The organism is Thiohalophilus thiocyanatoxydans (genome assembly GCF_004366735.1).
In the GTDB taxonomy this organism is placed as follows: Bacteria; Pseudomonadota; Gammaproteobacteria; order UBA6429; family Thiohalophilaceae; genus Thiohalophilus; species Thiohalophilus thiocyanatoxydans.
This window is the reverse complement of the sequence record NZ_SOQX01000001.1, coordinates 573,655-630,605: the sequence shown is the minus strand read 5'-3', so window position 1 is coordinate 630,605 and position 56,951 is coordinate 573,655. Positions and strand designations below refer to the sequence as shown.

At 57.1% G+C, this 56,951-nt stretch carries 55 protein-coding genes, 1 pseudogene and 1 riboswitch (2 of these 57 only partly in view); of the genes and pseudogenes, 25 read left to right on the top strand and 31 right to left on the bottom strand.

Annotated elements, in window-relative coordinates; genetic code table 11:
- From EDC23_RS02975 to EDC23_RS02955, 5 genes are all read right to left on the bottom strand, one after another.
- Positions 1-53, bottom strand: partial view of an efflux RND transporter periplasmic adaptor subunit gene (locus EDC23_RS02975; protein WP_134080969.1) — the beginning only. The gene continues 1,555 nt to the left of window position 1, outside the view; the window shows 53 of its 1,608 coding nt (coding positions 1-53); it begins with the start codon at positions 51-53; the stop codon falls past the left edge of the window.
- Entirely contained in the window at positions 50-1,294 is a 1,245-nt protein-coding gene (locus tag EDC23_RS02970; RefSeq protein ID WP_134080967.1) for a TolC family protein, read from the bottom strand. Before EDC23_RS02970 ends, EDC23_RS02975 begins: the two co-directional genes overlap by 4 nt.
- An 83-nt stretch (positions 1,295-1,377) precedes the next feature.
- Entirely contained in the window at positions 1,378-1,734 is a 357-nt protein-coding gene (locus EDC23_RS02965; RefSeq protein ID WP_134080964.1) for a hypothetical protein, read from the bottom strand.
- Between the two features lie 136 nt (positions 1,735-1,870).
- A complete protein-coding gene (locus EDC23_RS02960; protein WP_134080962.1) occupies positions 1,871-2,431 on the bottom strand; it encodes a Tll0287-like domain-containing protein in 561 nt (186 codons plus the stop codon).
- Between the two features lie 141 nt (positions 2,432-2,572).
- Complete coding sequence (locus EDC23_RS02955) at positions 2,573-3,493, bottom strand: LysR family transcriptional regulator (RefSeq protein WP_134080960.1); 921 nt, start codon at positions 3,491-3,493, stop codon at positions 2,573-2,575.
- 370 nt (positions 3,494-3,863) lie between these two features.
- On the opposite strand from EDC23_RS02955, the gene EDC23_RS02950 reads away from it, so the two are divergent.
- The 13 genes from EDC23_RS02950 (at position 3,864) to EDC23_RS02890 (ending at position 16,854) form a co-directional block, all read left to right on the top strand.
- On the top strand, positions 3,864-5,282 hold the full coding sequence (locus EDC23_RS02950; protein WP_134080958.1) for a form I ribulose bisphosphate carboxylase large subunit: 1,419 nt from the start codon (positions 3,864-3,866) through the stop codon (positions 5,280-5,282).
- A 133-nt stretch (positions 5,283-5,415) separates the two neighbouring features.
- Positions 5,416-5,775, top strand: coding sequence for a ribulose bisphosphate carboxylase small subunit (locus EDC23_RS02945; RefSeq protein ID WP_134080956.1), 360 nt, complete (start codon positions 5,416-5,418; stop codon positions 5,773-5,775).
- 358 nt (positions 5,776-6,133) lie between these two features.
- Positions 6,134-6,946 (top strand): CbbQ/NirQ/NorQ/GpvN family protein, encoded by an 813-nt coding sequence (locus tag EDC23_RS02940; protein ID WP_134080954.1) that lies wholly within the window; start codon positions 6,134-6,136, stop codon positions 6,944-6,946.
- Positions 6,947-7,134: 188 nt separating this feature from the next.
- Complete coding sequence (locus EDC23_RS02935; protein WP_134080952.1) at positions 7,135-7,716, top strand: class I SAM-dependent methyltransferase; 582 nt, start codon at positions 7,135-7,137, stop codon at positions 7,714-7,716.
- A gap of 7 nt (positions 7,717-7,723) precedes the next feature.
- Entirely contained in the window at positions 7,724-9,508 is a 1,785-nt protein-coding gene (locus EDC23_RS02930) for a SulP family inorganic anion transporter (RefSeq protein WP_134080950.1), read from the top strand.
- Between the two features lie 5 nt (positions 9,509-9,513).
- Positions 9,514-11,841, top strand: a complete 2,328-nt coding sequence (locus EDC23_RS02925; protein ID WP_134080948.1) for a nitric oxide reductase activation protein NorD — start codon at positions 9,514-9,516, stop codon at positions 11,839-11,841.
- 398 nt (positions 11,842-12,239) lie between these two features.
- Positions 12,240-12,743 carry an REP-associated tyrosine transposase gene (locus tag EDC23_RS02920; protein WP_134080946.1) on the top strand — a complete coding sequence of 168 codons (504 nt, stop codon included), beginning with the start codon at positions 12,240-12,242 and terminating at the stop codon, positions 12,741-12,743.
- Positions 12,744-12,931: 188 nt separating this feature from the next.
- Positions 12,932-13,423, top strand: a complete 492-nt coding sequence (gene purE, locus EDC23_RS02915) for a 5-(carboxyamino)imidazole ribonucleotide mutase (RefSeq protein WP_134080944.1) — start codon at positions 12,932-12,934, stop codon at positions 13,421-13,423.
- A 2-nt stretch (positions 13,424-13,425) separates the two neighbouring features.
- Positions 13,426-14,571: a 5-(carboxyamino)imidazole ribonucleotide synthase gene (locus tag EDC23_RS02910; protein ID WP_134081294.1), complete on the top strand. Its 1,146-nt coding sequence runs from the start codon at positions 13,426-13,428 to the stop codon at positions 14,569-14,571.
- A 128-nt stretch (positions 14,572-14,699) separates the two neighbouring features.
- Positions 14,700-15,026, top strand: a complete 327-nt coding sequence (locus EDC23_RS02905) for a hypothetical protein (protein WP_134080942.1) — start codon at positions 14,700-14,702, stop codon at positions 15,024-15,026.
- Between the two features lie 54 nt (positions 15,027-15,080).
- The gene (locus EDC23_RS02900; RefSeq protein ID WP_134080940.1) at positions 15,081-15,479 is read left to right on the top strand and encodes a hypothetical protein; all 399 of its coding nucleotides are present in this window, start codon (positions 15,081-15,083) and stop codon (positions 15,477-15,479) included.
- 139 nt (positions 15,480-15,618) lie between these two features.
- A complete protein-coding gene (locus tag EDC23_RS02895; protein ID WP_134080938.1) occupies positions 15,619-16,164 on the top strand; it encodes a hypothetical protein in 546 nt (181 codons plus the stop codon).
- Positions 16,165-16,185: 21 nt separating this feature from the next.
- A complete protein-coding gene (locus EDC23_RS02890; RefSeq protein WP_134080936.1) occupies positions 16,186-16,854 on the top strand; it encodes a rhodanese-like domain-containing protein in 669 nt (222 codons plus the stop codon).
- Here EDC23_RS02890 and EDC23_RS02885 read toward each other — a convergent pair.
- Both EDC23_RS02885 and EDC23_RS02880 read right to left on the bottom strand, forming a co-directional pair.
- Positions 16,841-17,623 carry a tetratricopeptide repeat protein gene (locus tag EDC23_RS02885; RefSeq protein WP_134080934.1) on the bottom strand — a complete coding sequence of 261 codons (783 nt, stop codon included), beginning with the start codon at positions 17,621-17,623 and terminating at the stop codon, positions 16,841-16,843. The genes EDC23_RS02890 and EDC23_RS02885 overlap by 14 nt on opposite strands.
- Positions 17,624-18,282: 659 nt before the next feature.
- Complete coding sequence (locus EDC23_RS02880; RefSeq protein WP_134080932.1) at positions 18,283-18,720, bottom strand: hypothetical protein; 438 nt, start codon at positions 18,718-18,720, stop codon at positions 18,283-18,285.
- Positions 18,721-18,954: 234 nt separating this feature from the next.
- Here EDC23_RS02880 and EDC23_RS02875 point away from each other — a divergent pair, with 234 nt between their 5' ends.
- Positions 18,955-19,377 (top strand): hypothetical protein, encoded by a 423-nt coding sequence (locus EDC23_RS02875; RefSeq protein ID WP_134080930.1) that lies wholly within the window; start codon positions 18,955-18,957, stop codon positions 19,375-19,377.
- Here EDC23_RS02875 and EDC23_RS02870 read toward each other — a convergent pair.
- Positions 19,374-20,330 (bottom strand): MBL fold metallo-hydrolase, encoded by a 957-nt coding sequence (locus EDC23_RS02870; protein WP_134080928.1) that lies wholly within the window; start codon positions 20,328-20,330, stop codon positions 19,374-19,376. The two genes, EDC23_RS02875 and EDC23_RS02870, sit on opposite strands and share 4 nt — an antisense overlap.
- 147 nt (positions 20,331-20,477) lie before the next feature.
- On the opposite strand from EDC23_RS02870, the gene dauA reads away from it, so the two are divergent.
- The gene (dauA, locus tag EDC23_RS02865; RefSeq protein ID WP_134080926.1) at positions 20,478-22,199 is read left to right on the top strand and encodes a C4-dicarboxylic acid transporter DauA; all 1,722 of its coding nucleotides are present in this window, start codon (positions 20,478-20,480) and stop codon (positions 22,197-22,199) included.
- Between the two features lie 128 nt (positions 22,200-22,327).
- Positions 22,328-23,230, top strand: coding sequence for a cation diffusion facilitator family transporter (locus EDC23_RS02860; RefSeq protein ID WP_134080924.1), 903 nt, complete (start codon positions 22,328-22,330; stop codon positions 23,228-23,230).
- A 255-nt stretch (positions 23,231-23,485) separates the two neighbouring features.
- On the opposite strand, the gene EDC23_RS02855 is transcribed toward EDC23_RS02860, so the two are convergent.
- The 4 genes from EDC23_RS02855 to EDC23_RS02840 all read right to left on the bottom strand — a co-directional run bounded on the left by EDC23_RS02855 (position 23,486) and on the right by EDC23_RS02840 (position 27,964).
- Positions 23,486-23,908: a VOC family protein gene (locus EDC23_RS02855; protein WP_134080922.1), complete on the bottom strand. Its 423-nt coding sequence runs from the start codon at positions 23,906-23,908 to the stop codon at positions 23,486-23,488.
- Between the two features lie 150 nt (positions 23,909-24,058).
- The gene (gene glcF, locus EDC23_RS02850) at positions 24,059-25,273 is read right to left on the bottom strand and encodes a glycolate oxidase subunit GlcF (protein WP_134080920.1); all 1,215 of its coding nucleotides are present in this window, start codon (positions 25,271-25,273) and stop codon (positions 24,059-24,061) included.
- A gap of 143 nt (positions 25,274-25,416) precedes the next feature.
- Entirely contained in the window at positions 25,417-26,472 is a 1,056-nt protein-coding gene (gene glcE / locus EDC23_RS02845; protein WP_134080918.1) for a glycolate oxidase subunit GlcE, read from the bottom strand.
- 4 nt (positions 26,473-26,476) lie between these two features.
- Complete coding sequence (locus EDC23_RS02840; protein ID WP_134080916.1) at positions 26,477-27,964, bottom strand: FAD-linked oxidase C-terminal domain-containing protein; 1,488 nt, start codon at positions 27,962-27,964, stop codon at positions 26,477-26,479.
- A gap of 228 nt (positions 27,965-28,192) precedes the next feature.
- Here EDC23_RS02840 and EDC23_RS02835 point away from each other — a divergent pair, with 228 nt between their 5' ends.
- Positions 28,193-29,215, top strand: coding sequence for a YeeE/YedE family protein (locus EDC23_RS02835; protein WP_134080914.1), 1,023 nt, complete (start codon positions 28,193-28,195; stop codon positions 29,213-29,215).
- Between the two features lie 107 nt (positions 29,216-29,322).
- A complete protein-coding gene (locus EDC23_RS02830; protein ID WP_134080912.1) occupies positions 29,323-29,958 on the top strand; it encodes a carbonic anhydrase in 636 nt (211 codons plus the stop codon).
- 152 nt (positions 29,959-30,110) lie between these two features.
- Here EDC23_RS02830 and EDC23_RS02825 read toward each other — a convergent pair whose 3' ends face one another.
- Positions 30,111-30,653 (bottom strand): outer membrane beta-barrel protein, encoded by a 543-nt coding sequence (locus EDC23_RS02825; RefSeq protein ID WP_134080910.1) that lies wholly within the window; start codon positions 30,651-30,653, stop codon positions 30,111-30,113.
- A 275-nt stretch (positions 30,654-30,928) separates the two neighbouring features.
- Between EDC23_RS02825 and EDC23_RS02820 the strand changes: the two are divergent.
- Positions 30,929-31,096: pseudogene (locus EDC23_RS02820) on the top strand (carbonic anhydrase); the annotation flags it as partial.
- A gap of 252 nt (positions 31,097-31,348) precedes the next feature.
- On the opposite strand, the gene EDC23_RS02815 reads toward EDC23_RS02820, so the two are convergent.
- The 16 genes from EDC23_RS02815 to EDC23_RS02740 all read right to left on the bottom strand — a co-directional run bounded on the left by EDC23_RS02815 (position 31,349) and on the right by EDC23_RS02740 (position 48,732).
- On the bottom strand, positions 31,349-32,755 hold the full coding sequence (locus EDC23_RS02815) for a sensor domain-containing diguanylate cyclase (RefSeq protein ID WP_134080908.1): 1,407 nt from the start codon (positions 32,753-32,755) through the stop codon (positions 31,349-31,351).
- Between the two features lie 138 nt (positions 32,756-32,893).
- A complete protein-coding gene (locus EDC23_RS02810) occupies positions 32,894-33,139 on the bottom strand; it encodes a DUF2442 domain-containing protein (RefSeq protein ID WP_134080906.1) in 246 nt (81 codons plus the stop codon).
- Between the two features lie 179 nt (positions 33,140-33,318).
- Entirely contained in the window at positions 33,319-34,014 is a 696-nt protein-coding gene (locus EDC23_RS02805) for a hypothetical protein (protein ID WP_134080904.1), read from the bottom strand.
- A 118-nt stretch (positions 34,015-34,132) separates the two neighbouring features.
- Positions 34,133-34,756 (bottom strand): hypothetical protein, encoded by a 624-nt coding sequence (locus tag EDC23_RS02800; RefSeq protein WP_134080902.1) that lies wholly within the window; start codon positions 34,754-34,756, stop codon positions 34,133-34,135.
- A 513-nt stretch (positions 34,757-35,269) separates the two neighbouring features.
- The gene (locus EDC23_RS02795) at positions 35,270-35,746 is read right to left on the bottom strand and encodes a hydrogenase maturation protease (RefSeq protein WP_166668753.1); all 477 of its coding nucleotides are present in this window, start codon (positions 35,744-35,746) and stop codon (positions 35,270-35,272) included.
- Entirely contained in the window at positions 35,743-37,041 is a 1,299-nt protein-coding gene (locus tag EDC23_RS02790; protein WP_134080898.1) for a Ni/Fe hydrogenase subunit alpha, read from the bottom strand. Before EDC23_RS02790 ends, EDC23_RS02795 begins: the two co-directional genes overlap by 4 nt.
- The gene (locus EDC23_RS02785; protein WP_134080896.1) at positions 37,041-37,820 is read right to left on the bottom strand and encodes an NADH-quinone oxidoreductase subunit B family protein; all 780 of its coding nucleotides are present in this window, start codon (positions 37,818-37,820) and stop codon (positions 37,041-37,043) included. Before EDC23_RS02785 ends, EDC23_RS02790 begins: the two co-directional genes overlap by 1 nt.
- Position 37,821: 1 nt before the next feature.
- Positions 37,822-38,655, bottom strand: a complete 834-nt coding sequence (locus EDC23_RS02780) for an FAD/NAD(P)-binding protein (protein WP_134080894.1) — start codon at positions 38,653-38,655, stop codon at positions 37,822-37,824.
- Positions 38,652-39,761, bottom strand: a complete 1,110-nt coding sequence (locus tag EDC23_RS02775) for a 4Fe-4S dicluster domain-containing protein (RefSeq protein ID WP_134080892.1) — start codon at positions 39,759-39,761, stop codon at positions 38,652-38,654. The genes EDC23_RS02780 and EDC23_RS02775 overlap by 4 nt, the downstream gene beginning before the upstream one ends.
- Positions 39,762-39,848: 87 nt before the next feature.
- On the bottom strand, positions 39,849-40,112 hold the full coding sequence (locus EDC23_RS02770) for a hypothetical protein (RefSeq protein ID WP_134080890.1): 264 nt from the start codon (positions 40,110-40,112) through the stop codon (positions 39,849-39,851).
- Between the two features lie 546 nt (positions 40,113-40,658).
- Complete coding sequence (fba, locus tag EDC23_RS02765; RefSeq protein WP_134080888.1) at positions 40,659-41,735, bottom strand: class II fructose-bisphosphate aldolase; 1,077 nt, start codon at positions 41,733-41,735, stop codon at positions 40,659-40,661.
- 68 nt (positions 41,736-41,803) lie between these two features.
- Positions 41,804-43,264: a pyruvate kinase gene (gene pyk / locus EDC23_RS02760; protein ID WP_134080886.1), complete on the bottom strand. Its 1,461-nt coding sequence runs from the start codon at positions 43,262-43,264 to the stop codon at positions 41,804-41,806.
- 123 nt (positions 43,265-43,387) lie between these two features.
- Entirely contained in the window at positions 43,388-44,572 is a 1,185-nt protein-coding gene (locus EDC23_RS02755; RefSeq protein ID WP_134080884.1) for a phosphoglycerate kinase, read from the bottom strand.
- 188 nt (positions 44,573-44,760) lie between these two features.
- On the bottom strand, positions 44,761-45,762 hold the full coding sequence (gene gap, locus EDC23_RS02750; RefSeq protein WP_134080882.1) for a type I glyceraldehyde-3-phosphate dehydrogenase: 1,002 nt from the start codon (positions 45,760-45,762) through the stop codon (positions 44,761-44,763).
- 41 nt (positions 45,763-45,803) lie between these two features.
- A complete protein-coding gene (tkt, locus tag EDC23_RS02745; protein ID WP_134080880.1) occupies positions 45,804-47,792 on the bottom strand; it encodes a transketolase in 1,989 nt (662 codons plus the stop codon).
- Between the two features lie 376 nt (positions 47,793-48,168).
- Entirely contained in the window at positions 48,169-48,732 is a 564-nt protein-coding gene (locus EDC23_RS02740) for a thioredoxin family protein (protein WP_134081292.1), read from the bottom strand.
- 150 nt (positions 48,733-48,882) lie between these two features.
- Here EDC23_RS02740 and EDC23_RS02735 point away from each other — a divergent pair, with 150 nt between their 5' ends.
- Positions 48,883-49,692, top strand: a complete 810-nt coding sequence (locus EDC23_RS02735; protein ID WP_134080878.1) for a phosphate/phosphite/phosphonate ABC transporter substrate-binding protein — start codon at positions 48,883-48,885, stop codon at positions 49,690-49,692.
- A 179-nt stretch (positions 49,693-49,871) separates the two neighbouring features.
- On the opposite strand, the gene EDC23_RS02730 is transcribed toward EDC23_RS02735, so the two are convergent.
- Together EDC23_RS02730 and EDC23_RS02725 are read right to left on the bottom strand one after the other, a co-directional pair.
- Positions 49,872-50,714 carry an SAM-dependent methyltransferase gene (locus tag EDC23_RS02730; protein ID WP_134080876.1) on the bottom strand — a complete coding sequence of 281 codons (843 nt, stop codon included), beginning with the start codon at positions 50,712-50,714 and terminating at the stop codon, positions 49,872-49,874.
- Positions 50,711-51,526, bottom strand: a complete 816-nt coding sequence (locus EDC23_RS02725) for a glycine/sarcosine N-methyltransferase (protein ID WP_134080874.1) — start codon at positions 51,524-51,526, stop codon at positions 50,711-50,713. Before EDC23_RS02725 ends, EDC23_RS02730 begins: the two co-directional genes overlap by 4 nt.
- Before the next feature lie 710 nt (positions 51,527-52,236).
- On the opposite strand from EDC23_RS02725, the gene metK reads away from it, so the two are divergent.
- The 5 genes from metK to rimK form a co-directional block, all read left to right on the top strand.
- Complete coding sequence (gene metK, locus EDC23_RS02720; RefSeq protein WP_134080872.1) at positions 52,237-53,397, top strand: methionine adenosyltransferase; 1,161 nt, start codon at positions 52,237-52,239, stop codon at positions 53,395-53,397.
- Positions 53,398-53,464: 67 nt separating this feature from the next.
- Positions 53,465-53,578: riboswitch (S-adenosyl-L-homocysteine riboswitch) on the top strand.
- Between the two features lie 16 nt (positions 53,579-53,594).
- The gene (gene ahcY, locus EDC23_RS02715) at positions 53,595-55,013 is read left to right on the top strand and encodes an adenosylhomocysteinase (RefSeq protein WP_134080870.1); all 1,419 of its coding nucleotides are present in this window, start codon (positions 53,595-53,597) and stop codon (positions 55,011-55,013) included.
- 88 nt (positions 55,014-55,101) lie between these two features.
- The gene (metF, locus tag EDC23_RS02710; protein WP_134080868.1) at positions 55,102-55,956 is read left to right on the top strand and encodes a methylenetetrahydrofolate reductase [NAD(P)H]; all 855 of its coding nucleotides are present in this window, start codon (positions 55,102-55,104) and stop codon (positions 55,954-55,956) included.
- 117 nt (positions 55,957-56,073) lie between these two features.
- The gene (locus EDC23_RS02705) at positions 56,074-56,520 is read left to right on the top strand and encodes an ATP-dependent zinc protease family protein (RefSeq protein WP_134080866.1); all 447 of its coding nucleotides are present in this window, start codon (positions 56,074-56,076) and stop codon (positions 56,518-56,520) included.
- 38 nt (positions 56,521-56,558) lie between these two features.
- Positions 56,559-56,951, top strand: partial view of a 30S ribosomal protein S6--L-glutamate ligase gene (gene rimK / locus EDC23_RS02700; protein ID WP_134080864.1) — the beginning only. Its footprint extends 513 nt past the window's final position; the window shows 393 of its 906 coding nt (coding positions 1-393); its start codon is at positions 56,559-56,561; its stop codon lies off the right edge, out of view.

Below are 56,951 nucleotides of genomic sequence, written 5' to 3'. Positions count from 1 at the left end.
GCGGCCAGCAGCAGCCCCAGGCAAAGAATGATTAACCCTTTTGTCAATTTCATTGTGCAACTCCTGCAATATAGAGTAACTGCGCCTGTACCCTGGCACGGTCGGTACGCAGACGTAGTGCCTTGAGTTCGGTATCCAGCTGCATGATGCGGGCTCGCATCAGGGCACTGAATTCCGCGTCACGACTTTGATAACCTTGCAAGGCGCTTTTGGCGTTTTCCCGCGCCATAGGTAATAATCGTTCCTGATAACGGTCCAGGCGATCGGCCAGACTGTTCCAGCGGGAGTGGCTCTCCTCCCACTGGCGGTTCAATCCCCGTTTGCGATCCTTGAGACTGTAAAGCGCACTTTGTAACTTTTGTTTACCGGCAGCGACCTTGCGGTCCTGATAATTACCGGTAAACAGGGGGATATCCATCAGCACCATGGCGGAGAGAAAGTCACTGCGCTGGCTGCCATCAAGATTCACTCCTTCGCGTCCACCATAGGTCACATCCAGCATCCAGGACGGCTTGTACGACTGGCGGGCCAGAGAGACACTGTTTTGCTCGGCCTCCACCTCGGAGCGGGCGGCCTGAATCATGGGATGATCGTCCAGTTGAAGCGGCTGCGGGCGGGGCAGTTTCGGGAACTGTTCCGGCGGGATCATGGCGTCAGGTGTGTCCCCCAGATAACGCGCCAGTTTCGCCCAGGCCTCCTCCATCTTGTTGCGTATGTCCTCCAGACGATCATCCAGCAGGCCCAGTTCAAGCTCGGCCCGGATCACATCCTGCTGCTGTTGGCGCCCGGCGGCATACTGGGATTCGGTTACCCGCACCAGGTTGCGGTACAGATCCCGATTCTCTTCCACCACTTTTTGCGCCCGATGCCAGTAATACCACTCCAGCCAGGCCTGACGTACATCGCGCACCAGCTTCCGACGTTGATTTTTTGATTGATGATCCTGTGCCCGGGAACGGGAAAGGGAACGTTCTGATTTGTATTTGAGCGAATCCCCCGCCGGAAACATCTGCTGGATCCCCACCTGTACCTGGGTCATCGCCTCCTGATCCCGTTCGAAGGTGTCGGTGGGAAAATTCATCAGTCCCAGCTTCAGCTTGGGATCGGGCAGGGCCTTATCAGCGACCGCCTGTTCCTTCAGAGCCGCGCTTCTGGCCTCGGTGATCCGAAAGCCGGGATCATTGTCCAGCGCCAGGCGGATCGACTCCTCGAGTGTCAGGGTCGAGGCCGCCAATAGCGGTTGGGCTGTCAGTGTCGCCAATACGACACCGCACAACATAGATAGGCGTAACATGTATATACCTCATCATCTGATTCCGTACCGACGCCACGCATCGGCATTACTACAGCAAAGTACACCCGGGACGGGTGTCAACGTCAGATGAGGTTTCGAGGAGGTCGAAATTGACCGGTCGGGGGTAATCCGTCAGGGGTCCCGTACAGGGGAAGCGAATAGTCCGATTCCGGATTATTGATTTCGGTGTTCAGCACGGAGGCAATCGCGTTGATACTCTGGCACTGAAAACAGTCGCGGCAGTTCTGGTTGCAGCGGTCGGTATCCTGCTCGCAACAGGTTCCGGCCTGCGAGGAATCCGCCTGCTCCATCTGCATGTGCTCACATGTATGATTCGGCGACGGCGCCTGCATCTCGGTTTGCGCATACAGGGCCTGTACCGGCAATAGCAACATTGCCAGGGTCAGCAGGTGGACGAGCCCGTGTCGTGTTCGTGTCATGCGCAAATCGGCCTGAACGTCAGTTCAACACACTAATTGACCCCGGCAAACCCGACAGGTTCCCCGGGGTCGTTCCATACTAACAAAACTGTTGTGGAAAATAACCCCAGAAATCAGGGCATTTTCGCCTGTCAGTTTAAAGATCCTTGATAATCGTAAAAGCGCCGCGCAAATCCCCCTTGCTGTAACCGGTCGCACGGTCCTCGGGATAGAGTTTTTCCAGCTTGGCGGAGACCGCCGGGTCCAGTTCACTGCCGTGGCATTTGAGACAGAGCTTGCCGGTGGGAATCGCTTTCATATAACGGAATTGTTGCTGGCCGTTTTGCTCGACGATCTCATGTTTTTCCATTTTCTTCGGGTTCTCACCGTTCGCTTTGCGTTGCTCAAACTCCCTGAGTACCACCTCTTCCCATTGATCCGGGGTGTTGTTGGGGTTGCGGGGTTTCAAACTGGTGCGACCGATCTGCAGCCCCTTCTCCTTTGAGACATCCCGGGCAATCGCCGGCGCCTTTTCACTGCACACCTCGATGGCGTTGACCGGCCCGCCCGCTTTCATCGCCGCTTGCAGCTCGCCCTTCAGTTGCCCGAAAAACTGCTTGACCGCCTGACGGCTCTGCTTGACGTCGTCTGACTTCGGTTCGGCTGACGCTGTACCGGCCAACATCGCCATCAGCACGATAGAAATAAACTGCTTCATTGTCCTGTTCTCCCATGTTTACAACACATTAAATATAAAACCTGAAGCTTTCGGTGTCTGACACAGCTGATAAACCCAACGGGCTGAATAATTATTAGATATTGGCAAGTGAGTCGATTATGAACGCGCTGCAGGTGGGACTCAAGCCGACTCCAGATGCGACCGGGTGACCATTTTGCTGGCCCGGCTCAGGACAAACTCCTTGAAGGTCTGGGCTACCGGCGAGAGGCGTTTGCCCTGGCGATGCACCACATACCAGTGGCGCAGGATCGGAAAATCGGCCATATCCAGCACCACCAGCCGGCCGGTTTCCAGCTCCAGTTCGAGGGTGTGAATGGAGACGATCCCCAGCCCGAGCCCCGCCTCCACCGCCTGCTTAATGGCCTCGTTACTGGTCATTTGCATGCCGGTTTTGAGGTTGACGCCATGTTCGGCAAAAAAACGTTCCATGGCAATGAAGGTGCCCGAACCTGGTTCGCGCACCACGAAGGGCTCTTCCTCAAGACGCTTGAGGGAAATCCCGGCTTCGCCGGCCAGGGGGTGATCCGGCGGCGCGATCACCACCAGCGGATTCTCCATGAAGGCCTCGGTCTCCAGTCCCTGATCGTCGGGCGGCTTGCCCATGATCACCATATCCTTGTCGTTCTGTTCCAGCTGCCGCAACAGGGTGGCACGGTTGGTCACATCCAGGCTGAAGCTGACTTCGGGATAGTGGCTGATAAAGCTGGCCAGCAGGCGGGTGGCAAAATAGTTGGCGGTACTGGCGACCGAGATATCCAGATGCCCGCGCCGCACCCCTTTGAGCTGCTCGATCACCTCCTCGGCCTCGCTCAGCTGGCGGGAGATCGCCCGGCAGTAGTGGTGCATCTCCCGCCCCGCCTCGGTCAGATAGGTCTGCTTGCCCATCTGCTCGAACAACGGCAGCCCCACCGACTCTTCCAACTGCTTGATTTGCATGGACACAGCCGGCTGGGTCAAATGCAGCTCCTGGGCCGCCTGGGTATAATTCAGGTGCCGGGCAACGGCCTCGAAAACCTTCAACTGGCGCAAAGTGATGTGCATAGCGGGGATCCGTGGGCTGCTCTGTCTTATGACTATAATACTTATATTATAGTAAATGCGTGATTAATAAAGCATTATTCCCGCCCAGTGACACTATTCGATTCGCTCTCGTCAGGGTCGCCGTCACTCTTGCTCTCGCAGACGATTCAGATTCAGACAGCCCTCCGGGTTGAGCGGGTTACGAGGATCCCTTTATGGATAAGCTTTACCTTATGCTTTTAATCATTATTATTTAGTTTACTTTATACTTTGGCTGTCTATACTTGCCCGACCAAATGGTACCCGCTGTCGTCCGCTTTTTTGACCATGGTCGGTCGCGAATGACGGCATACGTAAATGATTATTTGTAATGACTTAGGAGGATCTGCTCATGGGTAAGACCTATAGCGCGGGCGTAAAAGACTACCGCGAAACCTATTGGGAGCCGGACTACACGATCAAAGAGACCGATCTGCTGGCTGTATTCAAAATCACCCCGCAGGAAGGGGTTCCGCGCGAAGAAGCTGCCGCCGCTGTTGCTGCCGAATCTTCCACCGGTACCTGGACCACCGTCTGGACCGACCTGCTGACCGATCTGGACCATTATAAAGGTCGCGCCTACGCCATCGAAGACGTACCGGGTGACGACACCTGTTTCTATGCCTTCATCGCCTATCCGATCGATCTGTTCGAAGAAGGTTCCGTGGTTAACGTATTCACCTCGCTGGTGGGTAACGTATTCGGCTTCAAGGCCGTGCGCGCCCTGCGTCTGGAAGACGTTCGCTTCCCGATTGCCTACGTGATGACCTGTAACGGTCCGCCGCATGGTATCCAGGTTGAACGTGACATCATGAACAAATACGGCCGTCCGCTGCTGGGCTGCACCATCAAGCCGAAGCTGGGTCTGTCTGCCAAGAACTACGGCCGCGCCTGCTACGAAGGTCTGCGCGGTGGTCTGGACTTCACCAAGGACGATGAAAACGTCAACTCCCAGCCGTTCATGCGCTGGCGTCAGCGTTTCGACTTCGTTATGGAAGCGATCCATAAAGCCGAAGCCGAAACCGGCGAACGCAAGGGGCACTATCTGAACGTTACCGCGCCGACCCCGGACGAAATGTTCAAACGTGCCGAGTATGCCAAGGAACTGGGCGCGCCGATCATCATGCACGACTACATCACCGGCGGTTTCTGCGCCAACACCGGTCTGGCACAGTGGTGTCGTGACAACGGCCTGCTGCTGCACATCCATCGTGCCATGCATGCGGTACTCGACCGTAACCCCCACCACGGTATCCACTTCCGCGTACTGACCAAGATCCTGCGCCTGTCCGGCGGTGACCACCTGCACACCGGTACCGTTGTCGGCAAGCTGGAAGGCGACCGCGCCTCCACCCTCGGCTGGATCGATATGCTGCGCGAAAGCTACGTCAAGGAAGACCGTTCACGCGGTATCTTCTTCGACCAGGACTGGGGTTCCATGCCAGGTGCACTGGCTGTTGCCTCCGGTGGCATCCACGTCTGGCACATGCCGGCACTGGTTTCCATCTTCGGCGATGACTCTGTCCTGCAGTTCGGTGGCGGTACGCTGGGTCATCCCTGGGGTAACGCAGCCGGCGCCGCAGCCAACCGTGTTGCCGTTGAAGCCTGTGTTGAAGCCCGTAACCAGGGCCGCGAAATCGAGAAAGAAGGCAAGGAAATTCTTACCGAAGCCGCCAAGCACAGCCCGGAACTCAAGATGGCGATGGAAACCTGGAAGGAAATCAAGTTCGAATTCGACACCGTCGACAAGCTGGATGTTTCCCACAAATAACAGGGCCGAGTCACGAGGGACGAGTGACGAGGACATCCCCCCTCGTTACTCGTAACTCGGCACTCGTCACTGAATTCCAGAGCGTTCATTAAAGAACGGTTAAGAATTTGAAACTGAATTTGGAGATAAAGACATGAGCGAAATGCAAGACTACAAATCAAGCTTGAGTGATTTCTCAAGCCGGAAGTTTGAAACTTTCTCTTACCTGCCGGAGCTGTCCAAGGATCAGATCCGTAAACAGGTTCAGTACATCGTCGACCAGGGCTGGAACCCGGCTATTGAACATACCGAGCCGGAAAATGCCTTTGACCATTACTGGTACATGTGGAAACTGCCCATGTTCGGTGAAACCGATGTGGACAAGATCCTGGCTGAAGCAGACGCCTGCCACAAGGCGCACCCGAAAAATCACGTGCGTCTGATCGGTTATGACAACTATGCCCAGTCACAGGGTGCGTCAATGGTTATCTACCGCGGCGAGATCAAGAGCTAAAAACAGGCAGGGTTATGTACAGGATGTACGGTATGCGGCGGGTGCATGGACGCACGGGAGGCCGCGCTGTACAGGATGTACGGTACGCCATGTTGGTCGTGGACGGCCTGAAGTGGCGTATGACAGGAGGCACGATTCGCCCGCAACCACTATCGCTGGCAACAGGTAGTGTCTCCCTGAATAAAGCCCCTGCCCGACTTGTGCGGACAGGGGCTTTTTATTTTACGACCTGAAGTATTATTACCCCGGCAATCAGTCGGCAGGACTATCTGTGGCGCGATAAGCATGATCGCGGCCAACCCGCTCCTGCAATGCCGCGTTAATACTATTTCAAGACACGCAACTCGGGAGTTATGCCATGAGTAAAAACAATGTCGAACAATACAAAGTCACCAGTGAACCGTTCTACAAGTCCGTAGAAGACGAAGTCGAACTCTATGAAGCGGCTTACAAAGCCCGCATGCCGATGATGCTCAAGGGCCCGACAGGTTGTGGTAAATCCCGTTTTGTCGAATACATGGCCTGGAAACTGCAAAGACCGCTTATCACCGTCGCCTGTAATGAAGATATGACCGCTTCGGATCTGGTTGGCCGTTTCCTGCTCGACAAGGACGGCACCAGGTGGCAGGACGGCCCCCTGACCACGGCCGCCCGTATCGGCGCCATCTGCTACCTGGATGAAATCGTCGAAGCCCGTCAGGACACGACTGTCATTATCCATCCGTTGACCGACCATCGTCGCACCCTGCCGCTGGAGAAAAAAGGCGAGCTGATCGAGGCGCACGAAGACTTCCAGCTGGTGATCTCCTACAACCCCGGCTACCAGAGCCTGATGAAGGATCTGAAACAGTCCACCAAGCAGCGTTTCGGTGCGCTGGACTTTGACTATCCGCTGGAAAAGGACGAAACCGATATCGTCGCGCAGGAGACCGGCATTGATGTTGAGACCGCCGGCAAGCTGGTGCAGATCGCGCATCGCGCCCGTAACCTCAAGGGGCACGGCCTCGACGAAGGTATCTCCACCCGTCTGCTGGTTTATGCAGGCCAGTTGATCAACAAGGGCGTGGAACCGGTTTCAGCCTGTATCATGACGCTGGTTACCCCGCTGACCGACGATCCGGACATGCGTGAGACCCTGGAAGCGGCAGTCAACACCTTCTTTGTCAAATAAGGTGGCATTGACGCCCGGCATGGGTGCCGGTTGTTGAGATACAATGCAATTTTTACCCGTGGCGAGAACGTGAAGCGCGAGAAGAGATTATTTATTTTTTCTCCGCACCCAAAAAACGGGCATAAACGTCTCTGCACCCAAACAACGGGCATAAACGCCTCCGCGACCTCTGCGTTAATCGAGATATCATGAGCAAGGATCCGATCGACAAACTGCGCGAGGACATTGTTTTCAATGCTACCCTGCGCGGACAGCCACTGACCTTCCACGCCACCTGGGGCACTTTCTCGCCCCGCGAGGTGGACGAAGGCTCGCTGTTGATGCTGGATTACGTCAAGATCAATCCGGAGGATGACTGCCTGGATCTGGGTTGCGGTTACGGACCCATCGGCCTGACGCTGGCCAGGCTGGCACCGCAAGGTAATACGACCCTGGTCGATCGGGATTACGTGGCAATCGACTACGCGCAGAAAAATATTGCGCTTAACCAGATTACCAATGCCGAGGCGCTATTGAGTAACGGTTTCGATCGGATCCGCGATCGTCGCTTTGATGTAATCGCCTCCAATCTGCCGGCCAAGGTGGGCAACGAAATGCTGACCCTGTTCATGCATGATGCGCGAGAACAGCTGAATCCCGGCGGCCGTTTTTATGTCGTGACCATCACCGGTCTGCGCAAATATATCGAGCGCAACTTCAAGGAGATATTCGGTAACTACAAGAAACTGAAACAGGGCAAGCACTATACTGTCGCGATGGCGACGAAGTAAGGACTCTATGAGCAAACTGATCGACAAATTTTTCCCGTTTCTGCTCTGGTGGCCCATGGTGGGTCGGCATACCCTCAAGGCCGATCTGCTGGCCGGCCTGACCGGGGCGGTCATCGTCTTGCCACAGGGCGTCGCCTTTGCCACCATCGCCGGCCTGCCGCCGCAGTACGGTCTGTATACGGCCATGGTCACGCCGATCATCGCCGCCCTGTTCGGTTCTTCCCGGCATCTGGTTTCGGGCCCCACCACGGCCATCTCCATTGTGGTTTTCAGCAGCCTCAGCGGTCATGCCGAACCGGGCAGCGCCGAATTCGTCCAGCTGGCCCTGACCCTGACTTTTTTGGCCGGGGTCTATCAGTTTGCCTTTGGCGTCGCCCGGCTCGGCACGCTGGTCAATTTTGTCTCACATACGGTGGTCATCGGCTTCACTGCCGGCGCCGCCATTTTGATCGCCACCAGCCAGATGCAACATGTGCTGGGCATTCATGTCCCCAGTGGCGAATCCTTTGCCCATGTCTGGATGGATCTGTTCACCCACCTGGAACAGCTGGATCCGCGCGTCTTTGGCGTGGCGATGTTCACCCTGATCGTCGCGGTATTGTTCAAGCGCTTTTTACCGGCCTGGCCCAATCTGCTGCTGGGCATGATCGCCGGCAGTCTGCTCGCGCTCGGCCTCGGCGGCGAAGCGGCCGGGCTGGCCATGATCGGCGAGATCCCCGGCCATTTGCCGCCGCTCTCTTCGCCGGACTTTTCATTGACGGCGATCCGCGAACTGGCCCCGCAGGCGTTTGCGGTCGCCCTGCTCGGCCTGATCGAGGCGGTTTCCATCTCCCGGGCCATTGCCGCCAAATCCCATCAGCAGATCGACGGCAACCAGGAGTTCATCGGCCAGGGCCTGTCCAACATGGTCGGCAGTTTCTTCTCCAGTTATGCCGGTTCGGGGTCCTTTACCCGCTCCGGGATCAACTATGCGGCCGGGGCGAAAACACCCCTGTCGGCGATCTTCGCCGCCATCAGCCTGATGATCATCGTATTGCTGATTGCGCCGTTGATGGCCTACCTGCCGATCGCCGCCATGGGCGGGATCATTTTGCTGGTCGCCTATAACCTGATCGATTTTCAACACATCAAAAAAATCCTGCAAATCAGCCGTTCGGAGACAGCGATCCTGCTGGTGACCTTCTTCGCCACGCTGTTCCTGCATCTGGAGTTTGCCATCTATCTGGGTGTACTGCTGTCGCTGGTGATTTTCCTCAGCCGCACCTCCACGCCGGAAGTCATCACCCTGGCACCGGATCCCACCATGCCCAAGCACAGTTTAATCAATGTCGAGAAAAAACCGCTGGCCCAGTGTCCGCAACTGAAGATCATCCGTATCGATATGTCGATCTACTTCGGCTCGTTGACCAACATCCAGCGCCTGCTGAACCGGATATCGGATGAGGAAGGGATCAATCATATACTCATCGTTTCCAGCGGAATCAATTTCATCGACCTGGCCGGCGCCGAGATGCTGGTGCAGGAAAACCAGCGTCTCATGCAGCGTGGTGGTGGTCTCTACTTTACCGACAACAAGAGCCGGGTCTGTCAGTTCCTGCGCAAGGGACACTTCCTGCAGGAGATCGGCGAGGATCACTTTTTCGCCACCAAGCAGGAAGCCATCAGCCATATATTCGGCAAGCTGAACCACAAAATCTGCGCACGTTGCGACAAACGTATTTTCAAAGAGTGTGAAACCGTCCCGCAAGAAGAACCGGTTTCCTCCCTTCATCCTGAACCGAAAGAGGGGTGAGCACGATGTCTATTAATCTTGATGAATACAAAGAATATCTCCAGGAAGCCGCGCCGGAAGTGCGGGACACCTTCGAAAGCACGTTTCACGAAGCGTCCCGTGTCATGTCGCCGGCCGGCCTGCGTGATTACCTGGAAGGTGCCAAGGGGCTGTGCAACCTGGGCCGGGGCAAGGATGTGGTCATCTCCTATCTGGAAGAGATGCCCATGGTGGTCAAGGAGTGCGGCGAGGATGTGATTCAGGAGATCGTCGCCGCCGCCATGAAGCTCTCCTCGATGACCTCGGGCGAGGTGATCTCACTGATGTTCGCCAGCCTCCCTACCGCGGCGCGGCGCCTGGGCGATCCGGAGCTGCTGCGCGGCTATCTGGGCCTGCTGCATCAGTTGTCCGCCAAGGCTTCACGCGGCCTGCGTCCGATGCTGCAACATATCGATGAGCTGCTGAGCAAACTGACCCTCTCCGGTCTCAAGCGCTGGGCCCTGTATGGCGCCGAGGCCTATCGCAAGGATCTTAACAACCTGGTCAACTACTTCAACCTGGATACCCAGGACAGTCTGGCCATGCTGCAGAAGGAGCGCCGCGGCACCCTGTTTGTCGATACCCAGCGCAAGCTGAACTTCTATCTGCGCGCGCTGTGGGGCCGGGACTTCTTCGTGCGCCCGGCGGCGGCCGATCATGAAGGCTTTAAACCCTATATCGAACACCACGTACTGCACCTGCCCGACGCGGTCGACCCCATCGGCGAGATCAGCGGTCTGGAACTGTATCGCGCCATTGCCGCGCACCTGGCGGCGCATGTCTGCTACACCACTTCGCGCATTTCCGCCGAAGGACTGAGCCCGGCACAAATGTTCTTCATCGGCCTGGTCGAGGATGCGCGGGTTGAATATCACGCTATCCAGGCCTTCCCCGGCCTGCGCAATTTGTGGAAGGCGCTGATGTCGATCGAATACGACGGCCGGGCCGAACATCCGACCGTGCCGGTGCTGGAACATTTTGCCCATATGTTGCTGGACCCCGCCGTCAAATCCGACGACGAAGCGCTCAACGCCCTGGCGGAGAAATTCCATACCAATATCGAAGAGAACAAGGACAACAACAGCTTCTCCTGGCATATCGGTCTCGAGCTGTTCAATCTCTTCGCTGAACGCAAGGACGTTCCCAGCCTGCGTATTCTGGAACAGATCCGCATCCCTTATCGCGACGACAACCGTTTCGTCTGGGAATTCGAGGAGCTGAACTGGGAAGAAGGCGTCGAATACATTCCGGCCAGCCAGCGCCAGGTGAGGAAGACCGTCAGTGTCATGGACATGGTCAACGAACTGGATTGCGAGCTGGCCGGGGACGATGCCCAGGAGATCTGGCGGCTGGAAACGCCCTTCTGGCTGGATCAGGAAGGCTGTACCATCAACGAGCTGGAAGGCAAGGAGCCGATCTCCGATCCGTTCCACTATCAGGAATGGGATTACCAGGTACAGCTCAACCGTCCCGACTGGGTCACGCTCTACGAACATCGCCCCAAAAAAGGCGATCCCGAAGAGATCGAGAATATTCTGCTCGAATACAAACCCATCGCCTTTCGGATCAAGCAGATCATCGATATGTTGCAGCCCGAGGGCGTACAACGCATTCGCAACATGGAAGACGGTGACGAGATCGACATCAATGCCGCGATCGACGCCATGATTGCCATTCGCATGGGCGAGCAGCCCAATCCGCGCATCACCATGCGTAACGTCATCCAGACCCGCGACCTGGCGGTCGTGGTGCTGCTGGATCTCTCCGAGTCCACCAACGAAACCATGGAAGGTTCGGACAAGACCGTCCTGCAGCTGACCAGGGAGGCCTGTGCGCTGGTCGCCACCGCCATCAACGGCATCGGCGATCCCTTCGCCATTCACGGTTTCGCCTCCGACGGTCGCCATGACGTGCAATACATGCGCTTCAAGGACTTCAACCAGCATTTCAATGATGAGGTCAAATCGCGCCTGGCCGGCATGCAGGGCGGGCTCTCGACCCGCATGGGCGCGGCCATGCGCCACGCCGGCCAGCACCTGTTGCGCCAGCAACAGCGCAAGAAGCTGCTGTTACTGGTGACCGACGGCGAGCCGGCGGATATCGACGAACGCGATCCGCAGCACCTGCGCCACGACACCAAAAAAGCGGTCGAGGAGCTGTATAGCAAAGGTGTCATGAGCTACTGCCTGACGCTGGATCCCAACGCCGACAACTATGTGAAGCGGATTTTCGGCTCCAACAACTACACCATCGTCGATCACGTGGACCGCCTGCCGGAGAAATTGCCGATGCTGTTCGCCAGCCTGACCAAGTAGCAACAACAGATATCATGTAGGTCAGTTTGCGCGAGATCGCTACCTGACACCCCGATACGAGAAAACCGGTCAGAGGGAAGCATGCCGAGAAAGGTGGTGCGAGATTCGTCACGCAGGCCACCGGCCAGCGTGACCTACGGAAATTACCACCGGCTCGACTATCTACTGGTAGGTCAGGTTGCGCGGGAGCGCTACCTGACACCCCGATACGAGAAAACCGGTCAGAGGGAAGCATGCCGAGAAAGGTGGTGCGAGATTCGTCACGCAGGCCACAGGCCAGCGTGACCTACGGGAATCACTACAGGCTCGGCAATCTACTCGTAGGTCAGGTTGCGCGGGAGTACTACCTGACGTAATTTGAAAAATGGAAGACAAGGGATTTACAGCCAGGAGGGCTTATGGGTCAGATACGTCGTTATCATGTTGCCGACATACCGGTGTTCATCACCGCGGTATGTCATAACCGCTACCCGTATCTCAAACCTGAAACGAATAAACAATTGATATTGTCAGTGATGCGGGAAGTTAAAGTTGAAATGGACTATCGAATGCTGGGTTATGTCATTCTTGATAACCATTTTCACTGGATCATAAAGCCGGAAGGTTCAAACGATTTTTCGCGAATTATGCAGTCGGTAAAACTTCGCTTTACACGGAGAGCCCAGCAAAACGATCACCGGATATGGCAACGTCGTTTCTGGGATCACCTGATTCGCGACGAAGCCGATCTGCACCAACATCTGGATTATATTCATTTCAACCCGGTCAAACACGGTTACAGCGCCTCACCGATGGAATATAACTGGTCATCGTACGGTGAGTATTTACGGCGAGGATACTACTCGCCTGACTGGGGGATACACAGAGAACCTGAGGGGCTGGGCGGTCTGGTGCCAGAATAGTCACGCAGGCCACCGGCCAGCGTGACCTACGGAAATTACCACCGGCTCGACTATCTACTGGTAGGTCAGGTTGCGCGGGAGCGCTACTCGACATTTTGCACGGCGCTCCGATCGTCGGGCAAACCGGGTAATTCAGGCCAATCTCGGGTTACAATACGCAACGCAATTTTGAATAACGGGTAACCAGCATGAAAAAACCTGTCGTCGGCGTCGTGATGGGCAGCAACAGTGACTGGAAGGTCATGAGCCAGGCCGTGGAGGTCCTCAAGGAGTTCGGCATCCCGTACGAGGCCAAAGTGGTCTCGGCGCACCGCACGCCGGACCTGTTATATGAGTATGCCGAACAGGCTGCCGAACGGGGGCTGCAGTGCATCATCGCCGGTGCCGGCGGGGCCGCCCACCTGCCCGGCATGCTGGCGGCCAAGACCATCGTGCCGGTACTGGGCGTGCCGGTCACCTCGCGGGCCCTGAAGGGGCTCGACTCGCTGCTCTCCATCGTGCAGATGCCCAAAGGGATTCCGGTGGCCACCTTCGCCATCGGCGAGGCGGGGGCGGCCAACGCCGGGCTGTTCGCGGTCTCCATGCTGGCCCGCCAGGAGGAGAAATACGCCCGCAAACTGGAGACCTTCCGCAAGAAGCAGCGCACCAAGGTGCGCGCCATGAAACTGCCGAAGGTCTGATGATGCTGTTACCCGGCGCCACTCTGGGAATGCTCGGCGGTGGCCAGCTGGGCCGCATGTTCACCATCGCCGCGCGCAACATGGGCTATGAGGTGGTTGTGCTGGACCCCGATCCCGACAGCCCGGCCGGCATGCTGGCCAGTGATCATGTCTGCGCCGATTATCTCGACACGACCGCCCTGCAGTATCTGAGCAAGACCTGTGACGCGATCACCACCGAATTCGAAAACGTCCCCGCCGAAAGCCTGGAATACCTGGCCCGCCATTGCGATGTGCGCCCCGGCGCCCGGGCCGTGACCCTGACCCAGGATCGGATCAGCGAAAAAACCTTCTTGCACGACAACGGCTTTGCCACCGCGCCATTTGCGGTGATCCGCGAGCCCGCCGATCTCGACGCGGCGGCCAGGACGGTCCCCAGCCCGGCGATCCTGAAAATCGCCCGCTTCGGCTACGACGGCAAGGGGCAGTATCCGCTCGCCTCCGGCGAGGAGCTGGCCGGCGCCTGGCAGGAACTGGGCCACAACCCCTGCGTGCTGGAACAGCGGGTCGATCTCGATCTGGAAATCTCGGTGGTCGTGGCGCGCGGGACCGATGGCGAGAGCCGATGCTATCCGGTGGCCGAGAACGTGCACCGCCACGGTATTCTGGATGTCAGCCTGGTACCGGCACGTATCGACGCGGATCTGGAACAACAGGTACTCGAGTCGGCTACCGCCATCGCCGGGGCCCTGGATTATGTTGGCGTGCTGGCCGTGGAGTTCTTCGTCTCCGGGGGCAAACTGCTGGTCAATGAGATTGCCCCGCGTCCGCACAACAGCGGCCACTATACCCTGGATGCGACACTGACCTCCCAGTTCGAACAGCAGGTGCGCGCGGTCTGCGGTCTGCCGCTGGGCGATCCCCGCCTGCTCTCCCCGGTGGTGATGATCAACCTGCTCGGCGATCTGTGGCGGGGCCAGACCCCGCCCGACTGGGGCACGCTGTTGGCCCGGCCCAACGCCAAGCTGCATCTGTACGGCAAGCGTGAAGCACGTGCCGGGCGCAAGATGGGCCATTACAATGTCCTGGCGCCGACCCTGGATGAAGCACTGCATACCGCCCGGGCAATCCAGCAACAACTTGCCGATACAGGAACGCACGAGGCGTAGCCCGGGACAAACAACGCTCTGCGTGTACGTCTTTTGAACCGACAAGATGATCGCCCTGTCCCCGGCCTTGCTCTATACTGACAGTAACGCCATTGAAATCCCTGCAACCCTTGTGGAATGAACCCCTGATGAGTCAACGCAATTCAGCACAACCCAAAAAATACGTCGGCATTTATAACGATATGAATGGCGGCATGACCGATACCGGCAAGATCATTCGTGATGCCTGGGTCTTTGATCTGATCCCCGAGACAGAAACCTGCGAAGGCTGGCTGCCCCAGGGCATTGATGATCTGTGGGGCAAGGTGAACAGTGAGTGGGAAAAATACGGTTTTCAGGTCTCCAACCTGCCGGATGAGTTACGGGAAAAGTTTATGCGTATTCAGGACGAAGCCTTTCAGCGCGCCCGTGAGGCAGGCTGGGATCCGCACAGGGATCTGGAAGACGAACACTGAGTTGCGGGTCCGGGCGTACACCTGACAGTACAGGGGGCCAGTACAGGAGGCACCATGTATCGCCGACTGGATGATGTACCGGTTTTTGAATACCGCGACGGTGAACTACCCGCCCATTACTACAACGATGTGCAGGTCGCCCTCAAACGCCTGGGCGAAGATCTGCGCTTTGCCATTCCCCGCCTCAAGCACCTGGATCTGATCCTGCAAAAAGACGCCTGGATCATCGTCGACCGGGTCCTGAACGATGTGCCGGTGGTCGCCTGGACCGATTTCCAGGCCGCTCACCGCAACAGCCTGCACGAACCGATTCCCTGCCAGGTTCGCCTCTATCATATGCACGGGCCGCTGATCATGAGCCGCACCCTGGAGGCGATGGAGCTGATTCTGGGTGAGATGCTGGCCAATCACGTCCCCTCGGAAGAGGCCAGTATCGCGCCAATCAAGAAATAATTGATCCAGATCAATCACCTGCCAACCTTCTGCCCTTTATAACCTTTAATTCTAAAGGTTTTTTCCTCAATATCGATACTTTAGCCATCATTTCCCGTATGGGTACAAGGTTTTGAGGCCTGCGGAAGGAGGAAAATTAATGGCATTTGCATGGGAGATGACCGGCTACCTTGCCCGTGCCGGTCTGTTACTGGGGCTGGTCGGCCTGTCCGCACCACTGCATGGGGCCGATTCGGGCTATCTCAATCAGCTCAAGAACGAGGCGGCGTCAACGCAAGTCGATCAGGAAGAAGCCGATGGTCCGGCCGACGATTCTCGCGAGAGCCCGGCGAGCGACACCACCAGGCCGCTTTCCGGACACGACAATTATCTGCAGGGGCTGACCAGCGAGGCGGGCACGACCCGGGTCGACGACAGCGGTCAGATCGTCACCCGGGATCTGGAAGGCACCGGGGCAGAGGTCCCATCAGAGTCTGCCTGGGATATCGACAGCCAGTCCCTCGATGTTTTGCGCGCAGGCCTCGAGCGCGGCGAGTTCGAGGCCCTGCTCAAACAAAATTATTATGCCAGTTATGTTTTCTATAAAAAGCTGGATCCCACCTCAAAATCGCTGGTCTACAAGACCTACCTGAAATCACCCGCCATTGGGGTTGTTCGTAACCAGATTATTTCCTTGTCCAAATAGTTGATAAAAGGGGAATTGAGCATGAAGTCATTTGTTTTTATCGTTGCCGCTTATTTAGTTGCGCACTCGGTTTTCGCCCTGGATGTCGGATTAACCCCCGACAAAGATTATATTGATGTGCAACACGATGGAAAGTCGATTCGCATCCAGCGAATCCAGGATCAGGGACACGCTCTGACCGGCAGTTTCGCGAAAACCTCGCGCTCCTGCCCGCCGTTTTGCATTCAACCCCTCCACGTAGCCCCGGAGGTCGCCACGGTCGGCGAAGTGGAGATCTTCGAATTTATGGAAAACCAGTTACGCGATGGCAGCGGCCTGCTCATCGATGCCCGGCTCCCCTCGTGGCATCAGAAGGGAACCATCCCCGGTTCCATCAACATCCCCTTTACCGTCTTTGAAAAGCCGGCCAGTGATTCCGAACTCATTAGTACGTTTAAAAAACTTGGTGTCACAAAACGCCAAAAAGAGCCCGGTTTTGTTGAAAAAATGCTCGCCTCGGGCAAAGTGAGCAAAATCTGGGACTTCAGCGACGCCAAGGAGTTAATCCTGTGGTGTAACGGTCCCTGGTGCGGACAATCGCCACGTGCCATCCGGGCTCTGCTGGAGCACGGTTATCCGCCGGAAAAATTGCATTATTACCGGGACGGTATGCAGATGTGGCAGATACTGGGGCTGCTTACGGTCCAGTGAGCAGGCAATGCTGTGCCTCGAACCGGTGCTGCAGGGCAGACAGTGCATCATGGGCCTGTTGCAGACCGTTACGCTGCGATTTGCGCCACCAGTGCAGGCCCAGACAGACATCCGGCTGAGTGGTTTTTCCGTTCACATACAGGGCACCGAGCCTGTATTGCGCCATGGAATCACCGGCCAGCGCGGCCTGTCGCCACCAATGCATCGCCTTGTGAATGTCACGGGCGATACCGTCATGCCCTGTGGCAAAAATCATTCCCAGATTGTATTGGGCGTTGGCATGGCCCTGACGGGCGGCACGCAACCACCACCGGACCGCCTGCTGCATGTCGGGTGCGACACCTTCGCCGCGCGCATAACCCAGAGCCAGCTTCTGCTGGGCCTCGGCGACACCCTGCTCAGCGGCCAGCCGGTACCAGCGGATTGCCTGTCCGGCATCGGGGCGGATACCGACGCCGACGTCGTGCAGCAGGCCCATATAAAACTGTGAGTCGGCATGACCCAGCCGGGCCATCGGCGCCCAGTGGTGCCGCGCCAGGGCAAATTCACCCTGGTCAAAATCCACAAGGCCGGCCCGAAACTCACGCGCGCTCACAACCTGATTGAGTCCCGGGACGCCGGGTGACAGTTCGGCACTCTCCAGTGTCATCGATCCGGTCAACGCCCCGGCCGATGGCACACCAGACAAGCCAATCACGAAGCCCAGCAACAGCGTGGCACACCGGTCGCAAACCCGTCTCCAGTACAACGGCTGATATGGCATATTCATGTGGCACACTATCCCGCGCAAACCCGCGCTTCTGTTATCTAGTATAGCGACAAACCGCCATGCGGCTTTAACCTCAATGTCCCTCCTGCCAATAAGCCGGCCTCCGATCCCCCGACGGTTTAGTTGTCATACACAAGCAAGCCGATAAACTGCCGGTATAGCGGTCACGGATTTTCGACTGCGGATACGGTACACTGGTACACAGCGATACCCTGCGGGAGGCCGTGTCTGTGGCTGCCGGCCTGCTCCCCCTATTGAGCTTGTTCAGTCCGGCCCTGAGCAAGCGCTGTTGCGAACCGTATAACCTGAAGCACAAACGAAAGGCAGGCAGCCTCCGCGGCGGTCATACCGGGGCACTGCCGCGGGTCAGTCTGTTCGGGATCAGTCGCTTATTAACGAGTGGGTCGGCTATCGACTGGCGGTCAGGAGAATGTCAGGTAGCGCTGCGCGCAACTTGACCTACACCTCGGTTCCAAATTCATACCTGGTATATGCTCTGGCTATTCCCGTAGGTCACGCTGGCGTCAGGCTGCGTGACACCCCTGCCGATGCGGAGAATGTCAGGTAGCGCTGCGCGCAACCTGACCTACACCTTTTCCTCGTCACTCGTACCTCGTCCCTTTGCAACCCACCACATAACGGCGTGTTACTCAACGGTCCTAATGATCCGAGCCGCCTTCTAGCAAGGACGGGAATCGATGGGTTGCAAACTGCCTGTGGCAAGTAACGCAGCTTTCCACCATTTTCGAGTAATAGAACAGGCTCAGCTCGGCATCCTGCGACTCGGCGGCGTGCTGCAGCTTTTTGGCCTGTTGATGAAAAGCCTTGTCCCGCTGGATAAAAGCTTCCGGCAGGGTCTGATGCAGGGTCTTGCGATCGGCGTCGCTCAGCTTTTGTTGAAAAATAAAGCTGTCATGAACCTGGCCGGCTGTCTTGGCCACGCTGTGCCACTCCCCTCGTGGCAGGGCCGTGCTGATTGTCGCCAACGCCTCCTCCAGCGCCTGCATCTCCTCTTGCAACAACTGGCGCAGGCGCGGTTCATCGTCCAGCGGACCTGCTGCCGATTCCGCCATCGCGGGATTGATACCTATGCTCACTAATAACACGCCTAACAGAACGCCTTTAATACGAGGTAGCATCCTAAACTCCTTACATTTCTTGTTACTAAAATGGGCCCGCACAGAACCCATGGAAGAGTATCGATCCGGCCTGGTCAGCGCCTTGACGTCCATCAAACCGCGATACCTTGCCGCAACCCCAATTCCTGACTATTATGCTTGTATATTAGGCAAAACCGCGTGTCCCGAGGGCAGCCCGGTTCAGGAGGGAAGATGCCCGGAACGATTCATTGGGAATACCATACTGACGGGGTGCTCCTGACGATGACCGGCCTGGTCAGCGGCCGGGAAATCATCACCCTCAACCGGCAAATTTATACCCAGGATCCCCAAAAGAAACTCCGCTACCAGATCTGGGATTTTACCGGGGCCAACCGCATGGAGGTCTCACCCGACGAGCTGCACACCATTACCCTGGAGGACAAGGATGAGGCGGCCCAAAATCCCGGCCAGCTTGTCGCCCTGGTCGGCTCGCCCCGCCAGCTCAACGGGGTGGATATCTCCTACCAGATATTTTCCCAGACCTGGGTCGGTGACGGGTTTCAAAGCGAGTCTTTCCGTACTCTGCGCGAGGCGCGTCAGTGGATTGAGCACGTGTTGTCCTCACGGTTTGCGACACCAATCCGCCAGGGTTAAAAACTCTCGCGCTCGATCTCCAGGTAAGCCCGGTTGATGTTAATACCCATCTGCCCCTCGAACTCCTTCATCTTTTTCCATTGTGACAAATCCAGTGTCTTGCGAATCTCGCTGTCCATCAGACCCTGGTTGTATCCCGCCTCGATCCCGGCATAGAGGTCCGCCATCCGTTGGTGCATGGCTTTCACCTCGGCCAGTGTCATCAAGGGTCCGTGGCCGGGGATCACCGTTTCGATCTCCCGCTTTTCGATCTGCGCCAGGGTATCAATCCAGCTGCCGACATGGGCATCAACAAAACTGGGGATCATCTTCTTGACCAGAATATCACCGCTGATCAGCAATTTATCCTGCGGCAGGTAAACCATCATGTCACCCGGTGTGTGCGAGCCGGCGGGCGCCCACAACTCCATGGGGATCCCCTGCAGGGTCACGTCGGTACGGGACTCCTGCGGATAAACCGTTTGCGCGGGGACCGGCCGGGTATCGGGGTGTTCCTTTCCGGTCATGTTATTCAGTATCCCGATCCAGTTATGCCCCTCTTTCTCAACCAGTTCCCGACATTGCTTCGAACTGATAATTTCGGCATCCGGAAAGGCGCTATTGCCCAGGATATGATCGCCATGATGGTGGGTATTGATGATATGGGTCACCGGCTTGTCCGTGATACCGGCGATGGTGTTTTTCAGATGCCGGCCGATTTCATTACTGAAGCCGGTGTCGATCAGAACCACCCCCTCATCGCCGATCAACACCGCACTGTTGACCATATAACCGTGATTCTCTTTCGAAGGAAAACCGATCGGCCCCAGCAGCGCGTACACCCTGTCATTGATTTTCTCGACAGCCGGTTCCGGGATTTGCTCCTCGGCCTGCACAGCGGTCAACGGTAATAACAACAACAGGGGCAAAAAGCCGAACGGGCCTGTCAACAAACGATACATTTTACTGAACATGGACTTCCCTCCTCGCTATGACGGGACATAATAATACCTGTCGTCGTCGGCGTAAATTGATCCGACGGTGAGAGGCTCTTCCCTGATTGAGGACAATGCTTACACAATCTTTTATAATTCGTGCATGTATCGACTCTGTCTGGCTCAATGTTCGCTTACCTGAACCACAATGCCCTCATCAACGCGTTGCGCGATTATCGCCTGACCGATCTGCGCAGGGATCTGCTGGCGGGCATCACGGTCGGCATCGTTGCCGTCCCGCTGGCCATGGCGCTGGCCATCGCCAGCGGGGTGCCACCCCAGTACGGTCTGTATACTGCGATCGTCGCGGGACTGATCATTGCGCTCACCGGCGGTTCACGCTTCAGCATCTCCGGACCGACCGCCGCCTTCGTGGTCATTCTGCTGCCCATTACCCACGAATACGGGCTGGGCGGGCTGCTGGTAACGACCGTCATGGCCGGCATTATTCTAATTATAATGGGCGTGGCCAGAATGGGCCGGCTGATCCAGTTCATTCCCTATCCCGTCACCATCGGCTTTACCGCCGGGATCGCGGTGGTCATCGCCAGTTTGCAAATCAAGGACTTTTTCGGCCTGACGACCGGCGAAATGCCGCAGCACTTTCTGGAGAAAATGGGGGTGCTGCTGCAGGCGCTACCCACCGCCCACTGGCCGGATCTGCTGGTTGGCCTGCTCACGCTGGCCGTGCTGCTGGTCTGGTCGCGCCTGAAAAGCCGGGTTCCCGGTCATCTGGTAGCCTTGTTGCTTGGCTCCCTCGTCGCCTGGCTGCTGGGATCCGTCTGGCCGTCATTCAGTGTCGCCACCATCAATTCCCAGTTCACCTATTTGCTGGATGGCGTGCAGCAACACGGCATCCCGCAGGCGCCGCCGCTGCCGCTGCTGCCCTGGAACCTGCCCGATGCCGGCGGCCAGCCAATCGGCCTGTCGTGGCAACTGGTGCGGGATCTGCTGCCTTCCGCGTTTACCGTGGCCATGCTCGGCGCCATCGAGTCACTGCTGTGTGCCGTCGTTGCCGATGGCCTGACCGGCACGCGCCACAAACCCGATACCGAACTCATCGGCCAGGGGCTGGGCAATATCGTGGCACCCTTTTTCGGCGGCATTCCGGCCACCGCGGCGATCGCCCGCACCGCCACCAACATCCGGGCCGGCGGCCGCAGTCCGATCGCCGCCATCATTCACGCGCTGGTAATTTTATTAATTGTCATCAGCCTGGCCGGCCTGCTCGGTTATGTGCCCATGGCCGCACTGGCGGCACTGCTACTGGTGGTCGCCTGGAACATGAGCGAGGCACGCCACTTTGTTCATATACTGCGCGTCGCCCCTCGCTGCGACATCGTCGTGCTGCTGGCCTGTTTCAGCCTCACCGTGCTGTTCGACATGGTGATTGCCGTGGCGGCCGGACTGGTGCTGGCCGCCATTTTGTTCATTCGGCGCATCGCCAGCCTCACCGGCGCCGAGCTGATCAATCCCGAAGAACATGCCCATCTGCAGGATATTCCGGATAATGTCGCCGTCTATGATATCAACGGCGCCCTGTTCTTCGGTGCGGCGGAAAAAGCCATCAGCACACTACATCACGTCAACAGCAATATCGATATCGTGGTGCTGGATATGAACGATGTCCAGATGATCGATATGACCGGCGTTGTCGCCCTGGAGTCCCTGATCACCAGCCTGCAGCAGCAAAAAATCACCGTGCTGGTAGCCAATCTACGTCCGCGCATGCAGGACAAGCTGACCCGCGCCGGTATTCAGGAGCAGCCTGACAAGCTTGAATACCACAATGGACTGGCGGCGATACGCCAACGCATATTGTCACGACACACAGAACCACGAAACTGAATCAAACACTCACCGCGTCCGGCAGCATCGCACAGACTCCGCTCGAAATATTGAGCGAAGCGATCGAGGACGAATACAAGGCCCGCGCCATCTCTCGCCCCCGTATGCGATTCTGATACACTCTCCATATGGCCCACACGCACCATCATCACCACGCCCCGACCAGCTACAATCGGGCATTTGCCATAGGCATTGGTCTCAACCTGGTTTTTGTGGCCGTGGAGTTCATCTACGGGGTAGTGGGTAACTCTCTGGCACTGATCACCGATGCCGGACATAATCTCTCGGATGTACTGACCCTGTTGCTGGCCTGGGGCGCGATTTATCTGGCCGGCAAGGAGCCCACCCCGTATCGCACCTATGGCTTTCGGCGATTGACGATTCTCGCCTCCCTGTTGAGCGGCATGTTATTACTGGTGGCGGTGGGCGCGATTGCCTGGGAGGCGCTGGGCCGTTTTACCGACCCGCAACCGGTCGACGGCATGACCGTGATCGTCGTCGCCGCCATCGGCGTGGTGATTAATACGATCACCGCGCTGCTGTTCATCCGCGGCCAGAAGCATGATCTCAATATCAAGGCCGCTTTTTTGCACATGGCCGCCGACGCGGGCGTGTCGCTGGGCGTGGTGATCGCCGGTGTCGTCATCCTGTTCACCGGCTGGCTGTGGGTCGATCCGCTGCTCGGTCTGCTTATCGCGCTGGTCATTCTCTACAGCACACTGGATCTGCTGCGTGATTCCACCGGCCTGGCCATCGATGCCGTTCCCAAAGGAATCGATCCCCATGAAGTTGAAGTTTATTTAAAACAGCTTCCCGGTGTCACCGAAGTCCATGATCTACACATCTGGCCCATGAGCACCACCGAAACAGCCCTCACCGCGCATCTGGTCATCCCGCAATTCCCGGGAGACGATTCGCTGGTTCAGCAGGCCAGCGAGGAACTGCACCACCGCTTCGGTATCGAGCACGTTACCCTGCAGTGCGAAACCGGCAACGATGACTGCAAACAGGCCAGCCCGGGTAGTTTATAGCAAACAGACTTATATCAGACATTTCACCACGAAGACACGAAGCCTCGAAGTATTTAAGAAGAATTAAACCATAATAATCTCGCAGAGACGCCAAGGATAAATAAATTATCTCTCTGCGGCTTGGCGTCTTTGCGAGAAACATCTATTCGGGTCTGATTTTCACCACGAAGACGCGAGGTCTCGAAGTATATAAATTATTTTCTTCGTTCCTTCGTGGTAAAGTTTTTATAAACACTCTATTCTGAACTGACCTGGTTACCGGACATCTTTATCGTCTTCCGGCCCCACCCAGAACAACGGGTTATGTGCCACCTCCCAGAGGTGGCCATCGGGATCCTGAAAGTAGCCGCTATAGCCGCCCCAGAAGACCTTCTCGGGCCGTTTGGTAATCGTTGCCCCGGCCTGTTCGGCAAGACGGATAACGTCATCCACTTCCGCTTCGGAGTGTACGTTGTGCGCCAGGGTGAAGGTTTCAAAGCCACTGCCTTGCGGCGAGATACAGGCATCTTCCGCCAACGCTTCCCGGCCATACAGTCCCAGCCAGGTACCATTGAGAGTAAAGAAGGCCACTTCCGGCGGCGAGTCCATGCGCGGGAAACCCAGACCCTCTGCATAGAATTTGATGGGCACCGCCAGGTCACGTACGCCCAGGATAATCATGCTGATTCGTGGTTGCATTTTCTTCCTCCAGAAATGAGGATACAGACAACAAAGTTCTTGCTCAGAAACGTTGGGCTTTAACCGGCCCGCCCTTTCACCAAACCGGTTGCATTACACTTGCCAATTAACCTCGCGAAATAATAAATACCGCAACCAAGCACGGTACCGTCATACCGTCCCATCCAGCAATTCAATCCAGTGCCTGACCGGTTTGCCGGCCTTGCTGGCCAGATGCATCTGGCAGCCGATATTGGCGGTGACGATCACATCGGGCTCGTCACCCTGCAAGGCAGTGAGCTTGTTGTCGAGCAGCTGTTGGGACAGTGTCGGTTGCAGGATGGAGTAGGTCCCGGCCGAGCCGCAACACAGATGCGAATCGGGCACATGCGTCAGGGTGTAGCCGGCCTTCTGCAAAATCGACTCCACGACCCCGTTGATTTGCTGGCCGTGCTGCAGGGTGCAGGGGCTGTGGAAGGCGATCTTATTGTAGCCGGATTGATTCTCCAGCTGTGACAGATCCTCGTTAGCCAATACTTCGCTGATATCTTTGCTCAGCTCGCTGACCCGCGCGGCCTGAGCGGCCCACGCCGGATCGTGCTTGAGCAGATCGCCGTACTCCTTGACCATGGCCCCGCAACCGCTGGCGGTGATCACAATCGCCTCGGCCCCGGCTTCAATATGGGGCCACCAGGCGGCAATGTTGTTGCGCATGAAATCCAGCCCCTCTTCCGCCGCGGAAAGATGGTGACTGACGGCGCCGCAACAGCCGGCCCGTTCGGCACTGATCAACTCGATACCGAGTTTATCCAGCACCCGGGCTGTGACGGCATTGGTATTGGGAGTAGAGACACTCTGGACACAACCTTCCAGAACCAGCATTTTGCGCGGCTGCGAGTGTTCGGGTCGGCTGATTTTGTTCTGCAGCGTCGGTACCTTATTGGCCAGACTGGCAGGCATGAAAGGCTTGAACAGGTTCCCCGCCTTGATCAGGGGCTGCATGCGCCGGGGATACGGCACCACCTTGCGTAGCAACCAGCGCTGCAGGGTCTCGAGATTGCCTCGCCGGACCTCCCTGTCCACCACTTCACGACCGATCTCCACCAGCCGGCCATACCGCACGCCGGAAGGACAGGTGGTCTCGCAGGCCCGACAGGTCAGACAACGATCCAGGTGCTGCTGGGTCTTGCCGGTAATGGCATTGCCTTCCAGCGCCTGCTTGATCAGATAAATCCGTCCACGCGGCCCGTCCAGCTCATCCCCCAGTAGTTGATAGGTCGGGCAGGTGGCGGTACAGAAACCGCAATGCACGCAGGCGCGCAGGATGTCATTGGCTTCCCGGCCCTCGGGGGTATTCAGGAACTGTTGGCTCAGATTTGTCTGCATGGTTGCCTTTGCCTGGATTGTTGCATCCCCGAACAGGGACGAGGTACGAGGGACGAGTTACGAGGCCTCTTTAATAGATCGCTCACTGATGTCTTTAATACGCCGTTCTTACCGATTTCCGACTGCCAACTGCGACTGCCAACTCAGATCTGTTTATACATCCGCCCCGGATTAAATATCCTTTCGGGGTCGAACGCCTGCTTCAGGTTACGCTGCACTTTCATCATCGCCTCGGGCAGTGGATGGAACACCTCAATATTCCCGGCGCCCCGATAAAGGGTGGCATGGCCGTCGACCTTTTCAACCGCCCGGCGAATCCTTTCCGCCGGTTCCTCACTGACCAGCCAGCGCTGCGCGCCTCCCCATTCATACAACCATTTTCCGTCGAGCTTGATCGGCGGGGTATTCGAGGCCAGGGAGAGACGCCACAGCGGTTTGCTGCTGCTGAAAAAGGCGTGCTGCTGTTCCTTGAGTTTGTTCCACCAGGTCCGGGTCGGCGGCATCTCTTCGCCGCCGATCACCTTGCGCGCCGCCCTGATGGTGCTCTGCGTACCGGCCAGACGCACGTACAGACTGGCGCCGTCGTAACAGGTCGCCGTGATCGGCAGCGGCTTACGCGCCCAGCCGTTCATCCGCTCTATGGCCTCCGCGTCGCTGGTCTCCAGTACCACGGTCTGCTCGCTTTCGGCACGGGGCAGGACCTTGAGTGATACTTCGAGCAATACACCCAGCGTGCCCAGCGCGCCGGCCATCAACCGCGATACATCATAGCCAGCCACGTTTTTCATTACCTCGCCACCGAACTGAAGAATCTCGCCCTGGCCGTTAATCAGCTTGCAGCCGAGCACGAAATCCCGGGCTGCGCCGGCATAAGCGCGCCGCGGCCCGGAGAGATTGCAGGCGATAGTGCCGCCCAGCGTCGCCGCTTCGCCGAAGTGGGGCGGCTCGAAAGCGAGCATCTGGCCCTCTTCGGCCAGGGTCTGCTCGATTACCGGCAGGGGGGTACCGGCGCGCGCGGTGATGACCAGTTCGGTCGGTTCGTAATGCAGTATGCCGTTGTGGCCGCTGACATCCAGCGGCGTCCCCTCTACGGGATGACCATAGAAGGACTTGGTCTTGCGGGCGTGAATGCTCAGGGGACGGCGGCTATCGACAGCCGAGCGCACCTGTTGCTGTAACTGTTCGCTGATATCGGCCATGGGCTCAGAAACGGTCCAGCTCGGGAAACGGCAGCTCACCGTGATGCACATGCATGGCGCCGAACTCGGCACAACGATGCAGGGTGGGTACCGCCTTGCCGGGATTGAGCAGGCCTTTGGGATCGAGGGCGTTTTTAATCGCGTGAAACTGGGTCAGTTCCAGTGCATCGAACTGCACACACATCTGATTGATCTTCTCCATTCCCACGCCGTGTTCACCGGTGATGGTGCCACCGACTTCCACGCACAACTCCAGTATCTTGCCGCCGAACTCCTCGGTGCGTTCCAGCTCGCCGGGTTTGTTGGCATCGTACAGAATCAATGGGTGCAGGTTACCGTCACCAGCATGGAACACGTTAGCCACCGGCAGATCATACTCTTTTGACATGTCCGCCATCTTGCGCAACACCTCGGGCAGGTGCTTGCGGGGAATGGTACCGTCCATGCAATAGTAATCGGGCGAGATGCGCCCCACGGCCGGAAACGCCGCCTTGCGGCCTTTCCAGAAATTCATGCGTTCGGCTTCGCTATCGGCGGTACGCACTTCGGTGGCGCCGCTTTGATTCAATATCTCGCGGACCTGATAGACATGCGCCGAGACCTCTTCGTTGGTACCGTCGAGTTCACACAGCAAAATCGCTGCGGCACCGACCGGATAACCGGCATGTACAAAATCTTCCGCGGCCTGAATGGCCAGCTTGTCCATCATTTCCAGACCCGCGGGAATAATTCCGGCGGAGATGATATTACCCACGGCCTGACCCGCATTGACCACATCATCAAAGGCCGCCAGTATCACCTGCGCCCGCTCCGGTTTGGGCAGCAGTTTCACGGTAACTTCCACGATCACCCCGAGCATGCCCTCGGATCCGGTCATGAGCGCAAGCAGATCATAGCCGGCCGCATCCAGGCCGCTGCCACCGATAGTTAACAGCTCGCCATCGATGGTGACGACCTTGAGTTGTTGAATGTTGTGCACGGTTAAACCGTACTTGAGACAGTGCACGCCGCCGGCATTCTCGGCCACGTTCCCGCCGATGCTGCAGGCGATTTGCGAGGACGGGTCTGGCGCGTAATAGAGTCCGAACGGTGCGGCCGCCTCGGAAATCGCCAGATTACGCACACCCGGTTGCACGCGGGCCACGCGCTGCTGCGGATCGACCTGCAGGATCCGGTTAAAGCGCGCCAGGCTCAGTAACACCCCCTGATCATGTGGCAGGGCACCGCCGGAGAGCCCGGTACCGGCACCACGCGCCACCACGGGTACATCCAGTTCAGCACAGAGTTCGACGATCTTCTGAACCTGCTCGATAGTATCGGGCAATACCACGGCGAGCGGTAGCTTGCGGTACGCCGACAGGCCGTCACACTCGTAGGGATGCAAATCCTCGGCGCTGGATAACACCTGCTCGGCCGGAAGCAGCGCCTTGAAACGACGGATTAGTATCTCGCGCGTGGTGGAGGCCGTCGATTGCTTGGCCGTGGTACTCATAAACGGCACTCAGTCAGACAAGGGGGTATCCCTTGTATCCTCAGGTTATAGGGCGTTGTGGAATATTATTCTAACCCTCTTCCCGCCCCGGTGAAACCGCCGAACTGTCTGATAACAGACAATCATCGGGCCGGTTTTCGCCATCCCATTGCCCTGCAAAAGATGGTGTCATAGGGAGGAATTGGGTAACATGCGAGCCCAGCATTCCAATTAATTCCGGGGAATACGATGTTCGAGGATATCACCAACTACCTGATTGTCGGCGGCCTGCTGGCGGGTGTGATCTACGGTCTTGTCGCCAGACACTTTGATCTGGACATGATGCAGGCGGTACGCAAGGCGTTTCGCGAAACCGATCACCGCCAGCTGCTGGCCGTGGCTGTGGCAATGCTGGTGGCGATCGTCGGCACGTATTGGCTGGAAACCACCGGGACAGTCGACGTGGCCAGCGCCGGTTATCGCAATGCCCAGTTCGACTGGCTGGGCGTGCTGCTCGGGGGCCTGCTGTTCGGGATCGGCGCCAGCCTCGGCGGACAGGATGCCGCGCGGGTCTTTGTCAACGCCGCCGGCGGCGATCTGCGCGCCCTCCTGGTGCTGGCGGTGTTCATCATTTTCGCCACCATCACCCAGTTCGGCCTGCTGGAGTCGGTGCGGCTGTGGCTCACCGGCCTGACCGCGATTGATCTGGCCTCCGGTGACGCCGGCATCGCCAGCGTTCTGGGCCTGCCCGGCTGGCTGGTGCTGCTGGTCATCGGCGGGGCCCTGGCCGCCTACATCGCCCTGCGCTGGAAGCGGGGCGGACAGGTCTCCCTGCTGATTGCCGGCGCCATTATTGGCCTGATCACGGTGGCCAGCTGGTATGTGACCGGGGTCCTGGCCTTCGATGACTTCAACCCCAGGGCACCGTCAGGGATCACCGCCTCCGGCCCCATGTCCCGCATCGGCATGCTGGTCATCGCCGGCGACACGCCGCGGCTCTCCTACGCCGTCTCCTTTGTCATCGGCCTGGCCGCCATCGGCTTTGTCTATTCGATCATCCGCGGCCAGTTCCGCTTTGCGCCTGTTCCCGGCGGCAAACTGGGCAGCTCGATTCTGGGCGCGGCCCTGATGGGGATCGGCGCCACGGTCGCCTACGGCTGCAACGTCGGCCAGGGGCTGACCGGCTTCTCCACCCTGTCGCTGGAATCCCTGCTGGCCGTGGTGGGCATGTTCCTCGGGGTGATGATCGCCAGCAAAAAAGGCTGGGACTAACCCCTGTCGCAGGCAAAAACCGGGCGCGGGGTGATGTTTTCCCCCGCCCGAATCGGCTATCATTGGCGCACTTTCCATAGATAAAAATCGATAGGTCAGGATCGCCGATGTTCTCCGGTTGTGATGCGCTGAAAAAACTGCGCGAAGGTAACGAACGCTTCAGCACCAATGTGCGCAGCATTGATTCCCTGTTGAGTTATACCCAGCGGGCCAACCTGGCCACCAGCCAGCAGGAGCCGATCGCCATCATCCTGGGCTGCTCCGACTCGCGCGCCCCGGCCGAGCTGGTCTTCGACCAGGGCCTGGGCGATCTGTTCGTGATCCGGGTCGCCGGCAACATCGTCGCCCCCTCCCAGGTCGGCAGCGTGGAGTTCGCCGCCGATCGCTTCGGCACCAAGCTGGTAGTCGTCCTGGGCCATTCCAACTGCGGCGCCATCACCGCCACGCTGGAAGAGCTGCGACGCCCGACCGAAAACCAGTCCCCCAACCTGCACTCCATCGTCAGCCGCGTCAGCCCGGCGGTCCAGAACCTGCTCGATCTGAGCCCCGATCTCAGCCGCCAGGAACTGGTCGACAAGGCGGTGCGCGCCAACGTCCGCGCCTCCTGCGATCACCTGCGCCACGGCTCGGCCATCCTTGAAGACCTGATCGCCAACAACGGCCTGCTGGTCGTCGGTGCGGAATATTGCTTGGAAACCGGCAAAGTCGACTTCTTCGACGGCGTGCCGGCGGAGTGTGAATAACGCGCATTTCTCCGGGTCAGTGGAAATAACGCGGAGGGCGCGGAGAAAATAATTTATAATTCAGTCCATTTGAGGGAACTGGGCTTGTCTATCGCTTCCTGAAAGTCAAAAGCAAGACCTGACCCCGTTAGTCCTTCAGTGTGGAATATCGATTAGTCGAAGTAGGAGCGAACGCCGAAGAGGATACGGAATTCGTCATCCTGCAATTCTCCGTCATCACTATCGACGAAGATATCATCCGTAGCAACAAGATAGCTGCCGTTCACGGCAAGAGCGACGTCGTCACGGATGAAGTACTTCATGCCACCACCGACCGAAAATACGGCAGCATCGGTGTCGAGATTGCTATCGTCGGCTTCGACATCGGCCCAGACAACACCGGCGCTCAGAAATGGCACAAGAGCCGAATCAAGGATGAGGTTGTACTCGGCACGGGCTCCCAGTTCGGTGCTCATGTAGCGTTCGTCGTCGCGTAACCCAGCAACCACGGCAACTTCGATTCCATCGGCGACGAACTGACCGTAGGCGAACTGAATATGTAATTTATCTCCCATAACATCGATGTATCCCGCACCTTCAAGAACCTTGGTACCCTTGTCCAGATTCGGGGTAATAATGCCAGATTCGTTTTCAGCAGCAAACGCCGAACCCCACAACATAGCAGCGACTGCAAACAATAACCATGTTTTACTCATCTCCTGCTTCTCCTGTTTTGTTAACTTTCTCGACACGGGAAAAGACCACCTTTCCCGCTCCTTGGGTCAGGTTTTGTGTTTTATTCTTGAAAGGCAAAAGGCAAGACCTGATCCTAATCTTAGTTGAGATTTTCCTATACGCGATAATCCTTTCATTACCAACATGAAACTAACACAAGGTATAGGCTTATAATTAATCCTGGAAGTAGGACCCACGGTTCACGAAACCAGGCAGCTAGCAGCACTGCGATCTCGACCACCAGGAACTGATCGACAAAGCCATGCGCGCCAACGTCCGCGCCTCCTGCGATCACCTGCGCCACGGCTCGGCCATCCTTGAAGAACTGATCGCCAATCACGGTTTGCTGGTCGTCGGTGCGGAATATTGCCTGGAAACCGGCAAGGTCGACTTCTTCAACGGCGTGCCGACGGAGTGTGAATAACCCTCTTCTCTCGGGGATGTAGGAAAATAACGCGGAGTTCGCGGAGACGTTTATGCCCGTTGTTTGGGTGCAGAGGCGCGGAGAAATAATTTACGATAAGGGCTTTGACCCCTTTAATTCTGTTGTTTAGGTGCAAAGACGCGGACAAAACAATTTGGGGCTTCAACCGTCTTCGGGGTCAGGTCAGGTCTTGGCTTTTGTCTCCTGAAAGGCAAAAGGCAAGACCTGACCCCGTTTATCTTTTCCAGGGCTCTACTCCAAGGGTTCCACTCGATTGCGTCCATTCTTTTTGGCTCGGTACAAGGCCTTGTCAACACGCAACACCAAACTGTCCAAAGCATCTTCGGGCCTTAAACCGGTAACTCCGAAACTGGCGGTGACATGTCCGACTGACGGGAAATCGTGGTCATCCAACGCTTTCTGGAACCTTTCAGCCAACAACGCCGCGTCCTCCAGCGGAGTCTGCGGTAACAACACCATGAACTCTTCACCGCCCCAGCGCCCCACAAGATCCGTCTTGCGGACCGTCACCCTGGCGATTTCACTCACTGCTCGCAAAATGTCGTCACCCACTGAGTGCCCAAACGAATCGTTGATCCGCTTGAAATGATCGAGGTCATACATAATCAGTGACAAAGGATTGCCGTGCCGTTTGCTGCGCTGTACCTCAAGGCTTGCCACCCTGGTGAACTCGCGTCGATTCGCGAGGCCGGTCAAGGAGTCCATGGTGGCCAGTCGATGAATATGCTTCTCGGTACGCTTGCGCTCGGTGATATCCCTGCAGATGCAGAGGATCAATTTGCGCCCCTTGTACTGACATCCGTTGTTGCTGAGTTCAATATCGATCATGGCGCCGTCCTTGCGCCGTTGACGCGTTTCAAAATGGGCACCCATCTCATCCACATCAGCAAGCATGGCCAGAAGTTGCTCGCGATCATAATTGACATCCCAGTCCCAGACATGGAGCCCTTGCAACTCTTCCTTGCTGTAGCCCAGGATGTCCGCATAACGCTGGTTCGCCAGAAATACACCACCATCCACTTCTAGAATAACGATGCCGTCCCAGGACTGATCAAGCAGGTTGTTCCAGAGAGTCACTTCGTCGCGCAGCTGTTCCTCGACTTCTTCTGCCTCCTTGCGCCTTTGCTGGGCCGCCAGCATCGCAGCCAGTATGTTAGCGAGATGGTGCGCCGTGCTCAATTCGTCAGGGAAATACTGACGGTGTGTTTCGAAGCCCTCCAGACACAACACGCCTATGCGCTGAGAAAGGCAGGAGATCGGCACCACCATCAGCTGACCGAGAGGCCCCTGCAATGCTGGCTCCGCTTCCCAAATCACAGTTTCGTTTCGGTCCAGGGCATCGGTATAGGCGGGAAACGCTGTTGCAGCCAGCGTCTCAGGCATAGACTTCAGGGGGGACCCTGAAGCGCTGTGGCAGCGGCAAGCCAGCAACTGCGGGTCAGTTTCGTGCAGTGTCCAGACGCTGGCACGCCCAACCATCAGACTCTCGACAGCGGTTTGGGTCACGATACGCATTGCATCCACTGGATCTGCTCCAGATCCGAGCTCACACCATAGCCGGCTTACCTGCAACAGTGCTTGCTGTTGACGCGAGAAGCGTTCCTCCATCGAATTCCCTTTTGCCACCTTGCCGTTCATTTTTCAGGACGCTCTTCTTGAATGAGATCAAGGGGGTCAGATAACTTGAAGTCTATCTAGACCTTGCGGGGTCAGGTCTTGCATTTTGACTTTCAGGAAGTAAAAGACAAGACCTGACCTTGAAGACTTTTATGACTACTAGTCATTTCCGCGCAGCAATCCGGCCACACTCAGATCTTCATCTATTTCCGGCCAATGGATACCTTCACCATCACCCAGAATCTCATAGTTCTCTAATTGATTTTTCGCGGCTTCGGATAAACGCGGAAACCAAACTAATGGGACTGTGATCTTTCGCCCATCAACCAATGACACGATTAGATCATCGTCTGTAAACTCGACACTCTGAGCCAAAGGATGTGTTTCAACTGCTAATGTGCTCATTCCACGCCTCCAGGAATATTTTCCTGTTTTCATCAATATGCTTCTGTGTCGTTCGCAGCTCGTACGCTGCAAACCGCTTTGAACCCATTTTTTCGGGGTCAGGTCTTGTCTTTTGCTTCCTGAAAGTCAAAACGCAAGACCTGACCCCGTTTACCTGGGTATGTTCAGACCGACGCCAATCATTGAGAGCCTAACAAACTGAGAATTGTCTTATTACCGTCAAGACTATCCGAGATTTTATCTCTATAAAGAAGAATCAGGCCGCAAATGATAGCCACACCTATAGCAAGCTCCCAGCGTGGCCTCTTCTCTTCCAGGACCTTAAGTACCTCACCATTCTGTGACAAATACTCAAGAGCCTCACCCTTGCCTTCAAATAGTGGCTTACCCTCTTCAATAGGGTTCTCTGTGTTAGTCAGCTTCGTAAGCATGTTTTCCATCATGGCTTCTACGGCCATTCTATTTATTCCGACATCGACACCCGGGCCAATCAGTGAAAAAACCTCATAGAACTGAACCTGATAATCCTTTAAATTGAAGGCTAATGTTTGATGTGCAAGATCATTACGAATCTTACGCATTTTATGTATAGCATCAACTATTTCAGAAGACAGCAACCTGCACACGAGCGCGATATCCAGCTTTGAAGACAAGGTTCCAAACGCCCCGGAATAGTTAAAAATCTCTTTCCTTCTTTTTCCTGACACTGACTCCGGCACAAGGTTTTCAAAAAAATTCTTTAGGTATTCGTCTATTTTGGAAACCCCGAGAAGGACAGCGCCACGATCTGACTCCGCGAGTAACAGCGGAAAAATCTCATCAAAATATGGACGCAGGTCTGGATGAGATAGGAAATGTTCATTCATGTCACTCATTTGTTTTCCATCGGCCTAACGCCGCCATAAATGGCGCGAGGAACGAGCGTGCGGCGGCCGTAGGGAGCGAATTTAATGGCTTTGTTAGGCAACAGCTTTACCACTACGCCAGATAAAATCATGATTTTTTCGCCAGTCGTTCAGCAAACCATTGGTAATGAGTACTATTCTCAACTGGTAAATTTTTGATGGCGGCTCGCAGCACCCGCAGCTCTTCATCTGTTTCTTTTCTCTTTGAATATATAATAGCCAACCGACGATATGTGAACGGTGTATCGACCCCTTCTTCCAGCAGTCGCTCATATTCAAGAATAGCAGCATCTATATTGTCTTCTTTTTCCAACTCTTGGCCGCGCATATTTCCCTCAGCTGCCTCGCGATATTGCGCCTGAAGGAATTCTTGCTCTAATTCAGCTATGGATTGTTCGACTTGTGCAAGCTGTGTGAGCTTAATAAATGGATGCTCATTTGAAAGTTTCTTGAGTTCTTCCAGGCGTTTCTTGGCCACATCTAGCCTTGATACTTTTGTATCAGCGTTCTTTGACTCGTTGGCAATTTTCAGAGACTCATTAATGATCTCAACCAATCGCTGTGCCGAGGCTGAAATCGCTTGATGGTATTGTTCTAACTTCGGCTCCGGTGCATTCGCAATCTGTTGGCGAGAGTTTTTCTGAGATTTTTTTATCCAGACCCAAACGACTGCTACAGCCACAATGATCAATAAAATTGTAAATGCTTCCACTAGGTTTCCCCTGTTGCCTTTTCAGGTAATAGACAAATTCTGTCTATTCCGACCCCGGGTCCTGATATTACAGAAATTACCCACAATCCTAGCAGGGAGGAAGGGGCTTTTCGAGGTTTCCAGGGTATTGTTTTGTCGATATACAAGGGTCTTCCCCTACTATCCCTAGCCGGTTTTATTCCCGTCAGACGCCGCCGAGCATCGCAGTGGAAGGAGGAACAGCCCGAAGGGTGCGCGCATGGACGCGCGCACTCGCCCGTCGGCACACGGACGTGCCGTCGGGCGAGCCCGACTGGAGCGAGAAGCGCAGGGAACCGGTTCAGCCATTGGAAATGGCTGAACCGGCGGCGTCTTTCGGGAGCGGTTTTTGGTGACTTTTTGCCGCTTCAAAAAGTCACTCGCCGCGCGGGCGCGAGAGCCCGCTTTCAAGATCAAGGCCGCCCGGAGGGCGCTCATTTAGATAAGCAGGGTGACACCCCAAGAGTCGCCTCCCACAACACCCTTTCCTCACCCTTACCTTTCAGGGGAGGAGATAATTTGATCCCTCTCCCTTTCACTCAACTCATGCACGACCCGCGCAACAAGCTGTTCTGTCTCGCCAGTTTCGAAAGCCATATCCGGCTTTTCCCCCGCATCCAGCCCGTACAACACGAGCTCCTGCGGCAGCTGCCCCATCACCCGGCCCAGGGCAACCGCCTCGGCGACACCGAAGTTATGACTCGACAGGCCTGCCGCCTGTTCACTGATCTGTTCGGCATCCAGCCGCACCAGCGTGCCGCGTGGCCTTCCCGCCTGCAACGCGTCGATCAGGATCACCCGTGCGTATCCTTGCAGGCGCTCGATCAGGCCGGCGCCGGGGCGATCCAGTTTGAGGAACGTGCAGTGTTGCAGTGTGGCAGCGGCGCTTTTTTGCAGGTCATCGACGACCTGCCAGCCGAGCTGATCGGCGCCGAAGGGCGAGCCGATGCCGGCGATCAACAGTGCTTTCACTCGCGTTTGACCCGGATCTTCAGAAAATGCGTGGCGCAGGAGATGCAGGGATCGTAATTGCGGATGACGCTTTCGGCGCGCAGGCGCAGTTCGGCATCGGTATGTTGCAGGCCGTAACTCGACAGGGACTGATGCAGATCCTCTTCGATCCGTGCCTGGTTCTGACTGGTGGGCGGGACGATGCGGGATTTGAGGACCAGGCCTTCTTCGTCCAGATCATAGCGATGCCAGAGTATGCCGCGCGGGGCCTCGGTACAGCCGTAACCGGTGCCGGCCTTCGGTTCGATGAATTCGGCACTTTGCGGGGGAATTTGATAGTTATCCAGCAGGCGCACGGCCTCTTCGATGGCATAGCAGGTTTCGATGGCGCGGGCGATGATCGAATGAAACAGATTCCGGCTGGGCAGCTGCAGACCGATCTCGTCGATCAATGCCTGCAGATTTTTTGAGAGACGATCCCGGTTGAGATTCAGCCGTGCCAGCGGCCCGACCAGGTAGGGTTTATCGTGCAGCAGGGAATAGAGCGAGGTGGAATGGGACTCCTGATATTCGCGAAAGTGTTGCTCGTACTCGTCAATGGCGATATCCAGCCCGGCATCGGAGACCAGCCGACCGCCGTACAGGGGATACTCCTGCTCGTGGCGCAGCGCGACGCTGACAAACTCCTGCTGATCATCGGGTAAATCCAGTCCGGCCGTCCAGCGTACCAGTTCTTCAGCTTCCGGCAGGGCGGCCTGCAGTTCATCCCGTAAACGATTCACGGCAAGGATAGAGGGTGCCTGATGAAACCCGCCGACACAGGCGCCAACCGGATGGACCGAGCGCCCGCCGAACAGGCTGATGAGTTTGTTCCCCAGTCCCTGCAGTTGCAGGCCTCGCTGCACTGCTTCGGGATGGACCTGCGCCATTTCGATGGCGTTGTTAAAGCCGAGAAAATCCGGGGCGGCCAGCAAATGGATATGCAGAGCGTGGCTCTGGATCCACTCACCGCAGTACATGGCGCGGCGCATGGACTGGATCCAGTCGCTGTTAGGCGTGCCGAATACCTGCTCGATCGCCTGCACGGCACTCATCTGATACGCCACCGGACAGATGCCGCAGATGCGCGCCACCATGTCCGGCACTTCACTGTAGCTGTGTCCTTCGAGGAATTTTTCGAACAGTCGGGGCGGCTCGAAGATACGCAGCTGCAGTTTTTCGATCTGCCCGTCACGCGCCAGCAGTTCCAGCGCCCCTTCGCCCTCGACCCGCGCCAGCACCGGTACCTGAATCCGAATGTCGCGTTGCTCGTCCATTACTCGTCCCGTTTCCAGCGCTGGCCGGCGGCCGTGAACGGCTCGACGCCGCTGTTGATAAAATGAAAACGGCGACCGATGGTCGCGGGCAGCACGTCCAGTTGACGAAATGCCTCGCCCAGCGCTTCGGTATTGCTGTTTTCGGCCGGCCCGTAACAGGCGTAACAGTCACGCCCCAGCGACGGACAGATGGCGCCGCAACCGGTGCGGGTCACCGGCCCCATACACGGCTCGCCTTTGGTTACCATGACGCAAACATTCAGCTGCCGTTTGCATTCCAGACAGACTTTATCCTGTTCCACCACCGGCACGGCGCCGTGCAGCAGGGATCGAATCGCGCCCATCACCTGGCGGCCGTTGACCGGGCAACCCCAGAGTTCATGATCCACCTTGACGTGATGCGAAATGGGCGTGGAGGTCGCCAGGCTGTCGATATACTCCGGCGAGGCATACACCTCGGCCAGCCATTGCTGGCCATCGGCCAGGTTGCGCAGGGCCTGCAATCCCCCGGCGGTGGCGCAGGCACCGATGGTAATCAGGTACTGGCTGTTGCGGCGTATGGCCTGGATACGTTCTTCATCATGCGCGGTACAGATACTGCCTTCGACAAAGGCGATATCGACCCGGGCTTCGGGGTTCATCGGTCCCGCCTCGGCAAAGTGGACCAGCTCCACCTGTTGCGCGAGGCTCAACAACGCCTCGCCGGCATTGAGAAACGCCAGCTGGCAACCGTCGCAGGAGGCGAACTTGTGTACGGCAACTTTAGGTTTGTCACTCATATCAGAAGCCCTTTATCCCCAGCAGCGGTTTGATCTCTGGATAATTGAACACCGGCCCGTCCTTGCAGACAAAATTGGGGCCATGCTGGCAATGACCACAATGGCCGACCGCACACTGCATGTTGCGCTCCATGCTCAGCCAGATGGCCGATTCGGGGACCTGGCGCGGTAACAACTCTTTCATCGCCGCGATCATCATCCCTTCGGGGCCGCACATCATCACGGTGCAGTTTTGCGGATCGAAATCGATCTCGCTGACCAGTTCGGTGATATGGCCGGTGGCCCAGGGCCAGCCGGCGCCACCCTGACTGGCCGCCAGGACCACCTGGGTATCGTTCTGCTTGCTCCAGGTTTCGTATTTCTCGCGCCAGATCAGATCGTCCGAATGTTTGACGCCCTGCATAATGATCAGGCGGCGGAACCGATCCCGACGCTTGAGCACGTAATTGATCACCGACACCACCGGGGCACAGCCCAGCCCGCCGGTGATCAGCACCACGTCCTTGCCCTCGGCCTGTTGCACCGGCCAGCCACGCCCGTAGGCGCCACGCACCCCGATGCGATCGCCTTCCTGTAAACCGGCCAGCACGTTGGTGACCCGACCGAGGCGACGGATCGTATGATCATAGGCATGTTCATCTTGCGGATCGGAGACGATCGAAATTGGCACTTCGCCCACGCCGTACACATACAGCATATTGAACTGACCGGGTTCGAAGTGATACTGCGCATGGATGTCGGGATCGGTGAAGCGCAGGCGCAGGGTGAAGATATGCGGGGTTTCTTCCAGGCGCTGGAAGATCTCGGCTTCATGGGGCAGATAGGGCGAGCTCATGCGTCGTCACTCCCGCATATCGCCTGCAGCTCTTCTGTCACATCGATACCGACCGGACACCAGGCGATACAGCGCCCGCAACCGACGCACCCGCTGCGTCCGTACTGATCGTGCCAGCTGCCGAACTTGTGGGTCAGCCACTGACGATAACGCTCGCGCGTCTGCTGGCGAATGGTCAGGCCATGGATATAACTGTGACCGGCCGTAAAACAGGAGTCCCACTGGCGTATATGCTCGGAGCTGCCCCCGTCCAGCGGGGCCAGTTCTTCTTCACTGTGACAGAAGCAGGTCGGACAGACCGAGGTACAGTTACCGCAGGAGAGGCAGCGCCCCGCCACATCATCCCAGCGCTCATGATCGAGATTGGCAAACAGCGCATCGCGCAACTGTTTCCCCGGGACCTGCCTCAACTGTTCGTGCGCCTTTTCCTGCTGTATTTCGATCGCCTCCCGATGTCCGTCGGTTACGGGGATCAGGTTGAGCCGCGCCATGATCGCCTGGCCTTCTTCGGTACCGGCCTGAATCATGAATCCGTCATCCAGCTCATCCAGCACCAGATCATAACCGGCCTGCGCCACCGGCCCGTCACCGGTGGAGGCACAAAAACAGGTTGAGGCCGGATGGGAACAGTTAACCGCAATCAGCAGCAGGTTCTCGCGGCGTGCGGCATAAGCCGGATCGGGAAAGTCACTTTCAAGAAAATGGCGATCCTGCAGGGCCAGGGCAGCCAGATCGCAGGCCCGGACACCGAAGATCGCCCGTTTCGGTGCCTCTGGCGTGGCCGATTCAAACTGCAATCGCCCGTCGTTATCCCGGTGGACGCGCCAGAGTGTCTCGCGGGGAGCGAACAAAAACGGTTTCAGGGCCTGGGGACCATTGGCCCAGGCGAAACAACGCACGTTGCCCTCATGGATCTCACCACAATATTCGCCGGGATACTGATTGACCTGCACCCCATGGGGCAGTTGCTCGACCTGGTTCAGGATGTCATACACTATGGCCTCGTTCTGCCATTGCGGGCCGATGCACTCATAGCCTTCGGCCTGGACGGCTTCCAGTAGCAGCGGCAGGCGCTCGCGCAGTAAATAAGCGTCCTTCTCCCCCATCCCTCGGCCCCGGCAAGTATTGAGTCTTCAAGCGTAGCTAGCGGGGGTGGTTGGCGTCAAACCAATCCGCGCTTTATTTGACGACGGTTAGCCGCGTACCGCCTGTTCCATGCGGGCCATGGCCGCCTGCCAGGGCTCATCGTGAATCCGGTTATCCGCCATCAGCTCCATCAGCCCGTAAGCCAGCTGCCGGTTTTCCGGCGTGAACTCCTTGAGCTTGCCGAGCATATACATATGCCCGGTCTTCTCCACATTCAGCGTTGAGACCAGCGCGAATAACAACAGCGATTGCCCCGAACGGGGATCGGCCTCGATGATCGACGCTACCTGTTCCAGTACATCATTCGACATGGCTATACCTGATTATTTATTTCGTTTTACCGCAGAGGCGCAGAGGACGCAAAGAAAGATAATTAAACTATGGAAGGATCTTCAGCTGAAACGCGAACTCTCTTAAAGGTTGTCACTGATACGTCCGTTCCTAATTGTATAAATAAATTTTACTCTGCGCCTCTGCGGTGAAATGTTCTTTTCCATAAAAAGTTGTAGGTCATGCTGGCGTTAGCCTGCGTGACACCCTTCGCGCTACGGAGAATGTCAGGTAGCGCTACGCGCAACCTGACCTACGCCTGCCTTCCGCGACAGGGCCCACCCCGCGAGCAACGCGAGTATTTTGGGTATTAGTACATCCATGTATGTCAAACCCCTCCTACAATTCCATAAAATATTTTCTCTGCGTCTCTGCGGTAAAAATTTTTTTCCCATAGCACACGCCGTTAACGTTATTAAGTACGCTAACGGCGTGCATAAATGGCACTAACACGGCACGTTGTTTGTGAAGTGCCATTAAAAAAGGCGGGCCGAGGCCCGCCTTTGCTACAGCGATAGTCCGTAGAGTTAAGCCGCTTTGGACTTGACCTTCGGATCCAGTTCGCCGGAGGCATAACGCTCAACCATTTTTTCCAGGTTGATGACGTCGATCTTGCTGGCATTGCCGGCGCAACCGAAGGCTTCGAAGCGGGCCTTGCAGATTTCTTTCATGGCCTTGGTGGATTCCTTGAGGAATTTACGCGGGTCGAAGTTACTCGGGTTGTCGGCCAGGTGCTTACGGACGGCACCGGTGGACGCCATGCGCAGATCGGTGTCGATGTTGACCTTGCGCACGCCGTGCTTGATGCCTTCCTGGATTTCATTCACCGGTACGCCATAGGTGTTACCCATGTCACCGCCGTGGTTGTTGATGATTTCCAGCCATTCCTGCGGGACGGAAGAGGAACCGTGCATGACCAGGTGGGTGTCCGGGATCCGCTCGTGGATCTCCTTGATGCGATCGATACGCAGGATCTCGCCGGTCGGCTCCTTGGTAAACTTGTAGGCGCCGTGGGAGGTGCCGATGGCGATGGCCAGGGCGTCCACACCGGTCTGGGCGACGAAGTCGGCCGCTTCCTGCGGATCGGTCAGCAGCATGTCCATGTCCAGCTTGCCTTCGGCGCCGTGGCCGTCTTCTTCACCCATTTCGCCGGTTTCCAGCGAGCCCAGGCAACCCAGTTCGCCTTCGACGGAGACGCCGCCGGCGTGGGCCATTTCCACGACCTTGCGGGTGACGTCGACGTTGTATTCATAGGACGCGGGGGTCTTCATGTCTTCCATCAGGGAGCCGTCCATCATGACCGAGCTGAAGCCGGACTGGATGGAGCGCAGGCAGACGCCCGGCGCGGAGCCGTGATCCTGGTGCATGACGACGGGGATGTGCGGGTACATTTCCAGCGCGGCGGTGATCAGGTGACGCAGGAACGGCTCGCCCGCGTAGGAACGTGCTCCGGCGGAACCCTGCATGATGACCGGGCTGTTGGTTTCGTCGGCAGCCTGCATGATGGCATGCACCTGCTCCATGTTGTTGACGTTGAACGCCGGCATGCCATAGCCATTTTCGGCGGCATGATCCAGTAATTGACGCAGTGAAATCAGGGCCATTTTCGGGACCTCCTTAAATGTGTGTTTCGGGCTATTTTACTGTGTTGCGTGTAATCTTAAAGTATTGATTAATTAAGGTTATTGTCCTGATCGATGCCATCGACATCGCCCACCCGGACGATGGTCATGGCATTGGTTCCACCCTGGACGCCCATCAGATCGCCCCGGGTAATCACGACCAGGTCGCCGTCCCGCACCGCGCCACGGCGCAGCAACTCATCAATGGCTTCCCGGTTAACGGCGGAGCGATCCAGATCGGCAGGCACATCGAAACTGACCGGATAAACCCCGCGGTAGAGAGTCACCTTTCTACGCGTCTCCACATAGCTCGTCAAGGCGTAGATGGGGATCCCCGAGCTGATGCGGGACATCCAGCGTGTGGTCGAGCCTGACTCGGTCAGGGCGGCGATCGCCTTCACCCCGAGGTGATTGGCGGTATACATGGCGGCCATCGCAATGGCCTCGTCAATGCGTTTGAAGCGGGTATCGATGCGGTGGTCGGAGCGCTTGGCGGTGCGCTGTTTTTCCGCCTCGCGGCAGATCCGGTCCATGGCCGCGATGGCGCTATCCGGATAGCGACCGCTGGCGGTCTCGGCCGAGAGCATCACCGCATCGGTGCCGTCCAGCACCGCGTTGGCCACGTCAAAAACCTCAGCGCGAGTCGGGATATGACTGGTAATCATCGACTCCATCATCTGGGTGGCCGTAATCACCACCCGGTTCATGGCGCGGGCCTTGCTGATCAGCTCTTTTTGCACCGGCGGCAGCGCGGCGTCACCGATTTCCACACCCAGATCGCCGCGAGCGATCATGATCACATCCGAGGCCTCGATGATCTCCTCGACCTTGTTCAGCGCGTCGGCGCGCTCGATCTTTGCGACCACGTGCGCGGTACTGCCGGCCGCCTCAACCAGATGCCGGGCCTCGTTGACGTCCTCGGCATTACGGGGAAAAGAGACGGCAATAAAATCCGCCTTCATCGCCGCGGCGGTCTTGATGTCTTCGCGATCCTTATGGGTCAGCGCCGGCGCCGACAGGCCCCCGCCCTGCTTGTTGAGTCCCTTGCGATCCGACAGCTCGCCACCGACCACGACCCGGCAGTGCACCTCGTTACGTTCACTGGTATCGACCCACAACACGATGCGACCGTCATCCAGCAGCAGGGTATCACCGCGGGTCACATCCTCTGGCAGCTCTTTGTAGGCCATGCCAACCCGTTCGACCGTACCGGCCTCCGGATCCAGCTTGGTATCGAGAATAAAGTTGTCCCCCTCCTTGAGCGTAATCTTGCCGTCCTTGAAACGCTCGATGCGGATCTTCGGGCCCTGCAGATCGCACATAACACCGACCTGGCGGCCGTGCGCGCGGGCCCGGTTGCGAATCTTGTCCGCCCGCTCCATGTGTTCCTCGGGTGTGCCATGGGAGAAGTTGATCCGGGCAACATCCACCCCGGCCTCGATGATCTTGTCCATGATCTTGGGATCATCGGTCGCGGGTCCGAGCGTAGCAACAATTTTGGTTCTTCTCATAGGTCTAGTGACGGGTTCCTGTTACCGGCCGGCAAATCTGCCGATTGGATAATTGATAGCAGCTGGCCGTTGTTCGGCCAGCTCTCATACGACTCGTTACTCGTCCCTCGTAACTCGTCACTGTTATTTTTTGGCACGCTCTTCCAGCATGGCCACGGCCGGCAGGGTCTTGCCTTCCAGGTATTCCAGGAAGGCACCGCCGGCGGTAGAGATGTAGGAGACCTTGTCATAAATATCATACTTCTGGATGGCCGCGATGGTGTCACCGCCACCGGCCAGGCTGAAGCCCTTGGCATTGGCAATGGCCATGGAAATGGTTTTGGTGCCTTCGCCGAACTGATCGAACTCGAACACACCGACCGGGCCGTTCCAGACAATCGTACCGGCGTTGGCAATAATATCCGCCAGCTGTTTCGCGGAATCGGGACCGATATCGAAGATCATGTCATCCTCATCCACTTCATCGACCTTCTTCGCGACCGCCGGCTCGTTTTCATCGAACTTCTTGCCGACCACGACATCGGTGGCGATCGGGATGCTGGCGCCCGCCGCCTCGGCCTTTTGCATCAAATCCTTGGCCGTGTCGACCAGATCATCTTCGCACAACGATTTGCCGATCGGATGACCCGCCGCCTTGATGAAGGTATTGGCAATACCGCCGCCAACCACCAGCTGATCCACCTTGGTAGAGAGCGCTTCGAGGACGGTCAGCTTGGTGGAGACCTTGGAACCGCCGACAATGGCGACCATCGGGCGGGCCGGATCGGCCAGCGCCTTGGCCAGGGCTTCCAGCTCCTCGGCCAGCAGCAGACCGGCACAGGCGGTCGGGGCAAACCTGCCCACGCCATGGGTCGAAGCCTGGGCGCGGTGCGCGGTGCCGAAGGCGTCCATGACGAAAACATCGCACAGCGCGGCGTATTTTTTCGCCAGGGTTTCGTCATCTTTCTTTTCGCCGGCGTTGAAACGCACGTTTTCCAGCAGAACGACTTCACCCTCGGCCGGTTGCGGATCGTTGTCCATGTAATCCTTGGACAGGCGAACCTGCTTGCCCAGCTTGGCGGACATGTCATCGGCGATCGGCGCCAGGGAATTTTCCTCGTCCGGCACGCCTTCCTCGGGACGACCGCGATGCGACATCACCATGACCGCCGCGGCACCGTTTTTCAGGCAGTGCTCGATGGTCGGCATGGACGCGGTAATCCGCGCATCGGAAGTGACCTTGCCGTTTTTCACCGGCACGTTGAGATCGGCGCGAATCAGTACCCGCTTGCCGGACAGATCCAGATCAGTCAGTTTTATAAAAGACATGTTTGTTACTCCGTGTAAATTTTCAAAAACTATTAGCCAAACGGTCGGCGCTTGGCGAATAGTTCTTTTGTAATCATTCGTAATTAAAACGCGGAGAGCGCAAAGACGCGGAGGCGCAGAGAAACAAAATTATTCTCTGCGACTCTGCGCCTCCGCGTGCTCTGCGTTAATCAACCAACCCTGGCTGATTATTTAGCTACGTGTTCAAGGAAACGCAGCATGTTGCAGGTGTAGCCGTACTCGTTGTCGTACCAGGCGACCAGCTTGACGAAGGTGCCATCCAGCGCGATACCGGCTTCGGCATCGAAAATGGAAGAGTAGCCTACGCCACGGAAGTCGGTGGAAACGACTTTCTCGTCGGTGTAACCCAGGGTCTTGCTCATGTCGCCGGACTCGGAAGCGGCTTTCATCGCCTTGCAGATTTCATCGTAATCGGCATCTTTGTCCAGTTCACAGGTCAGGTCGACCACGGAAACGTCGGAAGTCGGCACGCGGAAGGCCATTCCGGTCAGTTTACCGTTCAGTTCCGGCATTACCACGCCGACAGCCTTGGCTGCACCGGTGGAGGACGGGATGATGTTTTCCAGGATACCGCGACCGCCGCGCCAGTCTTTGGCAGACGGACCGTCAACAGTCTTCTGGGTGGCGGTTGCCGCGTGCACGGTGGTCATCAGGCCACGCTTGATACCCCACTTGTCGTGCAGCACCTTGGCGATCGGAGCCAGACAGTTGGTGGTGCAGGAGGCGGCGGAGACGATACTCTGACCGGCATAGTCGTCATGGTTAACACCATAAACGAACATCGGAGCCCCGTCCTTGGAAGGTGCGGACATGACCACCTTCTTGGCGCCGGCTTCGATGTGCTTCTGGCAGGCTTCCTCGGTCAAAAACAGACCGGTGGACTCGACCACGATGTCGGCACCGACGTCACCCCATTTCAGGGCGGCCGGATCCTTTTCAGCGGTCAGGCGGATCTTCTTGCCATCGACGATCAGGTTGTTGCCGTCGACCTTGACGTCGCCGTCAAAGCGGCCATGCACGGAGTCATAGCGCAGCATGTAAGACAGGTATTCCGGATCCAGCAGATCGTTGATGCCGACGACTTCAATATTGTCGAAGTCTTTGGCGACAGCACGAAATACCATGCGACCGATACGGCCAAAACCGTTAATCCCGATTTTAATTGCCATGTTGTTTTCTCCCTTACTCTAAGGTTTATAAATCAAAATTGTTACAGGACGTCTTCAACGGCTTTGGTGACGTTGTCGACGGTGAAACCGAAGTATTCAAACAGCTTGCCGGCCGGCGCCGATTCGCCGAAGCGGTTCAGGCCGACGATCTTGCCGTTGAGTCCGGCGTACTTGTACCAGCCGTCGGTGACTCCGGCCTCGACCACCACCCGGGCAGTCACGGCTGCGGGTATCACGGACTCGCGATAAGCTTCGTCCTGGGCTTCGAACACGTCGACGGAGGGCATGGAGACCACGCGGATCTTCTTGCCGGACAGTTTTTCGGCCGCTCCCATCGCCAGCGCAACTTCCGAACCGGTGGCAATAATAATCGCATCCGGCGTACCGTCGCAGTCTTTCAGGATGTAACCCCCGCGGGTGATGTTGGCGATCTGCTCCGCACTGCGCTCCTGATGGGCCAGACCCTGGCGGCTGAAGATCAGCGAGGTCGGGCCGTCCTTGCGTTCCACGGCGGCCTTCCAGGCGACGGCGGTTTCCACGCTGTCGCAAGGGCGCCACAGGGCCATATTCGGCATCAGGCGCAGGGTCGCGATCTGTTCGACCGGCTGATGGGTCGGACCGTCTTCACCCAGACCGATGGAGTCATGGGTATAGACAAAGATGCTCGGTACCTTCATCAGTGACGCCATACGCAGGGCATTGCGTGCGTACTCGGAGAACATCAGGAAGGTGCCGCCGAACGGCTTCAACCCGCCGTGCAGGGTGATGCCGTTGATAATGGCGGACATGCCGAACTCACGCACCCCGTAGGAAATGTAGTTGCCATCGGCCACGGTCTTGGTGAGCATTTTCGCGTCCGGCCAGTTGGTCAGGTTGGACGGGGTCAGATCGGCGGAACCGCCGAACAATTCCGGCAGCGCCTTGGCAAACGCGGTGATGGCGCCCTGGGAAGCCTTGCGGGTCGCCGGTGAATCGGCTTTTTCCACGCACTCCTGAATCAGGTTGTTAGCTACCTCTTCCCAGTTGCCCGGCAGTTCGCCCTTCATGCGGCGTTCGAACTCGGCCGCCAGTTCCGGGTAATCCTTCTTGTAGGCGTCGAACTTCTTGTTCCACTCGGCTTCGGCCTGCTGGCCCTTCTCTTTGGCGTCCCAGCCGCTGTAGATCTCGTCGGGGATCACAAACGGCTCGTGTTTCCAGCCGATGTTCTCGCGGGTTGCCTTGACTTCATCTTCACCCAGTGCCGCACCGTGACAATCATGGCTGCCACACAGGTTGGGTGCACCATACCCGATCGTGGTCTTGGTGCAGATCAGGGTCGGCTTGTCGTTGATTGACCGGGCCTCATGCACGGCCTTGCTGACTGCGTCGGCATCGTGACCATCGACATCGCGGATAACATGCCAGCCGTAGGCCTCGAAGCGCTTGGGTGTATCGTCGGTAAACCAGTCGTCCACGTGACCGTCGATGGAGATGCCGTTGTCGTCCCAGAAGGCGATCAGCTTGCCCAGACCGAGGGTGCCGGCCAGCGCGCAGGATTCATGGGAGATACCTTCCATCATGCAGCCGTCGCCCAGGAACACATAGGTGTAGTGGTCGACGATGTGGTGGCCGTCACGGTTGAACTGACCGGCCAGGGTGCGTTCGGCGATGGCCATGCCCACGGCATTGGAGATGCCCTGGCCCAGCGGGCCGGTGGTGGTTTCGATGCCGGCGGTATAGCCGTATTCGGGATGGCCCGGGGTCTTGGAGTGCAGCTGGCGGAAGTTCTTCAGCTCTTCCATCGGCAGGTCATAACCGGTCAGATGCAACAGGGAATAGACCAGCATGGAACCGTGGCCGTTGGAGAGCACGAAGCGATCGCGATCATACCAGTTCGGGTTGGTCGGATTGTGTTTCAGAAAGTCGTTCCACAGGACTTCGGCGATGTCCGCCATGCCCATGGGCGCGCCCGGGTGGCCGGAATTTGCCTTTTGCACCGCATCCATACTCAGGGCGCGGATTGCATTGGCGAGATCTTTGCGAGATGCCATAAAGTTCCCCTCGGTTCATTAAATTGCAAAAATTCTGTTATCGGTACTGCCAGGGGCGAGGCCTTTTCTGATGGACTTGTTTCATCAGAAATGAGCACTCCACCCGCGCCGTCCGCCGGCGCGTCTGAATTCGGTTACTAGCTTCCGTCGGGATTGCCGTAATGATGGAAGTCGAGCATCGTTGTTGTCAGGCACTGTGTTGCCTGATGAAAATGCCGGTTCGGCTTCCTCCCCGGATCAACGAGGCCGGGATTTTCCCATTTTTTACCTGTGACGGGCAAGCTCCGGGTCCGCTACCGCGCCCGGAGCTTGCCTGGTTTATGGGGTAAACAGTGAATTTTATCGGCAAAATCGGCAAAAGTGGCCGGGGCCTGGCTCAGCCGCCCTCTTTCCACTTGATGGAGCAGCCCATGCTGGGGATCTGCTCGGCCGGGCCCCGGCCGGTTTCGGCCACCTGTACCATCGCCTCAAACAGGTCCCGGCGTGCGTCCGCCGGCGCGGTGTCCTTGCGACTGGCATCGAACCGGCCCCGGTACTGCAGCTCGAGAGCGGCGTTGTAACCGAAAAAGTCCGGGGTGCAGACCGCGCCATAGGCTTTGGCAACCTCCTGGGTTGCATCCATTAAATAAGGAAAGGGAAAGTCATACTCGGCGGCCACCTTCTGCATATTCTCGAACGAGTCCTCTTCGTACTCGCTCGGATCGTTGGCCATGATCGCCACGGAATTAATGCCGTGCTGGTCGCGCAACTCGCGGGTATCGCGTACCAGTCGCTCGCGAATGGCCTTGACGTAGGGGCAGTGGTTACAGATAAACATCACCAGCAGCCCGTTTTCTCCCCGGCACTGCTCCAGTGTCCAGGTCTGACCGTCGACCCCGGGCAGGGCAAAATCCACTGCCGGGGCGCCAAAATCACAGACCGGTGTTTCAAGACTGACCATCATTTTCTCCCTATTTTTCTAAACTTCTGTTCAGGAAAGACCGCTAACCCAGAATAGGACCGGGTAACGAGTTATGACTCTATTGGATTATTCCGTATCCGACCTGCGTCCTCTCATCATGTCACGCGTCATCATGCAGGAGGTTTTTATATGTCCCCCGTCACCCCTATCCGGCGGAGCATCGCTGTCACCACCGTGTGGTTGTTATGTCTGTTCGCCCCGATCAGCCATGCCGACACCTACACCCTGACCATACAGCCGATCATGCCCAAGGCAGAGACGGAGACCTTCTACCGCCCGCTGACCGCCTATTTAAGCGAACAGACCGGTCACGAATTCCGGATCCAGGCCCACCACAATTTTGTCGCCTACTGGGAGGCGGTTCGCCAGAAGTCGGCCGACCTGGTACTGGATCCCCCGCATTTTACCGGTTATCGGGTCGATCAGGCCAACTACCGGGTGCTCGCCAAAATCCGCGATACCCTCAGTTTCAGTCTGGTTACCAATGAAGATCTGCTGCTGTTTGAGCCGGCTGAACTGATTGGCAAAAAAGTGGTCACGCCGTCCTCGCCCAGCCTGAGCGGGGTCGAGCTGGCGCGCATGTTCCCCCACCAGATGCGTCAGCCTATCATCGTCAGCGAACCCAACTTTGAAGAGGCCTTGCAGCGACTCAGGGCCGGCCGCGCCGAGGCCGCCCTGCTTCCGACGCCGATGATCAGTGGCGACACCACGGTCAACACCGTCACGACTACCGAACCGGTCCCGCATCTGGCGGTCTCCGCCTCACCCGATCTGCCGGAAGAGGTCAGTCGCCAGGTGCAAAGCGCTCTGCTGAACGCGCATGAGAGCGAGGCCGGTCAGGCCATGCTGGAAAAAGTCAACATCAGCGGTTTTGAGCCGGCCGACAACGACCTCTACCGGCCCTACGCCGCCCTGCTCCAGGGGATCTGGGGTTACTAGTCGCCAGCACTGGCGACCAGTCGCTGGTATTGACCAATACTCTGGCTAACCCTGTAGGTCACGCTGGCGTTAGCCTGCGTGACACCCATGCCGATACGGAGAATGTCAGGTCGCGCTGCGCGCAACCTGACCTACTAGCCGGGGTAACGAGTCGCTAGCTAGCGACTCGTTACTGGCACTTATGCCGGTTTGCGGAAATGGAGGACGCCCCAGCGCAGATAGCCCTGGCTGCCGGCCTCGACCCAGTGGCCCAGGCCGGTGATCATGCGATCGATATAGGCGTCGGAGACCTTGTCGGTGATGCTCTCGCGATTCTGCTCCAGCTCGCGACGCACCCGGCCATAATGCTTGACCAGGTACTCGGTCATCTCTTCGATCTCCACCTCTTCCAGGCCGTTCTGTCTGGCCGCTTCGCGGTAAAACCCGATGGAGCCCAGTGACGGCAGGTGAATCCGGTCATAGACCGGCTGCAACACGCCTTCCGGGCAATCGTCGGCCTGCATCGGATCGGTCATGATCAGCTCACCGCCGGGCTTGAGTACTCGCGCGGCCTCGGCGATCACCCTGGCCCGCTCACTGCTGTGCAGGATGGAATCCTGTGACCAGACCACGTCAAAGCTGGCATCGTCGGCAGCAACCGATTCAAAACTGCCATCCCACACCTCGATCAGGTGATCCAGGCCCTGCTCCTTGTTCATCGCGCGATCGCGTTCGTTTTCCCGCTCGCTCAGGTTCAGGGCGACCACCTTGCAGCCATAGGTTTTGGCCAGATAGCGGGCCACGCCGCCGTAGCCGGCCCCCATATCGAGGACCGTTTTGTCGGCATCAAGCTTGAGCGTGATTTTGGAGGCCATGTACTCGACAGTGCGCCGGCTGGCATCGCGAATCGGCTCATCCTCGGACTGGTAAAGTCCGATATGGATGTCCTCACCACCCCAGACGTGGTAATAGAAATTATCGGCATCTTCGCTGTTGTAGTAATCGCGTGCCGTTTCTACGACGTCGGAATAGCCTTCACTCATTCGTTCTCCCCTTCGATATAGCGTTTTTCAGCCACGTGAATAAAGAAGTCCGGCTCGGCTTCACGATAGGTTTCCTTGAAGTCGCCGTAGGTGGTTACTTTCTGGAAACCGATATCACGCATCAGCTTGCGCACGTATTCCTTGCGCAGCGGGAACATGTTGAGATGATAAACGGATTTATCGGGAAACTCATAGCGAAAACGTGCCAGGGATTCATCGATATGCTCCGGGCTGGCCTTCACGTTATCGCCGCAATAGTAGTAGTTATGCGTCGGCTGAACCTGGTGATCCAGCAGGGCATCGTAGTTACGCTGGTCCAGGATCAGGATACCGTCATGGCGCAAAGTGGCATAAAACTCGGCCAGTGTCTTGCGGCGATCGTTGTCGCTATGCAGATGGGTAAAGGAGTTACCGAGACAAATAACGGCGTCATACAGGTCATGCACTGACTTGTTCAAAAAGCGCCAGTCGGCATGCACAGTGCGCAGAATGTGTCCGCGCTTGCGGCCGTTCTCAAACGCCTTGGCCAGCATTTCCGGGCTGCCGTCGGCACTGGTAACCTCAAAACCGCTTTCCAGGAGGCGAACCGAGTGAAAGCCGGTTCCCGCCGCCACATCCAGCACCTTCTTGGCACCGTGTTCCTTCAATAGCTTAATGAAGAAGTCGCCCTCGCTGTTGGCACGGCCGTCCCAGTCAATCAGTTCGTCCCACTTGTCTACGAAGCCGGAGACATATTCGTCTTTGTAGTGATCCGTATCACGGACTTTTAAAGGATCATTACCGAAATCTTGCGTTTTCTTTTCTTGGGTCACGTCGTTTTCCTTATCTTGTTCAACAGATGAAGAGAAAACGGGCCCCTCATGAGCCGTACAGCTATAGCACGTATCCTGTGAACAACCCGGTTGCCACTCTTCAAGCAACAGTAATTTATTACACCAGTTGTTTCAGGACTTGCGCCCTGGGCAGGGATACGAGCCAGGCTCGTCAGATTGAGCGTGTTTGCGGTGTTCGCAAAACAACGTTTGAGTATTCACCGACAGAAACTTGTCATAAAAGTATTCGCTGCCGGGATGATGAGGACCCGTGTTTGTGTAATCCCTATATCTTACCGTGTTGAGCAAAAAACGCCAGTATTTTCCCCGATTTCTTGCCGGATGACTTTGATAACCGCCTAAAATTGCCTGATTTTTCGGGAAATTTGCCCATTTTTTTCAAGTAGATAGAACATTTTTTGATTTATTCTCGCTATAAGCGACTATTTATACGAGTATTAAACAACATTAATACTATTGTTATAATAGGGGTACCGCCCTTTAATCCGGGGCCGTTTTCTGGCATTATATTAATGATTACTAATCAGGGTTGAATAAATACTCCAGACTAACCCGCCCTAGCTTTCGATACTCAAGAAAGCGTCTGCGAATTTAAGCTGTAACTTAAGCGATACCATGCCGTATACGGCGACATTGCGCCACGATATGTATCGGCGAACAAAACTTATAGAAAGAAAGAGAGGACTTTAATGGCTGAGAAATATATCTTCACCTCTGAATCGGTTTCCGAGGGTCATCCCGACAAGGTTGCGGATCAGATATCCGACTCCATTCTCGATGCACTGCTGGAGCAGGATCCCAAATCCCGTGTTGCCTGCGAAACCATGATTAATACCGGCATGGTTATCCTGTCTGGTGAGATCACCACCACCGCGCAAATCGATATGCCGACTGTCGTGCGCGAACGTGTCAAGGAAATCGGCTATAACAGCTCCGAAATGGGCTTTGACTGGGAAACCTGCGCCGTGCTGGTTGCACTGGACAAGCAGTCTCCCGATATCGCCATGGGCGTGGATGAAGGCGACGACAAGGAACAGGGCGCTGGCGACCAGGGCCTGATGTTCGGCTATGCCGCCGATGAAACCGACGTGCTGATGCCCGCGCCGATCACCTACGCGCATCGTCTGGTACGCCGTCAGGCCGAAGTTCGCAAGAACGGCACCCTGCCGTGGTTGCGCCCGGACGCCAAAAGCCAGGTCAGCTTCCGCTACGACAAGGGTGAGCCGGTAGGTGTCGACGCCGTTGTACTGTCGACCCAGCACAACCCGGAAATCGATCTCAACACCCTGCAGGATGCCGTGATGGACGAAATCATCAAGCCGGTACTGCCTGAAAGCTGGATCACCAAGGACACCAAATTCCACATCAACCCGACCGGTCGTTTTGTTATCGGTGGCCCGGTAGGTGACTGTGGTCTGACCGGCCGCAAGATCATCGTAGACACCTACGGTGGTATGGGTCGTCACGGTGGTGGCGCCTTCTCCGGCAAGGACCCGTCCAAGGTAGACCGTTCCGCCGCCTATGCCTGTCGGTATGTGGCCAAGAACATTGTTGCCGCGGGCCTGTCCAAGCGCTGTGAAATCCAGGTTTCCTACGCCATCGGCGTGGCCGAGCCGACCTCTATTTCGGTTGACACCTTCGGTACCGGCAAGGTTTCCGAGGAGCGCATCGAGGAACTGGTTCGCGAACACTTCGATCTGCGTGCCGGTGGCCTGGTGAAAATGCTCAACCTGCTGCGCCCGATGTACGCTCCCACGGCAGCCCATGGTCACTTCGGTCGCGAAGACCTGGATCTCCCCTGGGAGAAGACCGACAAGGCCGAAGAGCTGAAGAAAGCAGCCGGCATTTGATAAAATGCGGTTTTCGGGGGAGGTCCGGCCTCCCCCTACTATAATGTAGTCATCAAGAATTCACTGGGGATCTGAGGAGCGCTGCAGCCTTGCTACCCAATCCGGTTGGAAATCAGCCGGATTGGGTAGCAGGGTCAGGCTCAGACCACCCAGTCTAAATAAACAACGGCGCTCACCGTGAAATACGGAGCTACAACATGAACGCTGTTCCCAAAGACTTTACAGATTACAAAGTCGCGGACATCAGCCTTGCCGACTACGGTCGCAAGGAGATGGATATCGCCGAAACCGAAATGCCCGGTCTGATGGCATTGCGCGAAAAATATGGCAAGGACAAGCCCCTCAAGGGCGCTCGTATCACCGGTTCCCTGCACATGACCATCCAGACCGCTGTACTGATCGAAACCCTGGTTGCACTGGGTGCCGAAGTACGCTGGGCTTCCTGTAACATTTTCTCCACCCAGGACCACGCCGCTGCCGCTATCGCCGCGCAGGGTATCCCGGTTTACGCCTGGAAGGGTGAAACCCTGGAAGAATACTGGTGGTGCACCGAGCAGGTACTGACCTGGCCCAACGGCGAACTGCCGAACATGATCCTGGACGACGGCGGCGACGCCACGCTGCTGGTTCACAAGGGTGTGGAATTTGAAAAAGCCGGTGCCGTTCCGGATCCTGCCCAGGAGAAAAACGAAGAATTCCGTGCCGTTCTCGGTGTGCTGCAACGCAACTTCGAAAACAACAAGGGCATGTGGACCAAGATGGCCGAATCCATCAAGGGCGTGACCGAAGAAACCACCACCGGTGTTCATCGTCTGTACCAGATGTTTAACAATGGTGAGCTGCTGTTCCCCGGCATGAACGTCAATGACTCCGTCACCAAGTCCAAGTTCGATAACCTGTACGGCTGCCGTGAATCCCTGGTGGATTCCATCAAGCGTGCTACCGACGTTATGGTTGCCGGCAAGATCGCCGTCGTCTGCGGTTACGGCGACGTCGGCAAGGGTTCCGCCCAGTCTCTGCGCGGTCTCGGTGCCAATGTCTGGATTACCGAAATCGACCCGATCTGCGCCCTGCAGGCCGCAATGGAAGGTTACCGTGTTGTCACGCTGGACGAAGCGGTTGGTCAGGCCGACATTTTTGTTACCACGACCGGTAACAAGGACGTCATCACCCACGACCACATGGCGGCCATGAAAGATCAGGCCATCGTCTGCAACATCGGTCACTTCGACAACGAAATCCAGGTCGAAAGCCTGCGCAAGTACGAATGGATCAACATCAAACCGCAGGTCGATCAGATCGTCTTCCCTGACGGCAAGCGCATCACCCTGCTGGCCGAAGGTCGTCTGGTCAACCTGGGTTGCGGTACCGGCCATCCGAGTTTCGTGATGTCCAACTCCTTCACCAACCAGGTGGTTGCCCAGATCGAAATGTTCACCAAGCCGGAAAACTATCCGCTCGGTGTTTATGTGCTGCCGAAGAAACTGGACGAAGAAGTTGCGGCCCTGCACATTGGCAAGATTGGCGCCAAGCTGACCAAGCTGAGTCAGGAACAGGCCGACTACCTCGGTGTCCCGGTTGAAGGTCCGTACAAGTCTGAACATTATCGTTACTAAACACTAAGGGACGAGTGACCGGGGACGGACGACGGAGTTAGAACATCAACTTCGTCTCCGTCCTTTTTTATCTCGTTAACTGGAGCCTATGGAATCACAAAAGAAATACTCACCCGTTTACAGTGTGGAGTTTTTCCCGCCCAAGTCGGAAGAAGGCGCGGAGAAACTGCGCAAGGTTCGCAAGAACCTGAACAAAGGCATGCAACCGCGTTATTACTCGGTCACCTTTGGTGCCGGCGGCAGTACCCAGCAAGGGACATTCGACACTGTCGCTGAGATCCAGAAATCCGGTGATGATGCCGCGCCGCATCTGTCCTGCATTGGTACAACCAAGGACGGCCTGCGGGAGCTGTTGAGCGGTTACAAGGAAAACGGCATCAAGCGTATCGTGGCCCTGCGCGGTGATATGCCCTCGGGCATGCGTGGTCCCGGTGAACTTCGCTATGCCAATGAACTGGTCGAATTCATTCGCGCCGAGACCGGTGATTACTTCGAACTCGAAGTGGCCGCCTATCCGGAAATTCATCCCCAGGCACCGTCTGCCTCGGATGATCTGAAAAACTTCAAACGCAAGGTGGAAGCCGGCGCCGATACCGCTATTACCCAGTACTTCTTTAACCCGGATGCCTATTTCCGGTTTATCGACGAGTGCGAGCGGATGAATGTTGATTTGCCGATCATTCCCGGCATTATGCCGATTATCAATTACAAGCAACTGTCACGCTTTTCCGATATGTGTGGCGCTGATATCCCGCGCTGGATTCGCAAGCGCCTGGAAGATTTTGGCGACGATAAGGAATCCATTAAACAGTTCGGTGAAGAGGTTATCACGGATCTCTGTCATACCCTGCTCGAGGCCGGCGCGCCCGGACTGCATTTCTATTGTATGAACCAGTCCGCCCCGACCCTGGCGATCTGGAAAAATCTCGGCATCCAGAACTGAACGACCCTGACAGGCTGCCGAACAACAGCCCGGTCAACCTTTCAGCCACACCTGCTTGACCCCCCTACAACGGGTCGGCATAGTGTGGCTTTCTTCTTTTCAGGGTCGTGATTTTCCATGTCCACAGACAGGTTGCAAACGATTGGCTGGCGCGAGTGGATTCGACTGCCCGAACTGGGCATCGAATATATCAAGGCCAAGGTCGATACCGGTGCCCGCAGTTCGGCTCTGCATACTTTCGACCTGGAGCCGTATCAGAACCAGGGTATCGATATGGTCCGCTTCAAGATCCACCCGGTGCAACACAACTCGAAACAGATCACCGAATGCCATTGTCCGGTGCTCGATCAGCGCACGGTCACCGACTCCGGCGGGCACAGGGAAAAACGCTTTGTCATTGCCACCGAAGCCTGTCTGGCCGACCTGTGCTGGAAAATCGAAATAACGCTGACCAACCGGGACACCATGCGTTTTCGCATGCTACTCGGGCGCACGGCCATGGCCGGCCGTTTTCTGGTCGATCCCCAAACCTCTTATCTCGCCGGACGTAGGCCCGGTCGCTGAGAGAGGTTACACTGTCCATCTCAAACTCCGGAGTCCGTATGAATATTGCGATCTTGTCGCGGAACGCAAAACTCTATTCCAGCCGCCGGCTGGCCGAAGCGGCCAAACAACGCGGTCACGACGTCAGCGTGGTCAATCCACTTAAATGTTATATGGATATTACCAGTATGCGGCCCGGCATCTATTACCGGGGGGAACAGCTGCGGGGCTTTGACGCGGTGATCCCGCGCATCGGTGCCTCGATTACCTTTTACGGCACCGCCGTCTTGCGCCAGCTGGAAATGATGGGCGTCTACCCCGTCAACGAGTCGGTCGCCATCGGCCGCTCGCGCGACAAGCTGCGCTCCCTGCAACTGCTGGCGCGCAAGGGGATTGGCCTGCCGGTGACCGGTTTTGCCCACGATGTCGACGACACCGGCGAGCTGATCAAG

What these genes read in the sequence shown, in the direction of transcription:
- EDC23_RS02805 (WP_134080904.1), bottom strand. Translation starts at nt 34,014, where the DNA reads ATGAGTGACATGAATGAACATTTCCTATCTCATCCAGACCTGCGTCCA.
- EDC23_RS02945 (WP_134080956.1), top strand. Translation starts at nt 5,416, where the DNA reads ATGAGCGAAATGCAAGACTACAAATCAAGCTTGAGTGATTTCTCAAGC.
- EDC23_RS02735 (WP_134080878.1), top strand. Translation starts at nt 48,883, where the DNA reads ATGTCCCCCGTCACCCCTATCCGGCGGAGCATCGCTGTCACCACCGTG.
- EDC23_RS02905 (WP_134080942.1), top strand. Translation starts at nt 14,700, where the DNA reads ATGAGTCAACGCAATTCAGCACAACCCAAAAAATACGTCGGCATTTAT.
- EDC23_RS02870 (WP_134080928.1), bottom strand. Translation starts at nt 20,330, where the DNA reads ATGTTCAGTAAAATGTATCGTTTGTTGACAGGCCCGTTCGGCTTTTTG.
- purE (WP_134080944.1), top strand. Translation starts at nt 12,932, where the DNA reads ATGAAAAAACCTGTCGTCGGCGTCGTGATGGGCAGCAACAGTGACTGG.
- ahcY (WP_134080870.1), top strand. Translation starts at nt 53,595, where the DNA reads ATGAACGCTGTTCCCAAAGACTTTACAGATTACAAAGTCGCGGACATC.
- EDC23_RS02840 (WP_134080916.1), bottom strand. Translation starts at nt 27,964, where the DNA reads ATGAGTACCACGGCCAAGCAATCGACGGCCTCCACCACGCGCGAGATA.
- dauA (WP_134080926.1), top strand. Translation starts at nt 20,478, where the DNA reads ATGTTCGCTTACCTGAACCACAATGCCCTCATCAACGCGTTGCGCGAT.
- glcE (WP_134080918.1), bottom strand. Translation starts at nt 26,472, where the DNA reads ATGGCCGATATCAGCGAACAGTTACAGCAACAGGTGCGCTCGGCTGTC.
- EDC23_RS02775 (WP_134080892.1), bottom strand. Translation starts at nt 39,761, where the DNA reads ATGGGGGAGAAGGACGCTTATTTACTGCGCGAGCGCCTGCCGCTGCTA.
- EDC23_RS02835 (WP_134080914.1), top strand. Translation starts at nt 28,193, where the DNA reads ATGTTCGAGGATATCACCAACTACCTGATTGTCGGCGGCCTGCTGGCG.
- EDC23_RS02935 (WP_134080952.1), top strand. Translation starts at nt 7,135, where the DNA reads ATGAGCAAGGATCCGATCGACAAACTGCGCGAGGACATTGTTTTCAAT.
- EDC23_RS02950 (WP_134080958.1), top strand. Translation starts at nt 3,864, where the DNA reads ATGGGTAAGACCTATAGCGCGGGCGTAAAAGACTACCGCGAAACCTAT.
- fba (WP_134080888.1), bottom strand. Translation starts at nt 41,735, where the DNA reads ATGGCCCTGATTTCACTGCGTCAATTACTGGATCATGCCGCCGAAAAT.
- EDC23_RS02920 (WP_134080946.1), top strand. Translation starts at nt 12,240, where the DNA reads ATGGGTCAGATACGTCGTTATCATGTTGCCGACATACCGGTGTTCATC.
- EDC23_RS02930 (WP_134080950.1), top strand. Translation starts at nt 7,724, where the DNA reads ATGAGCAAACTGATCGACAAATTTTTCCCGTTTCTGCTCTGGTGGCCC.
- EDC23_RS02940 (WP_134080954.1), top strand. Translation starts at nt 6,134, where the DNA reads ATGAGTAAAAACAATGTCGAACAATACAAAGTCACCAGTGAACCGTTC.
- EDC23_RS02955 (WP_134080960.1), bottom strand. Translation starts at nt 3,493, where the DNA reads ATGCACATCACTTTGCGCCAGTTGAAGGTTTTCGAGGCCGTTGCCCGG.
- EDC23_RS02895 (WP_134080938.1), top strand. Translation starts at nt 15,619, where the DNA reads ATGGCATTTGCATGGGAGATGACCGGCTACCTTGCCCGTGCCGGTCTG.
- tkt (WP_134080880.1), bottom strand. Translation starts at nt 47,792, where the DNA reads ATGGCATCTCGCAAAGATCTCGCCAATGCAATCCGCGCCCTGAGTATG.
- EDC23_RS02830 (WP_134080912.1), top strand. Translation starts at nt 29,323, where the DNA reads ATGTTCTCCGGTTGTGATGCGCTGAAAAAACTGCGCGAAGGTAACGAA.
- EDC23_RS02885 (WP_134080934.1), bottom strand. Translation starts at nt 17,623, where the DNA reads ATGAATATGCCATATCAGCCGTTGTACTGGAGACGGGTTTGCGACCGG.
- EDC23_RS02965 (WP_134080964.1), bottom strand. Translation starts at nt 1,734, where the DNA reads ATGACACGAACACGACACGGGCTCGTCCACCTGCTGACCCTGGCAATG.
- metF (WP_134080868.1), top strand. Translation starts at nt 55,102, where the DNA reads ATGGAATCACAAAAGAAATACTCACCCGTTTACAGTGTGGAGTTTTTC.
- EDC23_RS02925 (WP_134080948.1), top strand. Translation starts at nt 9,514, where the DNA reads ATGTCTATTAATCTTGATGAATACAAAGAATATCTCCAGGAAGCCGCG.
- EDC23_RS02960 (WP_134080962.1), bottom strand. Translation starts at nt 2,431, where the DNA reads ATGAAGCAGTTTATTTCTATCGTGCTGATGGCGATGTTGGCCGGTACA.
- EDC23_RS02900 (WP_134080940.1), top strand. Translation starts at nt 15,081, where the DNA reads ATGTATCGCCGACTGGATGATGTACCGGTTTTTGAATACCGCGACGGT.
- EDC23_RS02815 (WP_134080908.1), bottom strand. Translation starts at nt 32,755, where the DNA reads ATGAACGGCAAGGTGGCAAAAGGGAATTCGATGGAGGAACGCTTCTCG.
- gap (WP_134080882.1), bottom strand. Translation starts at nt 45,762, where the DNA reads ATGGCAATTAAAATCGGGATTAACGGTTTTGGCCGTATCGGTCGCATG.
- EDC23_RS02755 (WP_134080884.1), bottom strand. Translation starts at nt 44,572, where the DNA reads ATGTCTTTTATAAAACTGACTGATCTGGATCTGTCCGGCAAGCGGGTA.
- EDC23_RS02855 (WP_134080922.1), bottom strand. Translation starts at nt 23,908, where the DNA reads ATGCAACCACGAATCAGCATGATTATCCTGGGCGTACGTGACCTGGCG.
- pyk (WP_134080886.1), bottom strand. Translation starts at nt 43,264, where the DNA reads ATGAGAAGAACCAAAATTGTTGCTACGCTCGGACCCGCGACCGATGAT.
- EDC23_RS02780 (WP_134080894.1), bottom strand. Translation starts at nt 38,655, where the DNA reads ATGAGCTCGCCCTATCTGCCCCATGAAGCCGAGATCTTCCAGCGCCTG.
- EDC23_RS02730 (WP_134080876.1), bottom strand. Translation starts at nt 50,714, where the DNA reads ATGAGTGAAGGCTATTCCGACGTCGTAGAAACGGCACGCGATTACTAC.
- glcF (WP_134080920.1), bottom strand. Translation starts at nt 25,273, where the DNA reads ATGCAGACAAATCTGAGCCAACAGTTCCTGAATACCCCCGAGGGCCGG.
- EDC23_RS02740 (WP_134081292.1), bottom strand. Translation starts at nt 48,732, where the DNA reads ATGGTCAGTCTTGAAACACCGGTCTGTGATTTTGGCGCCCCGGCAGTG.
- EDC23_RS02770 (WP_134080890.1), bottom strand. Translation starts at nt 40,112, where the DNA reads ATGTCGAATGATGTACTGGAACAGGTAGCGTCGATCATCGAGGCCGAT.
- metK (WP_134080872.1), top strand. Translation starts at nt 52,237, where the DNA reads ATGGCTGAGAAATATATCTTCACCTCTGAATCGGTTTCCGAGGGTCAT.
- EDC23_RS02910 (WP_134081294.1), top strand. Translation starts at nt 13,426, where the DNA reads ATGCTGTTACCCGGCGCCACTCTGGGAATGCTCGGCGGTGGCCAGCTG.
- EDC23_RS02970 (WP_134080967.1), bottom strand. Translation starts at nt 1,294, where the DNA reads ATGTTACGCCTATCTATGTTGTGCGGTGTCGTATTGGCGACACTGACA.
- EDC23_RS02825 (WP_134080910.1), bottom strand. Translation starts at nt 30,653, where the DNA reads ATGAGTAAAACATGGTTATTGTTTGCAGTCGCTGCTATGTTGTGGGGT.
- EDC23_RS02875 (WP_134080930.1), top strand. Translation starts at nt 18,955, where the DNA reads ATGCCCGGAACGATTCATTGGGAATACCATACTGACGGGGTGCTCCTG.
- EDC23_RS02890 (WP_134080936.1), top strand. Translation starts at nt 16,186, where the DNA reads ATGAAGTCATTTGTTTTTATCGTTGCCGCTTATTTAGTTGCGCACTCG.
- EDC23_RS02860 (WP_134080924.1), top strand. Translation starts at nt 22,328, where the DNA reads ATGGCCCACACGCACCATCATCACCACGCCCCGACCAGCTACAATCGG.
- EDC23_RS02790 (WP_134080898.1), bottom strand. Translation starts at nt 37,041, where the DNA reads ATGGACGAGCAACGCGACATTCGGATTCAGGTACCGGTGCTGGCGCGG.
- EDC23_RS02810 (WP_134080906.1), bottom strand. Translation starts at nt 33,139, where the DNA reads ATGAGCACATTAGCAGTTGAAACACATCCTTTGGCTCAGAGTGTCGAG.
- EDC23_RS02785 (WP_134080896.1), bottom strand. Translation starts at nt 37,820, where the DNA reads ATGAGTGACAAACCTAAAGTTGCCGTACACAAGTTCGCCTCCTGCGAC.
- EDC23_RS02705 (WP_134080866.1), top strand. Translation starts at nt 56,074, where the DNA reads ATGTCCACAGACAGGTTGCAAACGATTGGCTGGCGCGAGTGGATTCGA.